General features: G+C 69.0%; 44 protein-coding genes and 1 pseudogene (1 of these 45 running past the window's edge). 24 read left to right on the forward strand and 21 right to left on the reverse strand.

Annotation, left to right across the window (positions count from 1 at the left end; genetic code table 11):
• Nucleotides 1–484 carry the 5' portion of an SDR family NAD(P)-dependent oxidoreductase gene (locus tag ABGB14_RS35640; protein ID WP_347648249.1) on the reverse strand. 380 nt of this gene lie to the left of the window's left edge, so only the first 484 of its 864 coding nucleotides appear in the window; its start codon is at nucleotides 482–484; the stop codon falls past the left edge of the window.
• 194 nt (nucleotides 485–678) lie between these two features.
• Between ABGB14_RS35640 and ABGB14_RS35645 the strand changes: the two genes are divergently transcribed.
• Nucleotides 679–1308 (forward strand): TetR family transcriptional regulator, encoded by a 630-nt coding sequence (locus ABGB14_RS35645; RefSeq protein ID WP_347648250.1) that lies wholly within the window; start codon nucleotides 679–681, stop codon nucleotides 1306–1308.
• 5 nt (nucleotides 1309–1313) lie between these two features.
• On the opposite strand, the gene ABGB14_RS35650 is transcribed toward ABGB14_RS35645, so the two are convergent.
• The 3 genes from ABGB14_RS35650 to ABGB14_RS35660 form a co-directional block, all read right to left on the reverse strand.
• Nucleotides 1314–1886 carry a hypothetical protein gene (locus tag ABGB14_RS35650; RefSeq protein WP_347648251.1) on the reverse strand — a complete coding sequence of 191 codons (573 nt, stop codon included), beginning with the start codon at nucleotides 1884–1886 and terminating at the stop codon, nucleotides 1314–1316.
• 761 nt (nucleotides 1887–2647) lie between these two features.
• The gene (locus tag ABGB14_RS35655) at nucleotides 2648–2950 is read right to left on the reverse strand and encodes a GAP family protein (protein WP_347648252.1); all 303 of its coding nucleotides are present in this window, start codon (nucleotides 2948–2950) and stop codon (nucleotides 2648–2650) included.
• 174 nt (nucleotides 2951–3124) lie between these two features.
• Entirely contained in the window at nucleotides 3125–4321 is a 1197-nt protein-coding gene (locus ABGB14_RS35660) for an ROK family transcriptional regulator (RefSeq protein ID WP_347648253.1), read from the reverse strand.
• Nucleotides 4322–4495: 174 nt separating this feature from the next.
• Here ABGB14_RS35660 and ABGB14_RS35665 point away from each other — a divergent pair, with 174 nt between their 5' ends.
• Nucleotides 4496–5458, forward strand: a complete 963-nt coding sequence (locus ABGB14_RS35665; RefSeq protein WP_347648254.1) for a hypothetical protein — start codon at nucleotides 4496–4498, stop codon at nucleotides 5456–5458.
• A gap of 8 nt (nucleotides 5459–5466) precedes the next feature.
• On the forward strand, nucleotides 5467–6333 hold the full coding sequence (locus ABGB14_RS35670) for an NAD(P)-dependent oxidoreductase (protein ID WP_347648255.1): 867 nt from the start codon (nucleotides 5467–5469) through the stop codon (nucleotides 6331–6333).
• Between the two features lie 23 nt (nucleotides 6334–6356).
• Here ABGB14_RS35670 and ABGB14_RS35675 read toward each other — a convergent pair whose 3' ends face one another.
• Nucleotides 6357–7262, reverse strand: coding sequence for a dihydrodipicolinate synthase family protein (locus ABGB14_RS35675; RefSeq protein WP_347648256.1), 906 nt, complete (start codon nucleotides 7260–7262; stop codon nucleotides 6357–6359).
• Entirely contained in the window at nucleotides 7259–8368 is a 1110-nt protein-coding gene (locus ABGB14_RS35680) for a mandelate racemase/muconate lactonizing enzyme family protein (RefSeq protein ID WP_347648257.1), read from the reverse strand. Before ABGB14_RS35680 ends, ABGB14_RS35675 begins: the two co-directional genes overlap by 4 nt.
• A gap of 216 nt (nucleotides 8369–8584) precedes the next feature.
• Here ABGB14_RS35680 and ABGB14_RS35685 point away from each other — a divergent pair, with 216 nt between their 5' ends.
• Genes ABGB14_RS35685 through ABGB14_RS35720 form a run of 8 tightly spaced genes read left to right on the forward strand, consistent with a single transcriptional unit; the run spans nucleotide 8585 to nucleotide 18077 of the window.
• The gene (locus tag ABGB14_RS35685) at nucleotides 8585–10150 is read left to right on the forward strand and encodes an ABC transporter substrate-binding protein (RefSeq protein WP_347648258.1); all 1566 of its coding nucleotides are present in this window, start codon (nucleotides 8585–8587) and stop codon (nucleotides 10148–10150) included.
• Nucleotides 10151–10153: 3 nt separating this feature from the next.
• A complete protein-coding gene (locus ABGB14_RS35690; protein WP_347648259.1) occupies nucleotides 10154–11107 on the forward strand; it encodes an ABC transporter permease in 954 nt (317 codons plus the stop codon).
• Complete coding sequence (locus tag ABGB14_RS35695) at nucleotides 11104–11916, forward strand: ABC transporter permease (RefSeq protein WP_347648260.1); 813 nt, start codon at nucleotides 11104–11106, stop codon at nucleotides 11914–11916. The genes ABGB14_RS35690 and ABGB14_RS35695 overlap by 4 nt, the downstream gene beginning before the upstream one ends.
• Before the next feature lie 15 nt (nucleotides 11917–11931).
• Nucleotides 11932–14022 (forward strand): ABC transporter ATP-binding protein, encoded by a 2091-nt coding sequence (locus ABGB14_RS35700; protein WP_347648261.1) that lies wholly within the window; start codon nucleotides 11932–11934, stop codon nucleotides 14020–14022.
• Entirely contained in the window at nucleotides 14019–15161 is a 1143-nt protein-coding gene (locus ABGB14_RS35705; RefSeq protein ID WP_347648262.1) for a mandelate racemase/muconate lactonizing enzyme family protein, read from the forward strand. Before ABGB14_RS35700 ends, ABGB14_RS35705 begins: the two co-directional genes overlap by 4 nt.
• A gap of 5 nt (nucleotides 15162–15166) precedes the next feature.
• Nucleotides 15167–15784 (forward strand): bifunctional 4-hydroxy-2-oxoglutarate aldolase/2-dehydro-3-deoxy-phosphogluconate aldolase, encoded by a 618-nt coding sequence (locus ABGB14_RS35710; protein ID WP_347648263.1) that lies wholly within the window; start codon nucleotides 15167–15169, stop codon nucleotides 15782–15784.
• 17 nt (nucleotides 15785–15801) lie between these two features.
• Nucleotides 15802–17223, forward strand: coding sequence for an aldehyde dehydrogenase family protein (locus ABGB14_RS35715; RefSeq protein WP_347648265.1), 1422 nt, complete (start codon nucleotides 15802–15804; stop codon nucleotides 17221–17223).
• The gene (locus tag ABGB14_RS35720; RefSeq protein WP_347648266.1) at nucleotides 17220–18077 is read left to right on the forward strand and encodes an SMP-30/gluconolactonase/LRE family protein; all 858 of its coding nucleotides are present in this window, start codon (nucleotides 17220–17222) and stop codon (nucleotides 18075–18077) included. The genes ABGB14_RS35715 and ABGB14_RS35720 overlap by 4 nt, the downstream gene beginning before the upstream one ends.
• A gap of 255 nt (nucleotides 18078–18332) precedes the next feature.
• Here ABGB14_RS35720 and ABGB14_RS35725 read toward each other — a convergent pair whose 3' ends face one another.
• Both ABGB14_RS35725 and ABGB14_RS35730 read right to left on the reverse strand, forming a co-directional pair.
• Nucleotides 18333–18734 (reverse strand): hypothetical protein, encoded by a 402-nt coding sequence (locus tag ABGB14_RS35725; RefSeq protein WP_347648267.1) that lies wholly within the window; start codon nucleotides 18732–18734, stop codon nucleotides 18333–18335.
• Nucleotides 18731–20239: an NAD(P)/FAD-dependent oxidoreductase gene (locus ABGB14_RS35730; RefSeq protein ID WP_347648268.1), complete on the reverse strand. Its 1509-nt coding sequence runs from the start codon at nucleotides 20237–20239 to the stop codon at nucleotides 18731–18733. Before ABGB14_RS35730 ends, ABGB14_RS35725 begins: the two co-directional genes overlap by 4 nt.
• Before the next feature lie 139 nt (nucleotides 20240–20378).
• Here ABGB14_RS35730 and ABGB14_RS35735 point away from each other — a divergent pair, with 139 nt between their 5' ends.
• Nucleotides 20379–21041, forward strand: coding sequence for a TetR/AcrR family transcriptional regulator (locus ABGB14_RS35735; RefSeq protein WP_347648269.1), 663 nt, complete (start codon nucleotides 20379–20381; stop codon nucleotides 21039–21041).
• Between the two features lie 9 nt (nucleotides 21042–21050).
• Here the strand turns inward: ABGB14_RS35735 and ABGB14_RS35740 are convergent, their stop codons facing one another.
• The 3 genes from ABGB14_RS35740 to ABGB14_RS35750 form a co-directional block, all read right to left on the reverse strand.
• Nucleotides 21051–21389 (reverse strand): hypothetical protein, encoded by a 339-nt coding sequence (locus tag ABGB14_RS35740; protein WP_347648270.1) that lies wholly within the window; start codon nucleotides 21387–21389, stop codon nucleotides 21051–21053.
• Between the two features lie 285 nt (nucleotides 21390–21674).
• Complete coding sequence (locus ABGB14_RS35745; RefSeq protein WP_347648271.1) at nucleotides 21675–22016, reverse strand: hypothetical protein; 342 nt, start codon at nucleotides 22014–22016, stop codon at nucleotides 21675–21677.
• 371 nt (nucleotides 22017–22387) lie between these two features.
• The gene (locus ABGB14_RS35750; RefSeq protein ID WP_347648272.1) at nucleotides 22388–22903 is read right to left on the reverse strand and encodes a hypothetical protein; all 516 of its coding nucleotides are present in this window, start codon (nucleotides 22901–22903) and stop codon (nucleotides 22388–22390) included.
• Between ABGB14_RS35750 and ABGB14_RS35755 the strand changes: the two genes are divergently transcribed.
• Nucleotides 22875–23117 carry a hypothetical protein gene (locus ABGB14_RS35755; protein WP_347648273.1) on the forward strand — a complete coding sequence of 81 codons (243 nt, stop codon included), beginning with the start codon at nucleotides 22875–22877 and terminating at the stop codon, nucleotides 23115–23117. The two genes, ABGB14_RS35750 and ABGB14_RS35755, sit on opposite strands and share 29 nt — an antisense overlap.
• A 111-nt stretch (nucleotides 23118–23228) precedes the next feature.
• Here the strand turns inward: ABGB14_RS35755 and ABGB14_RS35760 are convergent, their stop codons facing one another.
• Nucleotides 23229–23345: an ABC transporter permease gene (locus ABGB14_RS35760; protein ID WP_347648274.1), complete on the reverse strand. Its 117-nt coding sequence runs from the start codon at nucleotides 23343–23345 to the stop codon at nucleotides 23229–23231.
• 76 nt (nucleotides 23346–23421) lie between these two features.
• Nucleotides 23422–24069: a hypothetical protein gene (locus ABGB14_RS35765; RefSeq protein ID WP_347648275.1), complete on the reverse strand. Its 648-nt coding sequence runs from the start codon at nucleotides 24067–24069 to the stop codon at nucleotides 23422–23424.
• On the opposite strand from ABGB14_RS35765, the gene ABGB14_RS35770 reads away from it, so the two are divergent.
• Nucleotides 24043–25128 (forward strand): MFS transporter, encoded by a 1086-nt coding sequence (locus ABGB14_RS35770; RefSeq protein WP_347648276.1) that lies wholly within the window; start codon nucleotides 24043–24045, stop codon nucleotides 25126–25128. The genes ABGB14_RS35765 and ABGB14_RS35770 overlap by 27 nt on opposite strands.
• 119 nt (nucleotides 25129–25247) lie before the next feature.
• Here ABGB14_RS35770 and ABGB14_RS35775 read toward each other — a convergent pair whose 3' ends face one another.
• Nucleotides 25248–26087 carry a hypothetical protein gene (locus tag ABGB14_RS35775; protein ID WP_347648277.1) on the reverse strand — a complete coding sequence of 280 codons (840 nt, stop codon included), beginning with the start codon at nucleotides 26085–26087 and terminating at the stop codon, nucleotides 25248–25250.
• A gap of 56 nt (nucleotides 26088–26143) precedes the next feature.
• Nucleotides 26144–26497, reverse strand: a complete 354-nt coding sequence (locus tag ABGB14_RS35780) for a peptidase inhibitor family I36 protein (protein ID WP_347648278.1) — start codon at nucleotides 26495–26497, stop codon at nucleotides 26144–26146.
• A gap of 770 nt (nucleotides 26498–27267) precedes the next feature.
• Between ABGB14_RS35780 and ABGB14_RS35785 the strand changes: the two genes are divergently transcribed.
• Both ABGB14_RS35785 and ABGB14_RS35790 read left to right on the forward strand, forming a co-directional pair.
• A complete protein-coding gene (locus ABGB14_RS35785; RefSeq protein WP_347648279.1) occupies nucleotides 27268–27717 on the forward strand; it encodes an SDR family NAD(P)-dependent oxidoreductase in 450 nt (149 codons plus the stop codon).
• A gap of 135 nt (nucleotides 27718–27852) precedes the next feature.
• Nucleotides 27853–28614, forward strand: coding sequence for a hypothetical protein (locus tag ABGB14_RS35790; RefSeq protein WP_347648280.1), 762 nt, complete (start codon nucleotides 27853–27855; stop codon nucleotides 28612–28614).
• A gap of 199 nt (nucleotides 28615–28813) precedes the next feature.
• On the opposite strand, the gene ABGB14_RS35795 is transcribed toward ABGB14_RS35790, so the two are convergent.
• Nucleotides 28814–29227: a hypothetical protein gene (locus ABGB14_RS35795; RefSeq protein ID WP_347648281.1), complete on the reverse strand. Its 414-nt coding sequence runs from the start codon at nucleotides 29225–29227 to the stop codon at nucleotides 28814–28816.
• A 689-nt stretch (nucleotides 29228–29916) separates the two neighbouring features.
• On the opposite strand from ABGB14_RS35795, the gene ABGB14_RS35800 reads away from it, so the two are divergent.
• Nucleotides 29917–30051, forward strand: coding sequence for a hypothetical protein (locus tag ABGB14_RS35800; protein ID WP_347648282.1), 135 nt, complete (start codon nucleotides 29917–29919; stop codon nucleotides 30049–30051).
• A 230-nt stretch (nucleotides 30052–30281) separates the two neighbouring features.
• On the opposite strand, the gene ABGB14_RS35805 is transcribed toward ABGB14_RS35800, so the two are convergent.
• On the reverse strand, nucleotides 30282–30845 hold the full coding sequence (locus tag ABGB14_RS35805) for a TetR/AcrR family transcriptional regulator (RefSeq protein ID WP_347648283.1): 564 nt from the start codon (nucleotides 30843–30845) through the stop codon (nucleotides 30282–30284).
• 73 nt (nucleotides 30846–30918) lie between these two features.
• Between ABGB14_RS35805 and ABGB14_RS35810 the strand changes: the two genes are divergently transcribed.
• The 4 genes and pseudogenes from ABGB14_RS35810 to ABGB14_RS35825 form a co-directional block, all read left to right on the forward strand.
• Nucleotides 30919–32400, forward strand: coding sequence for a family 1 glycosylhydrolase (locus ABGB14_RS35810; protein WP_347648284.1), 1482 nt, complete (start codon nucleotides 30919–30921; stop codon nucleotides 32398–32400).
• 354 nt (nucleotides 32401–32754) lie between these two features.
• On the forward strand, nucleotides 32755–33360 hold the full coding sequence (locus ABGB14_RS35815) for a site-specific integrase (protein WP_347648285.1): 606 nt from the start codon (nucleotides 32755–32757) through the stop codon (nucleotides 33358–33360).
• Entirely contained in the window at nucleotides 33350–33847 is a 498-nt protein-coding gene (locus ABGB14_RS35820) for a site-specific integrase (RefSeq protein ID WP_347648286.1), read from the forward strand. Before ABGB14_RS35815 ends, ABGB14_RS35820 begins: the two co-directional genes overlap by 11 nt.
• 124 nt (nucleotides 33848–33971) lie before the next feature.
• Nucleotides 33972–34247: pseudogene (locus tag ABGB14_RS35825) on the forward strand (Tn3 family transposase); the annotation flags it as partial.
• A 243-nt stretch (nucleotides 34248–34490) separates the two neighbouring features.
• On the opposite strand, the gene ABGB14_RS35830 reads toward ABGB14_RS35825, so the two are convergent.
• Nucleotides 34491–35330 carry an NAD(P)H-binding protein gene (locus tag ABGB14_RS35830; RefSeq protein WP_347648287.1) on the reverse strand — a complete coding sequence of 280 codons (840 nt, stop codon included), beginning with the start codon at nucleotides 35328–35330 and terminating at the stop codon, nucleotides 34491–34493.
• A 255-nt stretch (nucleotides 35331–35585) separates the two neighbouring features.
• Here ABGB14_RS35830 and ABGB14_RS35835 point away from each other — a divergent pair, with 255 nt between their 5' ends.
• The 3 genes from ABGB14_RS35835 to ABGB14_RS35845 all read left to right on the forward strand — a co-directional run bounded on the left by ABGB14_RS35835 (nucleotide 35586) and on the right by ABGB14_RS35845 (nucleotide 38636).
• On the forward strand, nucleotides 35586–35849 hold the full coding sequence (locus ABGB14_RS35835) for a sigma factor-like helix-turn-helix DNA-binding protein (protein WP_347648288.1): 264 nt from the start codon (nucleotides 35586–35588) through the stop codon (nucleotides 35847–35849).
• A gap of 446 nt (nucleotides 35850–36295) precedes the next feature.
• Complete coding sequence (locus ABGB14_RS35840; RefSeq protein ID WP_347648289.1) at nucleotides 36296–37258, forward strand: NADP-dependent oxidoreductase; 963 nt, start codon at nucleotides 36296–36298, stop codon at nucleotides 37256–37258.
• Between the two features lie 271 nt (nucleotides 37259–37529).
• On the forward strand, nucleotides 37530–38636 hold the full coding sequence (locus ABGB14_RS35845; RefSeq protein ID WP_347648290.1) for a site-specific integrase: 1107 nt from the start codon (nucleotides 37530–37532) through the stop codon (nucleotides 38634–38636).
• 207 nt (nucleotides 38637–38843) lie between these two features.
• On the opposite strand, the gene ABGB14_RS35850 is transcribed toward ABGB14_RS35845, so the two are convergent.
• From ABGB14_RS35850 to ABGB14_RS35860, 3 genes are read right to left on the reverse strand one after another with little or no spacing between them, the layout of a single operon-like run.
• Nucleotides 38844–41822, reverse strand: coding sequence for a CHAT domain-containing protein (locus ABGB14_RS35850; protein WP_347648291.1), 2979 nt, complete (start codon nucleotides 41820–41822; stop codon nucleotides 38844–38846).
• Nucleotides 41725–43287, reverse strand: a complete 1563-nt coding sequence (locus ABGB14_RS35855; protein WP_347648292.1) for a CATRA conflict system CASPASE/TPR repeat-associated protein — start codon at nucleotides 43285–43287, stop codon at nucleotides 41725–41727. Before ABGB14_RS35855 ends, ABGB14_RS35850 begins: the two co-directional genes overlap by 98 nt.
• Nucleotides 43253–43444 carry a CATRA system-associated protein gene (locus ABGB14_RS35860; RefSeq protein WP_347648293.1) on the reverse strand — a complete coding sequence of 64 codons (192 nt, stop codon included), beginning with the start codon at nucleotides 43442–43444 and terminating at the stop codon, nucleotides 43253–43255. Before ABGB14_RS35860 ends, ABGB14_RS35855 begins: the two co-directional genes overlap by 35 nt.
• Between the last annotated feature and the right edge of the window lie 121 nt (nucleotides 43445–43565).

The raw sequence follows: 43565 nt of genomic DNA on the forward strand, positions 1-43565 counted from the left end.
CCACGGCGAACTTGGAAGCGACGTAGAGAATCTTGTCGCTGGCGACGAGCCCCGCGCCGGAGGCGATGTTCACGATCTGGGCAGGCCCGCCCCGGTGCAGCATGCGGGGCAGGAACGTCTGCAGGCCGTTGACCGTGCCGCCCAGGTTGATGCCGAGCACGTGGTCCCACAACTCGTAGGTCAGGGAGGACGGCGGAACGGCGGCGGCGACCCCGGCGTTGTTGCACAGCACGGTGACCGGTCCGTGCCGCTCTTCGACGGTGTCGGCCACGCGGGCGAAGGCGTCGCGGTCGCGGACGTCCAGTGCGTACGCGCTCACCTCACCCAGCGCCGACAGCTCCTGCTCGGCGACCCGGAGCTGGTCACGATCGACGTCGGCCAGCGCGATCCGGGCACCGGCCCGGGCGAAGGCACGGGCGAGGCCGAGCCCGATGCCCTGCGCCCCACCGGTGATGAAGACGGTGGCATCCGCGAGGTTCTCCATGGTTCTCCTTCATTCGCTACAGCTACTGCATTTATTTAGTAACATTACAACATAAGCTACTGCATCAAACGTACCGGCGGCGGACCCTGGTGCGGACCCACAGTGCCGGCCACCCAGCGTCCCGGCTGTCACCGCGACGAGCGTGGACAGTGAGTGCAGCAGCATAAAAAATTTAGCGGCTGTAGCATGGGTGCATGGTTGAGACCAAGGGGCGGCGAGAGCGCAAGAAGCTCCAGACGCGACAGTCGCTGACGGATGCGGCCATGCGGCTGTTCGAGCAGAAGGGATTCGACCGCACCATGGTGATCGAGATCGCCGAAGCGGCCGATGTGTCGGAACGGACGTTCTACCTGCATTTCCCCACCAAAGAGGACGTCGTGATCGGCACCGCGCAGGAGCGCCTGGACGAAGGGCTGCGAGCGATCGCGGAGTGGCGGCCCGGCGAAAGCGTGGCAGAGGCTCTCGAACGCGCCGCGCAGGCGATAGTCGAGAACACCTGGCGTTCGGATCTGCCGAGCGGTCTGGCCGCACTACGGGTGAAGCTGCTCGCCTCCACGCCGTCGGTCCAGGCGCGGCTGGTGCATCAAATGTTGCGGACACAGGGTGAGCTGGTCGAGGCGCTGCATCGGGCGGTGCCGGAGCTGGTCAGCCGGACCGAGGCGGCGGCACTGGTGGGCGCGGTGCTCGGCGCGCTCAACGCCACCGCCATCGTCAGCATGGAGCAAGGCGACGGGCCCGACCAGGTGCGTACCGCGTTGCGCCGCGCCATCGACCTCGCACTACGACCTCAGCACATGCTCGCCCTTCTGAGGCATGCCGGCTGACCCGTTCACCGGTTCCCGGCTGCTTCATGACGTGGTAAGGATGATCTTGCCGTGGGCTTCGCGCCGTTCCAGAGCGCGGTGTGCCTCGGCGGCCTAGGCGAGCGGAAAGCCGGCCCCGATTCGCGGCCGGATGTGATGCCCGGCAGGAGGCGGTGGTTGCCGCGCATGGCCGGACCGCCGAGAGGGTCGCAGACGATCCTGACTCCCCCGGGATGTTCTTCGCGTACGACCTGGACGGCATCCTGGTGGCGGTAGTCGATCGGGACGATGTCGTAGTCGCGCAGCCGGTGCAGGGTGCGTTCGGAAGCGGTGCCGTACGTGACCAGTCGCCGTTGGGCGCCGAACTGGCACAGCGCGTCGCCCACGCCGCCGGTCGCGCCATGGATGAGCACGGTGTCGCCCGGGCGTGCCCGGCCGTGGCGGTCGAGGATGCTCAGCGCGGTCAGGTAGTCCAACGGGAGGGCGGCCGCCACCAGCGTGTCGAGGCCATCCGACACGGGGGCCAGCGTCTGAGCGGGCAGGTTCGTGTATTCCGTGTAGCCGCCCATCCTGGGCAGGCACGCGGCGACGCGGGGCACCGGGCACCAGCCAAGCCGGCGCCGTCTCCACACCGTGGTCGACCACCTCGCCCACGAGCTCATACCCGGGTGAACGGCCGGCCTCGCTGGAAGAGGTACTCCCCCTTGCGCCATCACGTCGGTGTAGCCCGCTCCCGCGGCCAGCACCCTGACCCGAATCTGGCCCGGCCCGGGGGCGGGCGTGACCGCATCGGACGGTCTCAGCGCCGCGGCGTCGCCGAAGTGCCGCACCACGATCCGGGCGTGCTTGATGGGCTACTCATCGATCAACCCCCTGGAGGGTGGACAGCCAGTCGAAGATGATTTCGTGGGCGAGGTGGACGGCCCCGTTCTGGCAGTGCAGACCTCCGCCTTCGGCCCCGGGGAACTCGTGCACCCAGACCGAGCGCGCGCTGGTCAGCCGGCGGGCGCTGGACTATTGGACGCTGCGCCCGCAAGGGCTGCGCACCAAGAAGACCAGCGGACCGGCCGCCAAACTGGATGATGCGCAGGTGCGGCGGTTATATGAGCTGATCGTGGGCCATGATCCGCGTCAGTTGAGTTTCGGGTTCGCGTTGTGGACCCGTGGCCGAACTGATCCGGCGTGAGTTCAAGGTGAAACTGTCGCTGCCCATCCAGTACGAACTCGCCGCGGGCCATGTCCCCGTGAGCGTCGTTCCACGACACGTGCACGACCGGGTGGTCCCACAGGTCGGCGAGGCCGGTGCCGGGGCCCCCGGGACGCCGCCAGTCGGCGCCCGTGACGGCTCACCACCACGGCGTCACCTCCGGCCGGGGCGATACGCGGCGGATCGCAGCCGCCGCTGCAGAGGCGGATCCATCCGCTGATGGGCGGCGAGCCTGGCGATGGCCAGGGCCGTGGCTGGGACGACCATGACCGCGCAGTATCCGGCGAGGACCCCGCCGGTGAGTTGCCAGCCGAGGTCGGAGTTGGCGATCAGCGCGATCGCGGCGAGGTAGGGCAGCATCGTGGCCACGCTCCATACGATGATCAGGACTCCGGCGGCGAGTTGCCCGATCCGAAGCGGAAGCGATGGGAAGCAAGAGGACGATCTGGCCTGCACTAACGCAATCGCATGTACCTGGCGGCAGCAGTCTTACCGACATCGCCGCACACCTGGTCATCACCACGGGCAAGAGGAAAGACCGGCGCATCCTCTTGAGGCGTGGCTTCGGCCTCAGGTCGGCAGGCCGCGCAGGCCGGGTCTACCGCACGCACCGGTGCGGCCTGGTGGTGCTCAGCTGATGAGTGCGAAGGGGTCGGCGTAGAAGCGTTCCAGCACGCAGGTGGCAGCGGCGACGACGGGAGCGTCGTCGTCGAGAGCGCTCGGTTTGATCAGCTGGTCAGCGTCGAAGTCGCGCCGCATCCACCGCCGTGCCTCTCTGCGGATCTCGGTGATGTGGTCGGGGACCAGTAGCGGTGTGCCGAAGACGATGATCTGGTCGGGGGCGAGCAGATCATGCACGGTCGCGACGGCCTCGCCGATCGCGCGTGCGCGGTCGCGCAACAGGTAGTCGGCCAAGGAGTCACCGCGCCGGGCGCGCTCGGTGAGGTCATGGACGGACCGCTCTTCGGTGAGCACACCTTCGCGCAGTGCCCGGCTGACGACGGCTCGATCGCCGGCGACCGACATCAGGCAGCCGCCACGGCCGCATTCGCACGGCAGTTGTGCGGGGCGGGAGAGCGGGAGGTGGGCGACATGCCCCGCACCCTCGTTCTGGCCGTGGTGGAGCTCGCGGTCGATGACGATGCCGGCGCCGACCACGTTGCCGATGTACAGGTGCACGAAGTCCCGCACGCCGGGATCGACCCCGAACCACATCTCTGCCCGGCACAGAGCACGTTGGGTCGCATCGACGACGAGCAGGCCGGGGAAGCGACCCGCCGCGAGCGCTGGGATGTCGACGTCGGTCCAGCCGAGCATGTCGTGATCGCGGATGCGCCCTGAGGCGGCGTCCACCCTGCCTACCGTGGTGAAGCCGGTGCCGATGATCTGCGCCGACGTCGTTGGGATGAGGCCGGCCACACGTTCGGCGGCCTCTCCGACCACGGTTGCGGGGTCGAGCTCGCCGCCGTGCGGGATGCGTATTTTGTCACCCACCGGCCGACCGCGCAGGTCCACCAGGCCGACCGTGGTACGCCGCAGACCGACGTGGATGCCCACGGCGTGGAAGCGCGCGGAGGCGAGGTCGAGCGGCACCCGCGGCCGGCCCGCGTCTCCTGATGTGAGGGCGGGCAACTCCTGGAGAAGCCCCGCCCGGGTCAGCTCCGCGGTGATGCGGGTGGTCGTGCCCGAGCTCATCGAGAGTCGTTCGGCGAGATCGACGCGCGGGGCGGGCCCTTCTTCGAGCAGGGCTCGCAAGAGCGCGGCCACATTGTGTCTGCGCACGTCGTACGTCGCCGCAGCCCGGGAGGGCACGCTCGGGCTCCGCATGGCATCAACCCTCTCGTCGACCGCCTTCATATTTTCTGTTTGCTTGAATTAAACCCCTGAAAGTCGGGGGCTGCAACGACACCACCGTCGCTCGGGCAATCATATCAGGGGCTGGTCTTAGCGATTAACTTCTGTTAGAAGTTTATATCTCAGACCTCATCAGGGAGGAACGGCATGACCGATGAGAGCACGCCCTCGCGGCGTTCGATCCTGCTCGGCGGCGCAGCCGTGGTGGGCGCCGCAGGTCTCGACCTGCTGTCCGCGCCCGCCGCGGCCACCCCACGCTGGCGCAGAGGGCGCTTTCCCGGCGACCCGGGCCCGGGCAAGCTGGTGTACGGATCTTCCATGGGGCCGCAGCAGACGGTGCCCGACTTCGAGAAGGGCCTTGGCACCACGCTGGGGTGCCACCGGAGCTACTTCAAGTATGTCAACGGGGAGCAGTGGCGCGACATGCGGCGCGTCGCCATGGACGATATCAAGCACCATCGCATTCCTGTCATCTCCACCAAGCTGCCGGGCCCCTGGCAGGAGGTGGCCGACGGCAAGCACGACGTCTGGCTGAAGGACGTGGCCAGAGCGCTGGGCAGCGTACCGGGCCCGGTTTGGTTCTGCCTGCACCACGAGCCGCGCGGTGAGCAGACGCCCGGGGCCTACCGCGCGATGTACCAGCACGCCGCCCCGATCCTGCACCGGTTCAAGAACATCGCCGTGACCCCCATCCTCAACGGCTGGATCTGGCAGGGCGGCGACGACGTCGAGGCGTGGCACATTCCCGAGGCCGATCTCATTGGCGTCGACGACTACAACCCCTGGTGGACCTACGACACCACAGAAGCCGAATATCGTCCGTGGAAGACCCCGGAGACGATCTGGGGCGAGCCCATCGCCACCTGCCTCGAATGGGGTAAGCCGCTGTTCGTGGCCGAGTACGGCGTGCGCACCGCCTACCAGGAGCCGGGCAAGTCCGCCGCCTGGCTGGCGCACGCCTACGAGTACGCGCTGCAGCAGGGCCTGGTCGCGCTGTCGTACTTCAACTCGGGCGTGGAGTCCCCCAACGGCACCTGGGTGCTGGACGGAGAGCGGCTCGACGCCTACAAGAAGCTCGCCCACCGCCCCGAATCCGTCCATCCCGTGTGAGGACCACCGTGATCGAGCAGCAGAACGCCGTCGTCGTCACCGGCTCGTCCGGGCGGCTCGGCCGGGCGGTGGTCGAGCACCTGCTGGCCACGGGTGTTCCGGTGGTGGGCATCGACCTTGAGAGGGCCCCCGCGCCCGGCTTTCGCGTGCACACCATGGAGATCCGGGACCCCGGTGCGCTGCGGCCGGTTCTCCGGGGCGCCCGCGCCGTCATCCACCTCGCCGCCATGCCCAACCCGCGCGCCGGTCCCGGGCACACGATTTACACCGTCAACACCACGGCGACCTACGCCGTGCTCGATGCCGCCCTCACGGAGGGCGTGCCCCGTGTGGTGACGGCATCCAGCGGCGCGGTGCTCGGGATCTCCTCGGGTCCGCGCGAGCTGTCCCCGCTCTACGCCCCGGTCGACGAGGCGCACCCGGTACGTCCACAGGACGGCTACGCCCTGTCCAAGCAGGCCGACGAGGCCGCTTGCGCGATGTTCCATCGAAGCGCCGGCCTGTCCGTGGCGGCGCTGCGCTTCCCCGCGATCGGAACCCCCGAGCTGCTGCGGGAGCGCGTTCGCCGCGAGCGTGCGGAGCCGGGGTTCCTGCGCCGTGGGCTGTGGGCCTACGTCGAGGTGCGCGATCTGGCACGGGCCTTCGCCGCCGCCGTGACCGCGGAGGGCATCGGATGGGAGGTGTTCGCGGTGGCGGCGGCCGACACCCTCAGCGAGATACCGACCGAGGAGTTGCTGCGCCGCCACCACCCGGGCACGGCCCTCCGGGGCTCGCTGCCCGGCTGCGCCTCGGTATGGGACGTCAGCAAGGCGGGCAGGATGCTCGGCTGGCAACCGGGGTACACCTGGCGGGAGGCGGAACACGTACCGATGTGAGGCGACGGGCGGCGGCGATCGATTCAGGGCGCCGCCGCCCTGAGCGCGAACTCACCGATGAACCGGTCGACCTCGGCCACGTCCGGTGTCTCCGGACCGGGCGACCGGCAGGTGGGGGCATCGATGAGGCCGCGGCGCCAGGCGATGGCCTTGCCCATCGCGAGTGACCGGCCCGGCTGCGGCCACCACTCCTCCAGCCAGGCGGCGAGTCTGGCGTGCAGGGTGCGGGCGGTGTCGCGTTCCCCCGCGTCCCACAGGCGCAGGATGCGTACGTAGAGATCGACGAAGCCGCCACCGGGTTGCACTCCCACCGCGCCTGCCTCCAGCGCCTCGAAAAGGTCGATGCCGGCGTTGCCGGCAAGGCACGGGACGCCGTGCCTGGTGAGTGCGCGGATATACGCTCCGGGAGAGCGGCATTCGACCTTCACCGCGGCCAGGTTGGGATGGTGGGAGCGCAGCGCCGTGAGGTTGTCTGGGGTGAGCCAGGTGCCGGTGGCGCGCGGCACGAACTGCACGATCACCGGCATTGGCCCGGCCGCCTGCAGCACTGCGGCCAGATGGTCGAGAACCATCTGACGCGCAGGGGAGCCGAAGTGGGGCGGCAGCACATTGATCGCGCCCGCGCCGAGGTCGGCGCACCGCCGGACCTGCCTGACGGCATGATGCGTGGCGTGCTCGGCCACGGAGGCGATCATGACCCGTCCCGGTGGTACGGTCCCGGCCAGGTCGGACAGCAGGTGCAGCCGCTCCTCGTCGTTCAGCGCGAAATACTCGGAGGCGAAGCCGGGGAACATGACAGAGCCGACACCCAGCTCCCAGGTGTGCCTGCTCACCCGGTCGAAGGAGCGGCGGTCGGTTGAACCGTCGACGCCGAAAGGGGTGGGCAGCACGGGGCTGACGCCCCGGATCGTCGCATGATCTGTGCTCACGCCGATTCCGCAAGGAAGTCGAGCCCAGGGGTGAGGCCGACGCCGAGGCCGGGAGCCATGGACAGGGGCAGGCTCGCCCCCATCACGGTCTCCGGCGGCGTGACCACCGCGGCGCGGTCCACGTCCTCGCCGTACATGAGCTCCACCAGCGTGAAGTCAGGGTGGATGGTCGCCAGGTGTGCGCACACGGCGGTGCTGATCGGGCCGCAGGGATTGTGGTAGGTCACGTCCACTCCTGTGGCCTGCTGAGCCAGGCGCGCCAGCGGGGTCAGGCCGGAGGTGTACTTGGGGTCGAGCAGCAGCACCCTCAGGTGCCCGGTGGACAGCGCCGCGGCGAGCTGCTCGGGGCTGTGGATGGTCTCCCCGCCGGCGATGGGCGCCTTGGCGAGGGCAGCCAGCCAGCGCATGGCCTCGGGGTCGGTGACGTCCACGGCGTCCTCCAGCCAGGCGACGCCGAGGTCGTCCAGGCGTGGGACGGCCGCGGCGAGCTCCTCCCTGGAGAGCTTGTGATGCACGTCGATCATCAGCTCGGCGGCCTCGCCGATGGCCTCTCGCACGGCCTGGGCGATCGCGAGCCCGGTGTCCACGATGGACCAGCCCGGCAGCGGAGGCCCGTCGAAGGGAGCCACCTTGATCTTGCCATGGCCGTCGGCGACCGCGGCGGCCGCCTTGATGGCGAAGTCCCGGGGCCGGCGCCTGCCGCCGCTGCGGTTGATGTTGGCGTAGACCGGAACGCTCTCCCGCTGCTCGCCTCCGAGCCAGCGCCACAGCGGCACTCCTCGCGCCTGCGCGGCGATGTCGGCCAGGGCCATGTCGAGGCCGCCGATGACGGTGCGCCGTAGGAAGCGGGTGCGGCGGTCGCCGTGCAGCGCGCACTCGCGGCGCAGTTGGTCGCAGAGGTCCTGCCCACCGGCCACCGCGTCGGTCCCGAGCACTCGGGAGGCCAGCCGTGCGACCGTCTCCGGCACCTGTTCCGGCCACCCGCTGTCGGAGCACTCCCCCGTTCCCACCAGACCGTCCTCGGTCTCGATCTCGAGGAACATCCACGTCGATCTCTGTGTCGCGCGGAAGCGGCGCAGGCGAAGGTCGGTGATCCGCAGGCTCATATGGGCTCCTCATCGAGGCAGGCTATAAATTTCAGACAGAAGATAATGGCCTCGATCCAGCGCGTCAATGGCAGTCCTCCCGAGAGCCTCCTTGGGGCGAATGCCTTGACGCCGCCGTAGCCGGCAGATTAACTTCTGTAAGGAATTAACTAGTTGAGCAGCTAGAAAGCTCAGCCGAACGGCCTGGCCCGCCGACGCGCAACGGAGGATTCCACCATGAGCAACCATCCCGGCCAAGTGCCGCGACGAGACTTCCTGCGCTGGGGTATGGCAGGTATGGCGTTGCTGGGCACGGGCGTCAGCGGCTGCACCTCCGCCGTCGAACGCGAAGCCAGGAACAAGAGCGCCAGGGCGAGCTCGCGGGGCGGCCGGCTCGTCATCGCGCAGGGCACGGACATCATCCCCAAGACCGTGGTCAACCAGTCCGCCCAGAACGCCACGTGGCGCAGGCAGGTCTTCAACAGCCTGATCCGCCTGGACAGGAAGACCCACGAGATCCTCCCGGAGTTGGCCACCGCATGGGAGACGAGCGACGGGGGCCGCGTGATCACCTTGACTCTGCGCGACGGCGTCACCTGGCACTCCGGTCGTCCCTTCACCGCCGACGACGTGCGCTTCTCCATGGAGTTTCAGCGCGATATGCAGCCGCCGTTCGCCTTCGCCTGGCTGCTCAAGCGGCTGGCTGAAGTGGAGGCGGTGGACCCCAGGACGGCCCGGCTGGCTTTCGACGAGCCGGTGAACAACCTCTTCGACGCGCTGTCCCTGATGATCCTCCTGGATCGGGAGTCGGCCAAGGAACTCGTGACCGGTGCCAAGGTGGTCGGCACTGGCCCGTTCACCTTCGGCGAGTACCGGCAGGGCACCAGCCTGCAGCTCGACCGCTACGCGAAGTACTGGGAATCCGGCAGGCCAGATCTGGACGGCGTTCTGGTTCGGGTGATCACCAAACCTGAGGCCCGCATGTCCGCACTGCGCTCCGGCCAGGTGCACCTGGCTACGGGGGTTGGCCCCATGGAGCTCAAGCAGGTGGAGGCCGACCGGAAATTCACCGTCACCCCCTACGACACCTACAGCTCCGGCGTCTACGTCGGCTGCAACGTCAACGCGGACCCGCTGAAGGACAAGCAGGTACGGCAGGCGATCCACTACGCGCTGGACCGCCGCAGGATCAGTGACGAGATCTACCGTGGCAAGGCCACCCCGAACGCCACCACGTGGTCGGCCGGCAGCCCCGCCTACAACCAGCGGCTCGCCGACCACTACGCCCGCGATCTGCCCCGCGCCCGGAGGATGCTCGAGGAATCCGGGGTCGGGGGCGCCGAGTTGGTGTTGGAGTCGGCGCAGGCGGTGAGCAAGGCCGCGGAGATCGTCGAGTTCAACCTGCGCGAGGCCGGGCTGCGACCACAGCTGCGCGTGCTCAACGCCACCCAGCAGCAGGAGCGCATCGAGAACCGTACCTTCGAGGGCATGTTCATGGGCCAGCACGGCTACACCAACCTCTCCCCCGCCAACCTCCTCTACAGCGCCATGCCGTACCGGACCACCCAGAACCTGTTCAATTTCGCATCGGAGCAGTACGAGAAGCTCGCCGCAGCCACTCTGAGCGCAGCGGGAAAGGACGAGCAGCGTGCGGCCTACGACGCCGTCACCGCGTTCGTCCTGGACGAGGCGTTCTGCTGCGATCTCGTGCACGCCACTCCCACCGCCGTCACCACCGGCGTCTCGAACTGGGACTATTCCGTCTGGGACGACGTGCTCCTGGGCAACTCCACGGTGATCTGACACGTGCTGTCCTACTTCATCCGCCGCCTTCCGACCGCGGCGCTCACCGTCATCCTGACCTCGGTCGTCGTCTTCCTGTTGGTCGGGCTGCTGCCCGGCAGCCCTGCTTCGGTCATCCTCGGCGAGCAGGCCGATCCTGCCGCTGTCGCCGCCCTGGAAGAGCGCATGGGCCTGGACCGGCCTCTGCTGTGGCAGTACACGGACTGGGCCCGCGGCCTCATCACCGGCGACCTCGGCGCCTCCTACGTCTCCGGCGCGCCGATCGCCGAGACCCTCGGGGTGGCGGCGGGCGCCACCGTGGAGCTGGCGCTGGCCAGCCTGGTCGTCACGGCCGTCACCGGGGCGGCGTTCGGCATCGCCGCGGCCACCGTACGACGGCGGGTGCCGCAGGCACTGCTCCGCGGCGCCAGCGCGCTGATCTTCGGCGTGCCCGAGTACGTCCTGGGAATCCTGCTCATCCTGGCGTTCGCGATCACCGTCCGGTTACTGCCCGCGGGTGGCCGCGAGCCGCTGCTCACCGACCCGGAGATCGGCATCCAGTACCTCGCCATGCCCGCCATCGCACTGGGCCTGCACTCGGGCGTGGTCGTGGGCCGGTTCCTGGAGACCGAGCTACGCGGGCAACTGGAGGAGGAGTACCTCGACACCGCGCACGCCAAGGGCGTCTCCGCCCGCCGGGTGCTGTGGAGGCATGCGTTGCCCAACGCGCTGCCGCCGGTCATCACGGTGCTGGGCGTGCGCGTCGGGCACCTGCTCGGCGGCGCGGTGGTCATCGAGGCGGTGTTCGCCTGGCCCGGACTCGGCCAGGTGCTGGCGAACGCGGTCGCGAACCACGATTATCTGATCATCCAGGACCTGGTGGTCTACTTCGTCGTCGTCTTCATCGCCGTGCAACTGGTCAGTGACCTGATCCACGCGTCCCTCGACCCACGCGTCAGGCTGGACGGTGAAGCATGAGAACACCCCGGGCGCTGCGCTCTCCCGGCGGTGCGGCGGGAGCCGTGACCGTCCTGGTCCTGGTCGCCGCCGGCCTGCTCGCGCCATGGCTCAGCCCGTACGCGCCCGACTTCCAGCAGACGGGCGCGGTCCTGCGGGGGCCGTCCGCCGGACACTGGTTCGGCACCGACGACCTCGGCAGGGACGTGCTCTCGCGGCTGCTGTACGGCATCCGACAAGATGTGATCATCATCGTCCTGGCGGTGCCGCTCAGCAAAGCGATCGGCATCGCCATCGGGTTGCTCGCGACCACGCACAAAGCCGCCGACGTGCTCGTTCAGCGAGTGCTCGACCTCAAGCTCGCCTTCCCCACGGTGATCCTGGGCGCGGCACTGGCCGCGTTCCTCGGCCCCGGCTTCTCCACCGTGCTGATCGTCATCGTGATCAGCGGCATCCCCGTCACCGCCCGGCTGACCCGGACCGCCGTGCTCACCGAACGCGAGCGAGGCTACGTCACAGGTGCCCGGGTCGTGGGAGCCTCGCGCACCGCGATCCTGGTGACGCACATCCTGCCGAACGCGGTCGACGCGCTCGTGGTCAACTTCGTGATGTCCGCAGCCGGCGCCGTATTCCTGGAAGGCGCGCTCAGCCTGCTGGGCTTCGGCATACAGCCGCCCGCCCCATCGCTCGGCGGCATGATCGAGAAGGGCCTGCCGTACCTCGCGGAGCAACATTGGGGCGTGCTCGCGCCCATCGCCGTGCTCACCGGGCTGGTCATCGGACTCAACCTGCTCGGCGACGCACTCAACGCGGCCCTGCGCCGCGGATGACCCGGAAAGGCGCACATGGACGGCAACCAGCACACCGGCGGTACGTCACCGCTGCTTCAGGTGCGCGACCTGACGGTCGAGTTCCCGGGGCGGGAGGGCGGCGTGCAGGCCGTACGCGGGGTGGGCTTCGACGTCCATCCCGGCGAGTCGCTCGCCATCGTCGGTGAGTCGGGCTCCGGCAAGTCGGTGACGGCCAGGAGCGTGCTGCGGCTCGTACGCGACCCGGGCCGGATCACCTCCGGCTCCATCCGCTACCGGGGCCGTGACGTCCTCGACATGTCCAGAGCCGATCTCACCCGGCTGCGCGGCGGCGAGATCGGCATGATCTTCCAGGACCCCCAATCCTCGCTCAATCCGGTCATGACCATCGGAGCACAGGTCGCGGAGGCCGTACGCGCACACGGCCACGACCGCCGCCGCGCCCGGGCCAAGGCCGCCGAACTGCTGGAGCTCGTCGGAGTGCCCGACCCTGTGCGGCGGCTGTCCGACTATCCGCACCAGTTCTCCGGCGGCATGCGCCAGCGCGTCATGATCGCCATAGCCCTGGCCGGCGACCCCTCGCTCATCATCGCCGACGAGCCCACCACCGCACTGGACGTCACCGTGCAGGCCCAGATCCTGGAGGTGTTCGCGCGGCTGAACAGGGAACTGGGCACCGCCGTCGTCGTCATCACGCACAACCTCGGCCTGGTGGCCCGGCTAAGCGACCGGGTCCTGGTCATGTACGCGGGCCAGGCCGTCGAGGAGGGCCCGGTAGCCGCCTTGCACGACGAGCCGCGGCATCCGTACGCATGGAGCCTGCTCAGGTCGGTGCCCCGACTCACCCACCACTCCGACCGGCTGGCATCCATCCCAGGCCGGCCGCCGGACCTGCGCCGTTCCCTGAGCGGCTGTGCCTTCGCGCCGCGCTGCGCGTTCGCCGAGGACCGCTGCCACGCCACGGCCCCGCCGCTGACGGAGCGTGCCCCCGGCCACCGCGCGGCCTGCTGGGTCACGGACGATGGCCTGCGACTGACCATGGCCGAGCAGCCGGCCGCAGACGCCGAACCCGACATTCCCGCCCAGGCGGAACCCGGCCGGCCCACCCCCGCGCGGTCGTCTCCGGCGCCCGGGCCCGCCGCCGACGTTCTGGTCCTGCGCGACGTGCACAAGAGCTACCGGCTGCGTGGACGTGGGCTCGGGCCGCGCGCCAAAGGGGAGCTCAGGGCGGTACGCGGCGTGAGCCTGCGGCTGCGCGCCGGCGAGGCCCTCGGGCTGGTCGGTGAGTCCGGCTGCGGCAAGTCCACCCTCACGCGGATACTTCTCGGCCTGGAGAAAGCCGACTCCGGCTCCGTGCTGGTCCAAAACCACGATCTGACGGCGACCGGCGGCCGCCGGCTGACGGAGCTGCGCCGGCAGGTCCAGCTCGTCCTCCAGGACCCCTACGCCGCACTCAACCCGCGGCACACCATCGGGCGGCTGGTGGCAGAGCCGCTGCGCATCCACGGCCTGACAGAACCCGGCCAGGCCGGGCGCAGAGTGGCGGAGCTGCTGGAACTCGTCGGACTCGACGCGTCCATGACGGCTCGCATGCCGCGCGACTTCTCCGGCGGCCAGCGCCAGCGCATCGCCCTGGCCAGGGCGCTGGCCGTGGGCCCGTCGGTGCTGGTGCTGGACGAGCCCGTCTCCGCGCTGGACGTCTCCCTACAGGCCCAGATCGTCAACCTGCTGCTCGACCTGAAGGACCGCCTCGGCATCGCGTACCTGCTCGTCGCCCACGACATCGCCGTCGTCCGGCACATGAGCGACCGCATCGCCGTGATGTACCTGGGGCAGATCATGGAAGAGGGACCGGCTGAGGAGGTGTGCGCCCGGCCGCTGCACCCCTACACGGCCGCGCTGTTGTCAGCGGTGCCCGAGCCCGATCCCGCGGTCGAGCGGCGGCGAAGCCACGTGCCACTGCCCGGGGAGGTGCCCAGCCCGCTCTCGCCGCCCTCCGGCTGTCCCTTCCACACGCGATGCGCCCTGCGGGCGGGACGGGACATCTGCCGCGTGGCGCGGCCGGTCGCGCGCGAGATCGCACCGGGCCGCCGGACGGCGTGTCACTTCAGTGAGGAGATGGCGTGAAGATCACCGATGTCCGCGCAGTGCCGGTGCGGGGCGGGCGGCGTACCTATCTGTTCGTGCTGGTGGACACCGACGAAGGCGTGCTCGGCATCGGTGAATCGGGGCTGGCCAGTCGCGGGGAGGCGGTGTGCGGGGCGCTTGACCACCTCAGGCCGCTCCTGATCGGGCAGGACCCGCTGCGCACAGAGCATCTGTGGCAGGTGATGTCGCGTGGTGGCTTCTTTCCCGCCGACCGGGTAGGAGCCTCGGCGATCGCGGCGGTCGACCTCGCGCTGTGGGACATCAAAGGCAAGGCGCTCGGCGTACCCGTGCACGTCCTGCTGGGCGGCCGGGTCCGCGACCGCGTCCCGTGCTACACGCACGTACGACCCGAGAGAGACGGGCCCGCTGAGGTCGCGCGAGCCTGCATGGCGCTGCGGGAGGAGGGGTGGCGGGCGTTGCGGCTGGCACTGCCCGCATCGGGGGAGACGTTCGAGCCGCATTCGGCGGTACGCATGGGCGTCGAGTGTTTCTCGGCGGCCAGGGAGGCGGTGGGTGAGGACGTCGACCTGATCCTCGACGTGCACACCCGTCTCGACCCGCCCGAGGCGGTGCTGCTCTGCCGTGAGCTGGAACCGCTACGCCCGCTGTTCGTCGAGGACCCGCTGCGGTGCGAGAACCTGGGCGCCTACCGCACGCTGCGTGAGCGCACCGCCGTGCCGCTGGCGGCCGGCGAGCAGTTGGCCTCGAAATGGGACTTCCGGCCACTGATCGAGGACGAGCTGATCGACTACGCCAGGATCGACCTGTGCATAGCGGGCGGCCTCACCGAGGCCACGAAGATCGCCGGCTGGTGTGAGACGCACTACCTCCGCGTGGCCGTGCACAACCCCCTCGGCCCGGTGGCCACCGCAGCGGCCGTCCACTTCAACCTGGCGTGCACCGCATTCGGTGTCCAGGAGCAGCCCTACCATCCCGCCGCCCTGCTGCCCGAGGTGTTCCCCATGGCACCGGAGTGGCGGGACGGGAGCCTGCTGCCGCTGGAGAAGCCGGGCCTGGGTCTGGCGATCGACCTCGACGCGCTGGCCGCCGCCCGTACCACTACCTGGAACGAGCCACCGCGCCTGTCCCGAAACGACGGCTCCTTCACGAACTGGTGAGAGGCATGGAACTCCCCGACCTTCTGATCATTTACCGTGGCCTGGACACGGACGACGTCCTCGCCGCCGGCGACACCCTCCACGCCGCCGGCGTGACCGCGTTCGAGACGACCATGGACAGCCCGGATGCCCTCGCCTCGATCGCCGGACTGGCACGCCGCCTCGGCGGCGGCGCGCTGGTCGGGGCGGGCAGTGTTCGCACACCCGACCAGGTCAAGGCGGCAGCGGACGCGGGAGCCTCGTTCCTGCTCTCACCTCACCTGGACCAGGCGGTGATCGCGACGACGAAGGCGGCCGGGCTGATCTCGATACCGGGAGCGTTCACGCCGACCGAGGTCGTCCAGGCGCACGCCGCAGGCGCCGACATCGTCAAGATCTTCCCCATCGCCCCCTTCGGCGCCTCGTACGTCGGCCAGCTTCGCCAGCCGCTGCCCGACATACCGCTGCTGGCCACCGGAGGAGTCACCGCCGAGCTCGGCAGGCAGTGCCTGCTGGCCGGCTGCGCGACGGTCGGGGTCGGGGTCGGGCTGATCGACGCGGACGCCATCAGAGACAAGAACTGGAAGCGGCTGGCGGACAGCGCACGCCGCTACCTGACCGTGCTCCGCGGGGAGACCGAGTAATGCAGGAAGGACCGATCATGCACCAGGACATCCCGGGGGTGCGGCTGAGCGGCCGGCCCCGTGCCGGTGACGGGCCCCGCTTCGAGGTGCTGGAGCCGGCGACCGGCCGGCGGATCCGGCACGTCGCCGCGGGCACCGGCCGCGACGCCGGACACGCCGTGGACCTCGCCGCCGCGGCCCTGGAGGGATGGCGCGCCACTCCGGCCCTGCAGCGGGGCGCGGCGCTGCGCGCGATCGCCGGGCGGCTGCGCACCGCCCATGATCTTGCCGAGACCGTCACTCGCGAGACCGGCAAGTGCCTTCGCGAAGCGCGCGCCGAGCTCGCCCTGGCTGCGGACTACTTCGACTGGTACGCCGACCTCACGCACACCCTCACTGACCAGGTGCTCTCCGTACGCCCCGGCCTGCGGCACCTCGTCCGCTCCGGGCCGGTGGGCGTGGCCGCCGTCCTGACGCCGTGGAACTTCCCCGTCTCCATTCCCGCGCGCAAGATCGCCCCCGCCCTGGCAGCCGGTTGCGCCGTGGTCTTCAAGCCCTCCGAACTGTCCCTGCTGTCCAGCCTCGCCTTCGCCGAGACCTGCGAACCCGAGCTCCCCGACGGGCTGCTGAACACGGTGGCCGGGGACGGGGCCGAGATCACCGGTGCCTGGCTGGACGACCGCCGTGTGCGTCTCCTGCATTTCACCGGCTCCACCACCGTCGGCCGCAAAATCGCGCAGGCCGCCGGGACGGCCCTTACTCCCGTGGTGATGGAACTCGGCGGGCGGGCGCCGTTCATCGTGCTGCCCGACGCCGATCTCGATGAGGCCGCGGACACGCTGATGGTGGCGAAGTTCCGCAACAACGGGGCCTCGTGCATCGCCGCGAACAACGTGTGGGTCCACGAGGACGTACGCGCGGACTTCCTGGATCGCCTCGCCCAACGGATCTCAACGCTGGTTCCCGGTGACCCGCTGGACGAGCGCACGACCCTCGGCCCCGTACGCACTCGCGAGATGGCCGCGCGCCTGGAGAACCTGATCGCCACGCCGGCCTCGGCAGGCGGCAGGGTGTACCGCGGCCCGCGGCCCGAGGCCGGCGGCTGGCACGTCGCACCGACCGTGGTCGTCGACCCGCCCACGGACACGCCCGAATGGCGGGAGGAGGTCTTCGGCCCCGTCGCCCTGGTCCGCTCCTTCACCGACCTGAAGGAGGCGATCGCCGACGCCTCGTCCACCGGACATGGACTGGCCGGGTACGTCTGCACCCGCGACGCCGCCGCCGGCACGGAACTGCTCGCCCGCCTCGATGTGGGCATCGCGGGTGTCAACGTGGCCACCCCCGCCACCCCGGAGATTCCCTTCGGCGGCCGCGGCGACAGCGGTATCGGCTACGAGGGCGGGCTGCCCGGCCTGCTGCCCTTCCTGGCCCATCAGAGCATCGCGGTGCCTGGCCCGTGATCGCCGGCCTGGTGCTCGACGCGCGGGCGACGGTGGCGGAGAGCCCTGTCTGGGACCCGGAACGGCAGCGGCTGTGGTGGGCCGACATCCCGGCCGGTCGGGTGCACCTCTTCTCTCCTGCGACCGGTGAGGACATGAGCTTCGAGGCGGGCGAGGCGGTCGGTGCCGTGGCCGTCCGCCGCGACGGTGGCCTGCTGCTGGCCACGGCTACCGGGATCATCGGCTGCGCCGCCGACGGCTCAGCGCGCACGGTCCTGCACGAGGTGGACACCGATCCGCCCGGCGGGCGATTCAACGATGGCAAGGCCGACCCCTGGGGACGCTTCTGGGCCGGAACCCTACTTACGGGTATCCGGGGCGCGGGCGCGCTCTATCGCCTCGACCCCGACGGCACGCTCCATACCATGCTGACCGGTGTCTCCGTCTCCAACGGCCTCGGCTGGAGCCCTGACGGGCGCACCTTCTACTACGCGGACTCCCCCACGGGCGGCGTGGACGCCTTCGACCACGATCCGGAGACCGGGGCCCTCACCAACCGGCGCCGCCTGATCGACATCGATCGCGGCCGCCCGGACGGGCTGACCACCGACGCCGAGGGATGCCTGTGGGTGGCATTGTGGGAAGGCGGGGCCGTCCAGCGATTCACACCGGAAGGCCGGCTCGTCAAGACCATCGAAATCCCGGCACGCAAGGTGACCAGCTGCTCCTTCGGCGGTCTCGATCTCGACACGCTCTACGTGACCACCGCCCGCGTGGGCCTGTCCGAAACGGAACTGCGGGAGCAGCCGCACGCCGGAGGGATCTTCGCGATAGCGGCTGGAACCCGAGGGCAACCCTCCGGAGGGTACGTCTAAGAGCTGTTTCTTATCTGCTGACTCATGATGTTGCCACGATCGGCGCATCGGGGGCTCTTCGAACTTGATCGGGGTTTGAGGTCTCGCCGGGCGCAGAGGGCTTGAGAAAGCTCGTGGCTCTCGGTGATCCTTCTTGTTGTGGAGGCAAGAAGATCACACAGAGAAGCCCAGACATCTGGCGTCTTCGGCAACTACAGTGCGTTCTCGTATGGCTGCAATGCGTACGATGCGTGGTGGTGGTCTACCTTGACGGCGTTATCGGTGACTCGTGTCGAGCGGGCCGGGTGCGCCGTCGGGCAGCACGACGAACATCAGACGTGCCGGGTGCTCGACGATGCGGGTGATGTGGCCTCCCTTGATGTCCGCGGCGAAGGCGACGTCTCCAGGCCCGAGCCGCCGGGTTTCCCCAGTGGTGTCCTCGGCCTCGATGCTCCCGCGGAGCACGACAACGAATTGGCGGGCCGGCGCCGGGTGCGCGGGGATGGTGATGTCGGCGAGAAGGTCGATGAACTGTATCGACGCCACCTCGGATGGGGTCGTGGACAACATGGGGGCCACGCCGGGTCCCAGGTCGGTTTCTTGTTGTTCGAGCGCGACGGTGGTCAGCCTGCTGCCACCGTCGCCGTCGTTCACGACCGCGGGAATCTGCAAGGTCATTTCTTGTTCTCCTGTTCTGTCGCGGCGTCACGGTGTGCTTGCGCAGGGCTCTCCAGAGTGGCGAGCGCCGACCGGGCGAATCGCATGGTCCCGTCTTCCAAGCGGCCGTGGCGCATCAGCAGGGCGTCTCGCAGGTAGTTCTGATGCAGCCGCCATGGTGCCGACGCCCCCTGTTGGGGAAACGCCTCGATACTGCGCATGACATATCCGGACTTGAGGTCGATGAGCGGGTCGGCCGACGGCGCGGGTCCGGTCGGCACGCAGAACCGGTAGCCCCGTCGTTCCATGTGATTGATCAGCCGGCAGACATAAGCGGAAACCAGGTCCGCCTTCAGCGTCCAGGACGCGTTCGTGTAGCCGATGGTGAACGCGAAGTTCGGCACACCGGAGAGCATCATGCCCTTGTAGGCCGTCGTCCTTCCGATCGCGATAGTGGCGCCGTCGACGCTCAATGCCATCCCGCCGACGGCCATCAGATTCAGACCGGTGGCGGTGACGATGACGTCGGCCGCCAGTTCCCTTCCGGACGCGAGCCGGATCCCGTCCTCGGTGAACGTGTCGATCCCATCGGTCACGATCGATGCTCTTCCGTCGCGTAAGGCATGGAACAGATCAGCGTCCGGCACGATGCACGGCCGCTGGTCCCAGGGGTCGTAGCGCGGCTTGAAATGGACGTCGACGTCGTGGTCCAGCGGTAATCGACGGTGCACGCCGTTGCGCAGGAAGCGTTTCACCCATGCCGGCCGGCGCCGGCTCAACTGGTAGAACAGCAGGCCCAGCAAGATGTTCTTCCACCGTAGGACCGGATAGGCAATTCTCGCAGGCAGCACGTCAGCGACGGGGTCGGTGGACGGCAGTGACAGGACATAGCTCGGTGAGCGCTGCACCATCGTGACGTGCTCGGCCGCCTGCGCCATCGCCGGCACGAGCGTCATCGCCGTAGCGCCGCTGCCGATGACCACGACGCGCTTGCCGACGTAGTCGAGATCCCGCGGCCAGTGCTGGGGATGCACGATGGGGCCCCTGAAGCGGCCGGCGCCCGGGAACTCGGGGGTGAAGCCCTGGTCGTAGCGGTAGTAGCCGGTGTTGACGACAAGGAAACCGCAGGTGAGCTGCATGGTCTCGCCGGTGTCGAGGCGCTTTGCCCGAACGGTCCAGCGTGCATCGGCCGTGGACCATTCCGCATTGATGACGCGGTGGTGGAACCGGATCCGGTCGGCGACGCCATGCTCTCTCGCGGTGCGCCGCACGTACTCGCGGATCGACCTGCCGTCGGCGATCGACCTGGCCTCTGGCCAGGGGTTGAACCGGTAGCCCAGGGTGAACATATCGGAGTCGGAGCGGACACCGGGGTAACGGAACAGGTCCCACGTGCCGCCGATCGCTCCGCGGGCTTCCAGGACGGCGTGCGTCTTGCCCGCGCATTTCCGGCGCAGATGACAGGCAGCGCCAATACCGGACAGACCCGCCCCCACGATCAGGATGTCGAGGTGTTCGAGCGTCATGGCTGTCCCTTCGTCCTCCAGCCGCCATGGCCCAGGTGCAGCCTCGACTATATCGACATCATGTCGACACAATCAACGGTATGTTGAGTAAGTCGACACTGCGTTGATCCCGTGCGACCGGCCCTATAGGCTGAATTGCATGACCCACGACGGCACTGCGACACCACGTTCGAGCCGTGGCCGTCGTGCTTCCCGGCCCACAGGCGACGATCGGGAGCTGGACATCCTCGCCACCGCGGCGAAGCTGCTCCAGGAGCGGGCGCTGAGCGAAATCTCGATCGACGACCTGGCGCGCGGCGCTGGGATCTCGCGCCCCACCTTCTACTTCTATTTCCGATCCAAGGACGCGGTGCTGCTCACTCTGCTCGACCGTGTGACCGAAGAGATCAGCGAGGCCGTGACAGGAGAGTTCGACCGGCTCCGCGAAGACCCGGTGCGCTACTGGCGTGAATGCCTCGTCGCCACCCACACGACCTACGGCGCGCACCGCTCGGTGCTGGCCGCCGCCGTCGAGGCCGGGCGCACCAGCGCGGAGGTCCGTCGCTGGCGGTCCGACATGAAGGAGATATGGATCACCAGGACCACGTTGGCCATTGAGGCCGAGCGTGCCCGCGGCACCGCGCCGCCCGGACCGCGAGCCCGCGATCTCGCCATCGCGCTGAACGCCATGAACGACTCGGTGTTCTATGCGACCTTGACCGGCGACGAGCCCGCGGTGCCGGCATCCGACGCCGTGGAGACACTGCTCCACATCTGGCTCACCACCATCTACCAGACCGCGCGCCCCACCTCGACTGCCTGATCCGAAAATTCACACCTTCGCTGGGCAGGCGGCAGCGAACCCTGACCGATGATCAGAGTCAGGAATCCACGAGGCGTTGTGAGCCAGGCCGCGTCGGGCTCGATCAGGACGGTCTTGCCGTTGCGGATGACGATCTTCTGCCGGTGAGGCTTGCAGTTGGCTGGCCAGGCTGCGGGCACGGCGGTCCTTATTGATGCGGCTGTCGTGGTAGTCGGCTCCCACGTCGTGGAAGCGGGCCTGAGGGCCGGACAGCAGGTGGTAGATGATGGTGAGCAGCGAGTTCCCGGCGGCGACGAGGATTTTGGACTTGCCGCGGCGGCGGGTGATGCGCCGATAGCGTTCCCCCAAGAACCCCTCGGTCTTGCTGACAGAGAGACGATCCGGCCCAGCGTGCCAGCCAGCCAGCGGCTTTCAACGCCGTCGCGATGCTCCACGAGCAGATCGCTGGCAAGCCCGGTGGACGCGGGCCGCGCATCACGGTGGATTTCGAGCTGAACGTGCGCGAGCCGAGTCAGTGAGGCTGGACCTCGAAGAGAGCCCGACGTGTCTGATCACCACGGGTCAGCCCGGAGCGCTGCGTGCTCACGTCCAGCCGTTCATGTGCCGACCGGGCGCGCGTCCCGGCGTATCCCGTCACGTGTCGAGCAGGTCCGCGTCGTCCGGGTTCAGGGCGGCGCCCAGTTCGAACTCGGCTGCGAAGCCCGCTTCTCCGAGTGCCGCGCGTAGCGCGGCGGCGATCCGGTCCACGTCACCGCGTTCGGCAGCGGGCAGCGGCGCGTCCACCGAGGCGCGGGCCGCGGAGGCCACACCGAGCAGGCGGGTGGCCCGCAGGGGGTGACCGGCGAGTGCCCACGCCCCGGCGAGCCCCTCAAAGGCCAGGGCGATCGCCCTCGGATCGCCGGTGTCCCGGGCCGCGGCCAGCCCTTCCCGATGCAGCTCCAGTGCCGTCTTCGCCTCCCCGCGCAGCTCCGCCACGATGTAACTTTCAGTGGTAAATGGCCGAGGATTTCGGCGCTATTTGGCCGGGAGCAGACGTCAGCCGCACATGCCAACCAGTCGGAGACTTTATCGGCTGAGATTGCGGCATTAGCGGATCGGGGTCTTTGTTATTGAGCGCGGACCAGGGCGAGCATGTCCTCCACTGAGCCGGCCGGGTCGCTGATCGGAAACTGCACCGCGCGGATGATCGCGTTGGGGTCGGCCAGCAAGGTAAGGCGCTTGAAGCGGTCGATGCCGGCCGCCCGGAAGGTCGGCAGCAGCAGCCCGGCCGCGAGCTTGCAGCTGGTCGTTGAGGGGGCGAGCGATGCGTCCGCGTGGGGGTTGCTCTGACATGGGAAGCGGCCATGTCAGCCTGCCGCCGGCCCGGTGAACCGGGCTTCCAGCTCGGCGATCATCTGGGCCGGCAGGCTGGTGTTCTTGCGCCTACCGGCCTGCGGACCGACCGTGTCGAGGCCGGCGACCTTCGTGATGCACTCGTCGGCGGCCTGGGCCATCGTCTCGAACTCCTTGCGCTTGATCGACTGGGGGTTGGCCGCCTCGAAGGTGGTGGCGCGGTGCATGTCCTTGACCGAGGTCATCGCCGCTCGCGCGGCGGACGAAGCGTCGCGGGCGCCGAACTTGTCGCCGTGTCCCGAGCGCATGTAGCGGGTGGTCCAGACCCGGCGCCGGCCGGGGTCGCGCCTGGCTGGGTCAGTCGAGGGCTGGAATCTGTCCAGACGGTCGCCCCGGTCGGCCGTGATCTCGCGGACGACTCGAACGACCCGCCGCAGCGGGTGGCCGTCAGGGATCTGAACGCCGGCGGCGATGTCGGCGTAGCTGACCTCGCGTCCATGGTTGCTCGTCGAACTCTTCCCCGCGCACACCCGCGTCAGCGGCGCCTCCGTCGGCTTCAACCTCGCCCCGGCCGCCATCGGCGGTCCCGGCCCGCTCGTCGCCGCGGCGCTGGTCACCGCCACCGGCATCGCCGTCGGCCCGGCCTACTACATGGTCGCGATCACCCTCATCGGCTCGGTCGCCCTCCTGCACTGGCTAGCGGAAACCGTGGGAGTCGACCTTACCGAGGCCATGACACGCTGACGATCAAGCGCTCTTCGCCGATTGTGCACCGGCATGCGGCAGTGGCACGACGGCTTCTGGAGGAGGCCCGGCTTCACGCGAGGAGCCGGGCCGGGTCCGGTACGGCACGACTCAGCGCAGTGCGTCGACCGGTTCCATGCGGGCCGCGCGCAGCGCCGGATACAGGCCCGCCAGGAGCCCCACCAGCGCACCCGCCACGGGCTCGGCCAGCGCCCAGCCGGCTACCACGATCCGGGCGCGCTGGATCTAGTCACCGGGAGCGTGCCGGGCACCGGCCAACCGGCGCATAGTGCGTTCTTCGCTCTCATCGCACGGAGCCCGCGCGAACAGTAGCTTTCGCATGGCGGAACCCTCCTGTCATGAGGATCCGGCTGCTCAAGGCTCCTGGCCAGAGGAGCAATCCCACACCCTTTGAGGAACGCAGCACTAATCTGCTGTCCCGCGCCCGAACTCCTCCTCGAACGTCTTCTCGCCCAGGGCGGTCAGTACGGTAGCTTTCGAGCGCGGCCACCTCGTCGGCGGGCGCCGTGGTGTCCGTAACGAGGGTGTGCAGGAGCGCGGTGGGGCCGACGTAGGCGTAGGCGGTGCGGCCGAACTTGCTGCTGTCCGTGGCGACGATGATGCGGCGACTGGAGGCGATGCCCGTCTTCTTCACCGCCGCGTCGTCGAGGTCGTAGGCGGTCAGCCCCTCTGCTGCGCTCAGGCCGCAGCAGCCGATGACCGCGGTGTCGAAGCGCAGCGCCGCCAGGGAGCCGGCGACGCCGAGATCCAGCTGCTCATGTCGAGCTATCTGCTGACCACCGGCGTGCTGTTCGTCACCTGCGCGCGGATCGGTGACGTCATTGGATACCGGCGCGCGTTCCTGATCGGTCTCGCCTGGTTCACCGGGGCCTGACTGCTGTGCGGGCTGGCCCTCGACCCGACCATGCTGGTGCTCGCCCGCATCGCTCAAGCGGTAGGGGCCGCGATGCTGATGCCGCAGGTGTTCTCACTCATCCACCGCCACTGGGAAGGTGCCGAGCGCCGCACGGCAATCGGTGTCTACAGCATGGTCCTCGCCTTGGGAGTCGTACTCGGCCAACTGATCGGAGGGCTGGTCGCCGGCGTCGACTTGTTCGGTCTCTCCTGGCGGCCGGTCTTCTTGATCAACGTCCCGATCGGTGTGATCGTGCTTTCGATCGCTTCGCGCGTTCTGCTGAGCTCACGTACCGACGAGTACGCTCGCCTCGATCTCGCCGGCGTAGCGCTGTTGACCGCGGCCATGACCGCGCTCACCCTCCCGCTCATATTCGGCCAAGACCACGGCTGGCCGGCCTGGGCATGGATCGTGCTCGCGTGCGGTGCCGTGCTGTCGGGCGTCTTCGTCCGGTACGAATCCACGGCACGGCACCCGGTGTTCGACCTCTCAGCGCTGAAGCGGAAGGGGGTGAAGCCGGGGTTGGCCGCATGCTGCATCGTCATGGGTTGCTACACCGTATTCGTGCTCACACTGACCCTGCATCTGCAGTCCGAGCTCGGCTACACCCCGCTCCAGGCGGGGCTCGCGTTCGTCCCGTACGCTCTCGGTTTCGGTGCGCTCAGCCTGAGTTGGAACCACTGCCCACAACGGCTGCGGCGTGCCATGCCGATCGTGGGCCCACTGGTCTTCGTGGCAGGGGTGACCCTGGTCGTGCTCCTCATCCGGGACCACGGGCACCCGTGGGCTTTCCTCCCGTTGCTGCTGTTCGCCGGGGCCGGGCACGCCGCCGCGTACAGTCCGCTGATCGCACAGGTCACCTCGTTGGTGGAACCCCGGTTCGCCTCGGCGATCTCGGCCATGAACTCCACCGGCCCCGTGCTCGCCGAGGTGATCGGGGTCGCGGGCCTCGGCAGCGTCTACTTCGCGGCATCCTCCTCCGCTGACGGTCTGCTCCTGGTCGTCGCAGCGGTCGCGGCACTCCTGGTCATTGCGACGACGTGCGCGGCTCTGGCGACCCTGGACCGCGCAGGCAGTGCGGACACCAGTAGGTGATCCGGTCCTGGGGGGCCGCGATGTGGGAGAGATCGACCCGCCGCCACCCGCAAAGCCGCGGATGCCTTGACCCCGCTCATCTTCGACGAGCCGCCGCCCAGGGGTCACGGCCGGCATCGTCAGCCGCGAGCGACAGCATGGGAGGCGGCTTCGAGTTGCCGATCTTTGCTCGCCTTCAGTGCCTGGAATTCCTTGGCGTGGGCGCGGATGGCGGCGTGCTGGACGCGGTTTTCAGCGGCCGCCCAGGTGGACACGAGGGCAGTTTCGGTCTTGCATCGAACGTCGGCCTTCGCGGCGTGGATTTCCCGTGGTGAGGGCCGCTGTGTCGCCCACCGCTCGTCACTGATCGCGGTGAGCGGGTCAGTGTAGCGGAATCCCGCGGTTGCCATGCACGTGCTCCAAGCGCGGAAGGCATGAACGACGTCCGCTTCGCGCTGGGAAGTGTCGAAGGTCTTGAAGATGAGCCTGTTGAACAGGCCGGCATCGACCTTGGGAGCGCCCCGCGCCAGGCGGTCACCAGCCTTCTCCAGGCACCTGTCGGCGGCACGCAGGTCTTCGGAGGACAGGCTTTGCCTCCGGACGGCGCGTTTCGCCTTGCGGTCGGCCAGGGTGCGTCCGTCGGGGGGCATGTGATAGCCGAAGCGCTCGGCGTCCAGCGGCTCGATGATGCCGTAACGGCGTCGATGGGGCGGTGAGATGTCGGCCTCGGCGGTGCGCGGCAACAGCTCCCAGGCCCGCCCGCGTTGGCGCATGCAGTCCCGGACGAGGAGCTCCTCGGCGGATTCCAAGGTCATGATCTCGGCCGGCGAGAGGTCGTACGTGTCGAAGGGCAAGACGATGCGTCGCCCCGCGGCGCCCGGGTCGAGGGCGATCTTCTCAAGGGATCGCGGGTTCGCCGCCGAGCATCCCGCGGTCGCGGCGACGACGACCGGCAGAAGGAACCATACCCGAACGGACATCCCTGGGCTCCTGTGATCGCGGGGCGACGCACCGACGGCACATCGCCCGGTACGCGTTACGAGTAGATCGACGACGTCTTGTTGTCGAACCCGTTGTTCGTCAGGTCCTTGTCTTCGCTGCGTTGGCGAGCTTGGTAGCCGTCTGGGCCGACGCAGTTGCGCTTGTTATAGAACCAGACCCGGTCATTGGAAAGGTTGGCCATTGAGCTGGCCTTGTTATTCATGTTGGCGGCGACGTTTTCGCAGTTGCCTTCAGTTATGGTTTGCCAGCTTAGACCGCGGAAGTTGTCGTGCTCGAACAGGCAGAAATTGTATCCACAGGGGGCTGCCTGCGCGGCCTGGCCGAAGCCGACGACGCTGATAGCGCTCAGCGTCAGTGCGCTGATGGTCAGGGCAATCGTGCGTTTCACCGGTTTCCCTTCTTTGCCCTGGGAGGATTTCCAGGGGTTTTACGATTATTTCCGCTTTGCGGGTGGGCGGGGCGGTATCTGACCCGGGCGGAGATCGAACGGCAGGACACCGGCACCTTATGGCGCCCTTTACTGTGAGTTCGCGTTCTCCACCTACTGGGCTTCAACCTGCTGCCGCGGCGGTAGAACCTCGGCTCCGCGGACACGCGGCAGCCGCCACCGCCCTACCGCTGGATCAGCTCATCAGGTCTCCATACCGGGTCGCGTCGCATCGGCCGCACTACCTCCCTTCGGCTTCGAGACGGGATGCCGCTCGTCGGTTATGAAGACGGTCAGCGTTCGCGCCATGACATTAGGGCACCCGACCCGTCAGCGAATCAGTCAACTGACTGGTTTCGCCGACCTCCTGCATGTCAACGCCGGCTGAAAGGGTGGCTCGGGCGCACCCCGTGAGCAGTCGGTCGGATGGCTCACGCCAATGGCCACCCCGGCGACGCGCGGCTGGTGACTACGCCCGCCTGGCCAGCGGCGACACGCACCTGGCCATTGACACGGCGGGCGGCGAGCAGGAGAGCGCGGCTCATTCTGATGGCCGCGGGCGGCTGGTCCATTTCCTGCTCATCGTCATCGCTCGGACGTGGACTGGGCTCATTACCCGGCGAGCCGGGCCGCCAGATCGTGTAGGTCGGCGGCCGACATTCCTGTGTGATGGGGGCCCAGCCTCACGGTTTTGACCTTGTCGTTGGCGGCAGGGTTCGACGATTGCCCGTATGGACAGCTCATTGCGTGACAAAGTGGTCGTTGTTGCCGGAGCGGGCACCGGCATCGGGCGTGCGACGGCCCGCTTGTTCACCCGGCAGGGTGCGCAGGTGGTTGCCGTGGGCCGCAGAGCGGAGCCGCTGGCGGAAGCGGCTGCCGGTAATGACGGGATCCATCCGCTGACCGCCGACATCGCCGCCGAAGGTGCCGCGGAGGAGATCGTGTGTGCCGTCATGGAGTCGCACGGTCGGCTGGACGTGCTGGTCAACAACGCGGGGATCGTCGGTGGCGGGACGCTCGGGACGTTCACCAGGGATCTGGTCGAACCACCGCTGGCGACAAATCTGGTCGCGCCGGTCATGCTGGCGCAGGCCGCGTTGCCCGCGTTGGAGGTCGGTGGCGGAGTGATCGTGAACGTCACGACGTCGGTCGGGCAACGCGGTCACCCGGGTTCGACATAATTCGGAGCTTCTAGAGGGGACTGTGGCCTGAACGTGCAGGTCAGCGGCTGGAGGCGGACCTCCAGGGCCGAAACTGCCTAGAGACGCGATTTTGGCGATTCGCCTGTGCTGGCCCGGGCTCTATGGTCTGGAGTCGTGTACGTGAAGACGACGAAGCGGGAGAACAAGTCCGGGACGGTCCGGTACCTGCATCTGGCCCATAACGAGTGGGATCCAGTGAAGGGCCGCGCAGTGCCGAAGGTCTTGTTCACCTTCGGCCGCGAGGACGAACTGGACCGCGAAGCGGTCAAGCGGCTGGTCACGTCTCTATCCCGCCTACTGGCGCCGGGCGATGCTCTGGCAGCGACGGCGACCTCGGACCTGGAGTTCGTGTCCTCGGTCCCGTTCGGCGGCACCTACGTACTCGATCATCTGTGGCGGCGGCTGAAGATCGACCAGATCGTCGGCAGGGTCGGACAGCCCAAGCGAGGCCGCCGACGGGACATGACCGTCACCGAGCGGGTGCTGTTCGGCCTGGCCGCCAACCGGGCCCTGGCACCGTCGTCCAAGCTGGCCGCCGCGGACTGGATCACCAACGACGTTCACCTCAACGGGCTGGCCGAGGTCGGCGAGCAGACGTGCTACCGGGCGATGGACTGGCTGCACGAGGTCAAAGACGACCTGGAGAAGCAGGTGTTCGACGAGATCGCCAACCTGCTGAACCTTGAGGTCGACCTGCTGTTCTTCGATTATCCGCTAATCGATCTTCAGACTTCGTGTTGGCAGCGTAGCGCGGTCGTCAGCCGGCGCGGTCGGCTCTTTGGAGCCTGCGCAGGTGTTCTTCGTGGCGGCGGACATTGGCCGCGACGGCTTCCAGACTCTGGCGGAGTTGGTCGAGCTGGGTGGCCAGGCCGGTGAGGGTGAGCCGCTCACCATGGAGGTCTCGGTGTTGCTCGATGAGCTGGCGCAGGTCGCGACGCCGGTAGAGGGTGGTGCGGCTGAGCCCAGTGCGGGCGGCGACGGCGGCAAAGGTCACGTGTTCACCGGCTCGGATGAGGCTGGTGCAGGCGTCGCGGACGGTGGCAGGCAGGTCGCCGCTCTGGTCGGTCATGACACCTCAGTGTGGGCCATGTGCTGGTCGAGCCGCTCCAGCAAGCGCCGGTGGCGGGCGGCTTCCTCGCCCCAGCCGCGGGCTTCGGCGTCGGCCAGGAGCGCGGCGGTCGGCCCGCTGCGCGGCGAGCACGGGCAGGAACGCGGCGTCGGTGCGGAAGTTGGGGCAGTGCTCGCAGATGTTGGCGTAGGCGCAGCTGCCCTGTGCGGCGGTGCGCAGGCAGTAGCCGCCGGCCAGCCGGGACTTCAGCAGCGGAGTGTCGGTCCAGCTCCGGGTGGCGCGGGTGATGTCGGTAATTGGCAGCATGGTCGGCTTGCCGGGGTTGGCAGGGGCGCCGAGCTGTGCCTTGACCTGAGTCAGAGCACGCTCGTAGTCGGCGCGGACGGTGGCGTCGAACAGCCGGGCATAGCGCAGGCTCATCGCCGCTGTGGCCGAGCATGACCATCAACGCCTGCAGGGAGCAACCAGAGTTGATCAAGGCGGTGGCCCAGGTGTGCCTGAGCTGGTGCGGTGTGGCCTTCGGCAGGCCTGCCGCTTCGGCTGCGCGGGCCAGTTCCTCGCGTAGTGCGGCGGCCGAGACACGCTTGCCGAGGTGGGTGAGCAGGAACTCGGTCGGCCGTCCGGTCTTGGGATGCGGCAGCGGCCGTGTCGGGGAGCGGGTCTGGGCGATGCGGTCGATCAGGGCCAGGGTGTCGTCGTCCAGGGGCACCATGCGTTCGGTGGCGAGTTTGCCGAGCGGGACCTTCAGCCATGCCCCGGTATCGGGGATCTCGTGGACGCAGTCCAGCTCCAGATCGCGCAACTCGCCGACGCGCAGCCCGGTGGCCCGGGCCAGCAGCAGCGCGTCGGCGAAGACCCGGTTGGGTGTGGCGTGCAGGGCTTGGGCGATGCGCCGGTCGGCGTCGACGGGCAGGTAGCGGGGCAGCGGCCGGGGCAGCTTGGGGATGTCGCGGGAGAAGATCAGCCGCCTTGGTGGGGCGTCGGGCCAGCCCCACTCGGTGATGTCGGTCAGGAAGCGGCCGAGGGTGATGATGCGGTTGCGTTGTTCCCCGGCCGAGATGGGCTGTCCGCCGCGCAGTGCCCGGGCGACCGCGACCGCGGACAGGTAGGTGGGCACCTTCACCGGCCCGGCCGGGCTGTTCCGGCAGGTCACCGCCCTCACCAAGCCCCAACGAGACCTGCTCGCCAAGCTTGCGATCCCCGCGCCCAAGCAGGTCGTCGACCTCCAGCCCGCACCCCACTGAACAGGGCGAACAGCTCCGCCTAGGGAAACGCCCTCCAGACGCCTACACCCATGTCAGCACAGGTCAGGACCTAGATTCGGGTCTCCAGGCCGCGGAATTATGTCGAACCCGGGTACTTCAGCGGCGCATGAAGCCGGTTCGCCGCTGGAGATCACGGTCAGTTACTGCCGCCTCGGCCTGCATCGAGAACCCGCGACAGTTATATACGCAACCTCACCAGTAAAATGCCGCTACTCCGTTATCGACGACAGGACAGCTCTTGCCGCCCGGTCAATGCGGGTGGCCGCGCTGGCCGGGTCGGGTGCGCCGAGGTCCAGCCAGGTCATGATGGCCTCGACGGTGACCGTCAGACAGAGCTGCGCGGCCCATATCGCCCAGAGCGGATCGTTGACGACCTCAGCGAGGTTACGGCGCACCTCCTCCGCCATGCTCGCGCGCAACTCGTCGATCTCGGATCGGAACCGCGACTCCCGCGCGGCCTGGTGAAAAAGCAGCCTGAACGCACCGGGATCGACGGCGGCCCAGCTCACCAATTCCTGGACGCTGCCCTCGGTGAGCTCGTCGCCGACGGCCTCAGCTAGATGGGCGGCGGCCCGCTGCAGCGCCGCGCGGTACAGGTCGTCCTTGGACTCGAAGTGCCGGTAAAGAATCATGCGGCTGACGCCGGCGGCCGTGGCGATGTCGTCCAGGCTCGTCCCGGTCAGGCCGGCTCTGGCGAAGATCGGGGTGGCGGTGGCGAGGATCTGCTCGCGCCGCTCGGCCCGTGCCAGCCTTGGGGAGTCGGAGATGCTCATCGGCCCACCTCTTGTTACGTTCGTGTATATATGGCAAGTATATACGCTGATGCAACAATCAAGGGAGTCAGGTATGCCCGCAGCCCACCGCGACGCGCATTTTGACGAAAGCCCTCGGTTCCCGGACGGCTTCCTCTGGGGCGCGTCCACCGCCGGTTTCCTCATGGACGGCGCGCCGCTCGCCGACGGCGCCGGGCCCTCGATCCAGCACACCTTCGCTGGCACCCCCGGAAACGGCTACCCGGCCATGGCGCTGGAGCGAGGTGTCGAGCACTACCGGCGCTTCAAGGAAGACGTGAGCCTGGCCCGGGAGATCGGCCTGCAGTCCCTCCGCTTCTCGATCTCCTGGCCGCGCGTCCTCCCCGAGGGGACGGGGACGGTCAACCGGCGAGCCCTCGACCACTACGACTCCTACGTCGATACTCTCCTGGAAGCAGGCATAACCCCCTTTCCCTACCTCTACTACTGGGACCTTCCGGCCGCCCTGCAGGATCGCGGCGGTTGGGCAAACCGTGACTGCGCCGGCTGGTTCGCCGACTACGCGGCCATCGTGTACGACCGGCTGGGCGACCGTGTCACCCGCTGGCTCACCGTCTGCGAGCCGTGGTCGATCGTCCACCTGGGTCACGTGATCGGCGAGGACGGGCCGGGCGTCCGGGACCTGCGTACCGCGCTGCGCGCCGGCCATCATCTGCTGCTCGGGCATGGCCTGGCGGTGCAGGCGTTCAGGGCGAGCCACGCCCGCGGCGAGATCGGCCTCAGCACCGTGATGACCGACATCCGGCCGGCCTCCCCGAGCCTGCCCGACCGTGACGCGGCCCGCCGCGCCGACGGCTACTTCAACCGGCTCTTCCTCGACCCCGCCCTGCTCGGCTCCTACCCCGGTGACTTGCCCGAGCGCCTGCGGCGCGACTGGCCGCCGGTCGCCGACGGCGACCTCGCCATCATCTCCACCCCGATCGACTTCCTCGGCGTCGTCTACTACCTCCGCCTGGCCGTCGCCAGCTCGGCGCCCGCCGAAGAGGCCCCCGACGGCTCGGCGCCACCCGAGGCACCTTCGGAGGCGGCCTTCAACGACGTCGATCAGCTCGGGATCGCCGAGCTGGCGGCGATCGAGCGTCAGGAGACCGTTCTGGCCGAAGTGCTGGACGTGCACGTGACCGAGCCCGCAGGGCCCGTCACCGAGCTGGGCTGGGAGATCGCTCCCTGCGGCCTTGAAAACGTCCTGTACGCGCTCCGCGACCGGTACGGAGACCTGCCCCTCTACGTGGCCGAGAACGGCGCCGCCTTCCCTGACACCCTCACCGCCGACGGCGTGGTCGACGACCCCGCCCGGCGCGCGTACATCCGCGACCACCTGCGGGCCGCGCACGAGGCCCTACGCGCCGGCGTCGACTTGCGCGGCTGGAGCGTCTGGTCGCTGCTCGATGACCCCGTGAACCGTTTCGGGCTGATCCACGTGGACCACGACAGCGGCCAGCGTGCCGTCAAGTCCTCGGGATACTGGTACCGCGACGTCATCGCGGCCAACGGGCTCGTTCCCACGGCGCCATGAGTCCTCCAGCAGGCTTCCGCCAGCCGGGCGTTTCCGCCTGCGGACGCGATGCTGAGTCGGGCAGGCGCCAGGCACCCAGTATCGGTGAGGCCGCGGACATACAGTACAGCGGGTACGACGGCGGACCACGGAACGTCACCATCAGGCCCCGCCGCACGGCCGCGGTGGGAGCGCCCTCGGATATCAGCAGCGGTCAGGCCAGACGAGGGACTGTAAGAACAACGGCTCTTCCACGATTCCGGTGGTGACGGATAGTCACGCGAGGAGTATCCATTTCCTTCTTGACTGAACTACTGCCCTGGTTTTCGCAGTTCAGGGGACAAGTACTGATCCGTCCTGGCATGGTCTGGCGTCGTGATCGAAGAGGGTTGGCCGTCTCGGGACTTGGCGGCGTTGGTGGTTCCGTTGATCGGCGGGTTGGTCGAGACCGGGGACCGATACGAGCCGTACCGAGTGCTGGATGAATCCGGGACGGCGGTTGAGCCTGTCGCCGCATTCTTCTGCGACCTGTTGGCGGCCGGGCGGGCGGAGTCGACGGTTCGTTCGTATGGGATGGATCTGCTGCGGTGGTTCCGGTTTCTCTGGGCGATCGAGATCCCATGGGATCAGGCGACCCGCGTGGAGGCCCGGGACTTCTCCCAGTGGATGCAGGTCGCCGGGAAGCAGCCTCGGCCGCACTGGCGTACGCGCCGGCAGAGCGGAGTCGAGAGCTCGGCAACGGCAAGTGGAGGGTACGCGCCGTCGGTATGTGCGCACAGCGAGACGGTCCTGCGGGCCTTCTACGACTTCCATCAAAGCGTGGGCACCGGGCCGATCATCAATCCGTTCCCGCTGCATCGGTCGCGGCGGGGTGGGCGGGCCAACGCGCACCACAACCCGATGGAGCCGTTTCGCAACGAACGCAGCGGTCTGTATCGGCCGCGGGTGCCCAAACAGGATCCCGCGCAGCGTGCCGGATGAGGAGTTCAACGAGATCTTCGCGGCGCTGCCGTCGCATCGTGACCGGGCGCTGGTGGCGTTCTATGTGTCCACCGGGGCCCGGGCGTCGGAGTTGCTGTCGGCCACGCTGGCGGGGGTCGAGCCTGGCCGCCAGTTGATCACGGTCGTCCGCAAGGGCACCCGTGAGCTGCAGCAACTACCGGCCTCCACCGATGCGTTCGTGTGGTTACGGCTCTACCAGGTGGAGATGGAGGAGCTGATTCCCAAGGGACGGCGGCAGCCGCTGTGGTGGACGCTGCGCCGCCCGGCCAGGCCGCTGACCTATCACGCGGTGCACCGGATGTTCGAGCGGGTGAACGAGCGGGTCGGCACCTCGGCGACGTTGCACTCGCTCCGGCACACGGCCGCCTACCGAATGGCCGAGGATCCCGGCTTGCCGCTCACTGACGTGCAGCTGGTGTTGGAACATGCGCTCAGCTTTACCTTACTCCCCGCAAGGAGGATGTGATCCGCCGGGTGCTGGCTCACCACGCCGAGCAGACCCGGCAGGCGGCTGAGCGTGCCCGGCCAGCTCCCGCGCCGGGCTACCGTCCCGAGACGCTGGAGGTTCTGTTTGGGAACGGCGTGCCGAGCTCCCGGCGAGGACAGCCGCGCTCGGCCTGGTCGTCAACGCGGTCACGCTGTGGAATTCGAGGTATTTGTCGGCCGCCGTCGACCAACTGCGGGCCGAGAGCGTGCCGGTCAAGGATGAGGACGCCGCCCGGCTCAGCCCGCTCGGCCACGCCCACGTCAACGTCCTGGGCCGCTACGCCATCGCCTCCTCCGCTCCGGCCGAAGGCCTGCGCCAGCTCGGCGAGATCCCCGACCCGCCCGACGGCGAGGGCACGGTGGAGGAAGAGGGCGTGTAGAGCTTTGGCTTTACGGCGGCTGTCACCCCTCCCGGATCCGGCGAATCGTCCGCGGCGGGCGGCCTGGCTGCGCGATTGCGGCCCTCTGCCGGTCTTTCAGAGGATGTGGGGATGAGCGAGGACAGGCACCCGGCCTTCGACACGTCGTCGACGAGCTGGACAAAGGCGAGCAGGAGGTGGGAGTCGTCATCGTCGAGCTCGTCCTCGGGACGTGCGCGGAGGCCGGCAGGTGCCGCCTATCCGTCAGGCCGACGCCGCGCCGAAGGCGGCGGCGTGGTCGGCGACCCACTGTGCGTAGGTGAAGGGCGGTCGGCCGGTGACCTGTTCGACCGTCGGCAGGACCTCCGTGGGCTTGCCGACTCTCGCTGTGAGCAAGTTGACGTAATCGTCGATCCCCGGGGCAGGCATGCCGGCGCGGGCCATCTCGTCCCGGAACCAGTCCTCGGACTGCTCTTCCCACCGCAACGGCCGCCCGATGGTCTCCGCGATGACGCGCACGCGGTCGATCTGGGTCAGCGACTGCGGTCCGGTCACCGAGTACCCCTCGCCGGCACGCCCATCGAGGAGGCTGCGGACGGCGACCGCGGCGATGTCGCGCGGGTCGATCGGGGCCGTCTCGGCGTCGCCGTAGCGTCCGCGTACGACATCGCCCTCGATGATCTGGGGCGCCCAGACCAGGTCGTTGGTCGTGAGCCCGTCGGGCCGCACGAAGGTCCACGCCAACCCGGACGCTTCGACGGATCGTTCGAGCCGCAGGTGCACCTCGCCGACCCAGCCGGGCTCGGGCCACGTGACGGACACCGAGGACAGCATCACGACATGCCGAAGGCCGGCTCGCTTGGCCACGTCGAGGAATCCGTCGATCCCCTGGAGAACGGGGAACAGGAAGGCCCGCTCGATGCCGGACAGTGCCTCAGACAGCGTTTCCGGCTGGGCCAGGTCGCCGGTCACGACCTGGACCTGGTCAGGGAACGCATGGCCGCTGGGGTTGCGGGTCATGACGCGGACCTTCTCACCCTCCTCCAGGAGTTGGCGGACGACGTGGGAACCGACGTTTCCGGTGGCACCGGTTACCAGGATCATGGTGGGGATCTCCTTTAGTTTCTTGGTTTCTTTGAGCCGGGGGCCGGGCGGTGACGATCGCGTCACTCGACCAGCCGTCCGGTGGATTCGAGGTCAGCGGTAAGTTCCACGAGGCGTGTGGATCGTTTGCGCGGCGTCCTGACAACCATGAGACGCCGGCGACCCGATCCCTGTGACATTGCGGTCTCCCATCAGACGCACGCCGAACGGTTACCTCGGCACCTTCGGTCGCGTCATGACCATGAGGAGGACGCGGTGCTCGCCGAGTCGGTCGGGCTGGCACTGCTGGTGGTGCTCGACACCCTCACGCCCACCGAACGGCTGGCGTTCGTCCTGCATGACATGTTCGCGGTGCCCTTCGGCGAGATCGGCGAGATCATCGGCCGGTCCGCCGACGCGACCAAGATGCTCACCAGCCGGGCCCGCCGGAAGGTGCAGGGCACACCGCGGCCGGAGGAGGAGCCGCGGCGGCAGCGCGCCGTGGTCGACCGCTCGAGGTCCTCGGTGCCGTGGGCCTGATCCTGCCCGCCTTGCTCGGCATCGCGCCGGTACTGGTACCACTGGCGGCCAGCGCCTGACGCTGCTCATGACCGGCGCCGCCGCGATCCGCTCCTGCGGGCGGGCGCGCTTGCCGAAGGGCAGCGACAGGGCAGGGCGTGCTCGATGAGCTTCTGTGCGCCCTGGTCGGCGACATGACCGGGCGGCTGCGGTGAAGGTAGCCAGGGATGACCACGAGCAGCGCTGGCTGAAGAGCGCCGTCGAACGGCTGACGCGACTCAGTCGATCCCTTCCGAAAAGGGTCAATGCGCCCGAGATCGCGAAATGTCCACGGGAGCGTCTGGCTCCTCGCACCAATCAACATGCATTACATGCCTGAGAAAGATCATCTCCTCTGACCTGCGAGAAGAGTCCAAGAGCCCAACGATGGGCTGCGCACTCATTCCCGCTTTCACTACGGTTCTCCCATGAGCGAAGACACGACGACGGCGCGGATGCGCGCGATCATTCAGGAGTCCGCGGGCGGCCCCGAGGTGCTGACGCTGGCCGAGGTTGACCGTCCTGAGCCGATGCCGACGGAGGTCCTGGTGCGGGTGCACGCGGCCGGCGTCAACCCCACGGACTGGAAGTCACGGACGGTCGGCAGGCTGCTGGGCGACCCGCCCGCCGTCCTCGGCTGGGACGTGTCCGGGGTAGTCGAGGCCGTGGGCCTCGGAGTCACCCGCTTCCGGCCGGGTGACGAGGTCTTCGGCATGCCCCGCTTCCCGCACAAGGCGGGCGGCTACGCGGAGTACGTGACCGCCCCGTCGCGGCACTTCACCCGTAAACCGGTTGGCCTCGACCACGTGCACGCCGCGGCGCTGCCGCTGGCGGCGCTCACCGCGTGGCAGGTCCTGCACGACACCGCGAACGTGCAGCCGGGCCAGCGCGTGTTGATCCATGCCGCGGCCGGCGGGGTCGGCCACCTGGCCGTGCAGCTCGCCAAGCATCTCGGCGCGTACGTGATCGGTACCGCACGTGGGTCCAAGCACGCCTTCGTACATGCGCTGGGCGCCGACGAGGTGATCGACTACACCGAGGAGGACTTCGCCGAGACGGTACGCGACGTTGACCTGGTCATCGACAGCATCGGCGGCGACTACGGGGCGCGTTCCCTGCAGACGTTGCGGAACGGCGGCACTCTTGCCCAGCTCAACCCGGAGCCTGACGAGGACCTTCTTCGCCAGGCCGGGGAGCGCGGCATCTGGGCGGGCTTCGTCCTCGTCGAGCCGGACAACGCCGCGATGGCGACGATCGCCGAGCTGGTCGAGGCGGGACGGCTGGGTGTCGAGGTCGACACCGTCCTGCCGTTCGAGCAGGCGGCCAAGGCACATGAGCTCGGCGAGACCAACCGAACCACCGGAAAGATCGTGCTCACTGTCGCCGGATGACCGGCCGCGGAACACCGCCCACTGGGTTGCCGGCTTCGAGCTGCGGATGGGATGCGGGTGTCACGTTTGCCCGCTGACCCTTAATCAGTTTCCTGGTCCCCATCGCCGCCCGCAGCGTCTGATGACGGCCACGCTGATGTACGTGATAATTGGCTGTTATCACGTACATCAGCGCCGAACGATCACGGTCGAGCTGGGGATCCGTCTCGGCGGCCGATGCGCGACTCGGGCACGTTATCCGGTACATCGCGCCCGCGTCGGGTAGCGACCGGTGAGCGCGGCCGCCAGCCGGAAGGTCACCGCGCTGCGCGGCAGCGGCGTCACCCTCGCCGAGGCTGCCGACGAGTTCCTCGGCACACACCGGGCCGCCAACCCCAACACCCACCGCGCCTACGCCTCGGCGATCGACCGGACCATCGCGCACATCGGCGGCGGCTCCCGCCGCCTGGGCGAGGTCGCCGACGCCGAGATCGGCGACGCCCTCGCCTCCCTATGGGGTGGGTGCGCGCCGTCGACGTGGAACCGCAACCGGGCCGCCGTCTCCTCTTGGCTGGCGTGGTGCTCCACGAAGAAGCGGTGGGCGGCCCCGTCGGTCCCGGCAGAGGCCGAACGGCGCCGCGAGAACGTCGACCACACCAAAGCCGTGGCCAAGACCAAGCTGGAACGGCTGCTGTCACGCCGAGACATCCCGCTGCGCGGCAAGACGCTCTACCGGATGTTGTACGAGAGCGCCGCCCGCGCCGCCGAAATCCTCTCCCTCAACGTCCAGGACCTGGACCTGGAGAACCGAAAGGCGCCGCTGACCTCCAAAGGCGGTGACACCGAATGGGTCTACTGGGACGCGGGCACCGCTCGTCTCCTACCCCGCCTCCTGCGGCTTCCCGACGGCCACCCGGACGGACCTGTCCGTACTCGAGGGCCGCTCTTCCTCGCCGACCGTGGCCCCGTTCCCGCCAGGCGGCCCGGGCCCGAGCACATTTGCCCGCACACCGGCCGTCCCCGTCTCGGCTACGACCGCCTCCGCGTTCTCATGGACAAACACCTCGGCCTGGATCCTCACCAGCTCCGGCATTCAGCCGCCACCCATCTCGGCGAGGCCAAGGTGCCGCTGCAGCTCATCATGCCCAAGACACGCACAAGAACCCGCGCACCGCCATGCGCTACACCCGCCCAGGCAGCGAAGCCGTTGCCGAGATCACCGCCATCCTCGGCCCGCCCAAACGCAGCCACTAACGGGCCCCAGCCAGGTCTTCATCCACCTCGCCGTTCCCCCCGGTATCAACCCCCGCCGAAGCGTCCAGCTAAGTTACTCGCGGGTGCCGCCAATGGCTGTCCGCAGGTTCCTCAACCCCGAACACGCCGGCCCCGGTACAGGTGATCCCGCCCCTACCACCGATGTCACCGAATCGGCCCGTCCGTCATCCGACCGAAGTCCACCTCCGACGGCCCCAAGCCGGGCGACGCACCGCCATCCGGCCCCGCATAACGCGGACGGCAGCCGTGCGTCATGGCCATCCGCTCCCGAAGGTGTTCCCAGCCCAAAGTAGGTCGTGACCGGGTTGCGGCTTGCGCTGAGGGGGTCGGCTCAGATGCCCAGGTGGACGTGGCTCGCCCAAGCCCGCGGCGCCTGGCGATAACACTTCCGGGCCCGCCGTACCGCGTCGTGGAGAGCGAAGGCGGCCCGGTCCGGCCGCAGGCCGCGGGCGTCGGAGCAAGAACGGTAGAAGTCCATGGCGATCTCGGCAGCGATGGTGTCGGCGACCGGCCACAATGTGCCCACCACCTGTGCATAGCCCGCCACCTGGAAGGCAGCGGACAGATGGATGGCCTCGTCTGCGAGCCCGGTCCGCACCTTTGCCGTACTGCAGGCCGACAAGTAGGCGAAGCGCGCGGCCTCCATGCCGCGCAGTCGGGTGACGTCGCGCAGGCTCAGCTTCTGGCTACCGCCGAGGCGGATGCCGCTCGACGCGGGCAGGCCCAGGTGCGCGGTGGCATGGGCGGCGACGTGCACTGCGCCGTAGCGTGGTAGTTCCTCGTGCAGGGGGCGCTCCAGACCGGCCCGGTGGGCGTTGCCGACGAGTTGGATGATCGCTTCGGCCTCGTCTCGCATCGCCGGCAACCTGTCCTCGTCGTCGTCCTGAGGCGTAACCACGAGCAGTTTCGCGGCGGCGCCCGACCTGGAACGGGCGGGCGCGAGCGAGCGCAGGGAGGGCATGTAGGACGAGACCATCCGGTCGAGGAGGTTGTCACCGTGCTTGCGGTGCTGGCCGGCCGCGTGCAGGGGCATGGAGGCGAGCAGTCCCACCGGGCTCCACCAGATCCTTTCGACTTCGCACTGGGCGACGATGGGCTCCGCGATGGTCTCCCAGAGCCAGGCCAGCAGTTCGATCGTCTTCTCGTCGTCCTCCTGACCGTCGCCAGCCAGGAACCGGGCCCAGCGCGCGACGTCGCCGGAGCTCAAATCGAGGAGAGGGACGGTCGTAGGCTCCCCGGTGCGGCCGAGGAGGATCGCCTGGCCATGGCTGGAGCCGTCAGCGTCGTCGCCCACGCACGAGACGATGACCGTCGTGCCGCCCAGGCGCTCCTGGAGCCGATTAAGAGAGGGGGGCCGGAACGGGTTGCCCTCGTCATCGTCGTCCTTCGCCTCGGCAATCAGCTGCTCGAAACGAGCCGCGGCCTCCCTCCGGGACTCCACCGCCTTAAGCCGCGTCCCGTGGCCGGAGCCCCAAGGGGGCTGCTCGGTCAGCGTGTCCAGCACCTGCGCGAACTCGTCGGCGAGCCTCGTCGGGGTGCGCAGGCCGAGCAGATCCCCGAGGATCACGCCGCGGGTCTGCTCCAGGAGTTCGACGGCCTCGCCGACGCGTCCGGCGGTGGTCGCGAGCAGCACGGCCTCCGTGGCCAGCCCGAAGTGGTTTTCCAGGCGGCGGGCCCGCGCGTCGAGCGGGGCGGCCCGGGGCGCGGTCGCCGGAAGCAGATCGACCGCGGCCCTGATCGCGTCGAGGGCGAGCCTGTGCTCCCCGATCCTGAAGTGGGCGTAGGCCTGGAGGCGACGGCACTCCAGCCGGGCGGCCGGGGGCGAGCCGGAAGCCTCGGCCCCGGAGATGAGGATGTCCACGATCTCGTGGTGGGGAGCGTCGTGCAGCAGGAGATGGGAGAGGAGGCAGGCGTGATCGGCATACCCCTGGTGTTCCGGTGAGAGCGCCTCGTACGTCTGGCGTGCCAGCCTGAGCGCCTCGGCTCGAGCGGCCTTCCGGTCGTCAGCCGATGCGGCCACCTTGGCGTAGGATGCCAGCGCGTGGCACAGCAACCCGGGCAGCAGCTGCGTACGGATCTCCCGCGCTGCCGGGGTGTCCTCGGCAGGCGCGAGGGCCAACGCTCTACGTCCCGCGTCGACGACCCCGCGAAGGACGTCCGCCCGGTTCGTCGTGTCGACGCGCAGGCGCAGCACTTGGGCGAGCCAGGCTAGAGCTTGCCCCTTCTCGTACGGGTCGGAGGCCGCGTGGGCGACGGACTCCTCGGCCGCCTTCACACACGGGTCGATGAGCCCGGGGTCGCGTTCTACCACGTAGCGTGCGTAGAACACGCGGGAGTAGTAGTGCTGGGCGGCCGCGTAGAGAGGGCCGGTCGACGGCGCGTCCTGCAGCATGGCCTGCGCGGCGCGCGTCGCCTCCGCCAGGATCAGTTCGTCGTCGGTGTGCTCCAGCATCTGGAAGAGGGCCTCCAGATGGGCGACGTGGCAGCCGGAACGCGCCCCGGGCGGCGCACCGGCCGTGGCCGCGAGACCGCCTTGCGCGGCCTCCACCGCTTTGCGCAACAACTGCGGATCCTGCTCGGCGCGCGCGAGGGCGCGCAGCGCGACCGAGAAGCCACGCAGGAGTTCGCCGGGGGCCGGCTGGTGCTCCGGCACGCAGGCGATCGCCTCTTTGAGGAAATCGACGGCGGTTCTCAGGGCGTCGGCATGGTGCCCTTCCGTGCCGCGGAGCATGTGAAGCTCGCCGAGCAGGTGCAGCGCCCTGACACGGACCATCCCCTCGGCGACCTGGAGCGCGTCGTGGGCGAGCCTGATGGCCTGCGCGCAGGCGTCAAGCCGGCGGCCGCACCGGTAACGCGTCGCCTGGAGCTCGGCTTCCATCAGCCGCACCCGGGCGTCGTGCGGAGCGGCGCGCCGCAGCGCGGCCATGTGCGTGTCGGCCTGAGACAGCGGTTCCTCGTCCCCGGTGAAGGAGTGCAGGGCAAGGAGTCGTTGCGCCTGCTCGCCGTGGGCGGCCATCCGGGCGGGCGGCGGCAGGAGTTCGATGAGCGCGTCGCCGAGAGCAACGGCCTCCTCCAGCCAGAAGTGTTCGCCCCGGGCGTGGGCCACGACGGTCAGGGCGTAAGCGAGCGCGCGCAGTGCCGCCGCCCTGCCCGGCCCTCGGCTTGACGCGAGCGCGGCTCTGCCGTGGGCGACGGCCTCGTCGAGCAAGCCGTCACTGCCTCCCCGGCTGCCCGCTTCGGCCGCCGCCGTCAGCAGCACGCACAGCGCCGTGCGAAGCTCGGGGGGCAGGCTCTCCGCCGATGTCCTCACGCTTCCGGCCAGCTCCATCGCTTCGGCGAGAGCGGCGGGGTGACCGCTTCTGGCCAACTGCTCGATGCGCGCGCCAAGCTCGACCAGGTTCATGGCTCTCCGTTGCGTTCTTGTCTCGGCTCACGTACAGCAAAGACACGACGAGGGTGACGGCGGACACGCCAGCCGAGACGAGAAGCGACACCCTCACAGGCGCCGCGCCCACTCCGGCCATGTGCGCGACGACCGAGCAGACCAGCCACGCGAGCGCCGCGCCCACCGAGGCGACGATCAGCGAGATCACCGCGCCGGCGGCCCGGCTGCCGTTCCGCTTCCAGAGCGTCAGCGTGGCGAAGAGCAGGGCCAGCGAGCCGAGCAGGGCGATCACCGGCGGCTGGATCGAACCGGCAAGCGGCACCTTGTAGGCGAACGCCTGAACGGCCGTCAGCGTCATGAGCATCGTGCCGGTCATGGCTGTCTGCAGGAGAGTGAGCCGCTCCTCGCGCTCGCGCGCATGCTCCTGCGTGACCTGGGTCAGTTCGGCCAGGCTGGTGGCGACGCGCTCGCGGATCGCCTCGGTGAAGTGACGGTCGTCGGCCAGGCGGGTGAGCAGGTCGCCGGCCAGGCCGAGGTCGGCCTTCAGCAGTGCTTCAGTGATGGGTGCTCCGCCGTGCCGCCTGAGGTTGTCGGACGCGATCTCCACCGAGCGTTCCATCTCGCGCAGCCGTATCGACGTCTGAAGCAGGTGGTGGGGCCCGGTGAGGAGCTGCGCCAGGTCCGCGCGGATGCCGATCAATGCCTGGTGGTCATCCTTCTGGCGGGTGCGTTCCGCGATCAGGGACTCCGCCCGGGAGAACAAGCCCGCGATCCCCTGATCGGCCTCCTCCCTGAGCCGCAGCAGGTGCCGTACCTTCGCCGCCTGTAACAGGTAGAGGGCGAACGGGGCGGGCGCGTCGCCCCCGCCCCACAACCACGCCTCCGACCGCTTCCGCCGGCTGGCGGTGGTGGCGCACAGAATCGTGCGAGTCCGGCCGGTCGGGGGAACCGGCTTCTCCTTGAGGACGGTGTGCGCGCGGCCGCCCGGCCACCTCGCCGGCCTCACCGCCACGTGCAGGCGAGCCTCTCCCATCGCCCAGGGTGCGTCACCGAGGGCCCGCGCCCACGTCGCCTCCAGTTGGTCGCCGGGCGCGAGCGCCACCGACAAGAGGTAGGTGTCGTGGAGCCGGTGGAGGACAGCCTCGGTGACATCCGCCGCCCGGCGGGGGTCGCGCCGCGCGGCCACCACGCCTTCCGTGGTACCGGGCCCGAGGTCGCTGGGTAGCTGAAGGGGGATCGTCCCGATCGGGGCGGTCATGCCCAGCCCGGAGCCGCACCGCTCCCACAGACCCCGTAGGTGCGCTGCTGCCTGCTCGGCGTGGGCCAGCACGAACAGGTGGACGATCAGCGAGTGTTCAGCCATCGGCACCGGGTTGCGCGGGCGGCTCAAACTCCACGGGGAACTCGGTCATGATCCGGTTCAGCCGCTCCGTGATCATCGGCGGCGGCGGGACCTCCGGGGCGTCGCCGACGCTGCGGCGGACCCTCACCGGCGACAGGAGCTTGAGCCTGGCCAGCAGGGTGGTCTGGTCCTGTCCCCGGAGCAATGATCGAAACCTGTGGATCTGACGGGAAGGGGTGTACCTTCCCGAATCATCTGATCATGGTTTCGAGATAAGGCCGACGTTGGCGCGTCGGTCGGGAAGGCACACCCGTGCTCACCGTAGT

Origin of the sequence: Nonomuraea sp. B10E15 (genome assembly GCF_039871615.1) — a bacterium.
Lineage (GTDB): Bacteria > Actinomycetota > Actinomycetes > Streptosporangiales > Streptosporangiaceae > Nonomuraea.

Coding starts and splice junctions, on each gene's coding strand:
- ABGB14_RS35830 (WP_347648287.1), bottom strand. CDS start 35,330: ATGATCCTGGTAACCGGTGCCACCGGAAACGTCGGTTCCCACGTCGTC.
- ABGB14_RS35840 (WP_347648289.1), top strand. CDS start 36,296: ATGAGCGAAGACACGACGACGGCGCGGATGCGCGCGATCATTCAGGAG.
- ABGB14_RS35810 (WP_347648284.1), top strand. CDS start 30,919: ATGCCCGCAGCCCACCGCGACGCGCATTTTGACGAAAGCCCTCGGTTC.
- ABGB14_RS35700 (WP_347648261.1), top strand. CDS start 11,932: ATGGACGGCAACCAGCACACCGGCGGTACGTCACCGCTGCTTCAGGTG.
- ABGB14_RS35785 (WP_347648279.1), top strand. CDS start 27,268: ATGGACAGCTCATTGCGTGACAAAGTGGTCGTTGTTGCCGGAGCGGGC.
- ABGB14_RS35680 (WP_347648257.1), bottom strand. CDS start 8,368: ATGAGCCTGCGGATCACCGACCTTCGCCTGCGCCGCTTCCGCGCGACA.
- ABGB14_RS35805 (WP_347648283.1), bottom strand. CDS start 30,845: ATGAGCATCTCCGACTCCCCAAGGCTGGCACGGGCCGAGCGGCGCGAG.
- ABGB14_RS35770 (WP_347648276.1), top strand. CDS start 24,043: ATGCTGGTGCTCGCCCGCATCGCTCAAGCGGTAGGGGCCGCGATGCTG.
- ABGB14_RS35710 (WP_347648263.1), top strand. CDS start 15,167: ATGGAACTCCCCGACCTTCTGATCATTTACCGTGGCCTGGACACGGAC.
- ABGB14_RS35665 (WP_347648254.1), top strand. CDS start 4,496: ATGACCGATGAGAGCACGCCCTCGCGGCGTTCGATCCTGCTCGGCGGC.
- ABGB14_RS35695 (WP_347648260.1), top strand. CDS start 11,104: ATGAGAACACCCCGGGCGCTGCGCTCTCCCGGCGGTGCGGCGGGAGCC.
- ABGB14_RS35660 (WP_347648253.1), bottom strand. CDS start 4,321: ATGCGGAGCCCGAGCGTGCCCTCCCGGGCTGCGGCGACGTACGACGTG.
- ABGB14_RS35775 (WP_347648277.1), bottom strand. CDS start 26,087: ATGTCCGTTCGGGTATGGTTCCTTCTGCCGGTCGTCGTCGCCGCGACC.
- ABGB14_RS35645 (WP_347648250.1), top strand. CDS start 679: ATGGTTGAGACCAAGGGGCGGCGAGAGCGCAAGAAGCTCCAGACGCGA.
- ABGB14_RS35735 (WP_347648269.1), top strand. CDS start 20,379: ATGACCCACGACGGCACTGCGACACCACGTTCGAGCCGTGGCCGTCGT.
- ABGB14_RS35715 (WP_347648265.1), top strand. CDS start 15,802: ATGCACCAGGACATCCCGGGGGTGCGGCTGAGCGGCCGGCCCCGTGCC.
- ABGB14_RS35685 (WP_347648258.1), top strand. CDS start 8,585: ATGAGCAACCATCCCGGCCAAGTGCCGCGACGAGACTTCCTGCGCTGG.
- ABGB14_RS35795 (WP_347648281.1), bottom strand. CDS start 29,227: ATGAGCCTGCGCTATGCCCGGCTGTTCGACGCCACCGTCCGCGCCGAC.
- ABGB14_RS35725 (WP_347648267.1), bottom strand. CDS start 18,734: ATGACCTTGCAGATTCCCGCGGTCGTGAACGACGGCGACGGTGGCAGC.
- ABGB14_RS35730 (WP_347648268.1), bottom strand. CDS start 20,239: ATGACGCTCGAACACCTCGACATCCTGATCGTGGGGGCGGGTCTGTCC.